The organism is Capnocytophaga canimorsus (assembly GCF_002302565.1).
GTDB lineage: Bacteria > Bacteroidota > Bacteroidia > Flavobacteriales > Flavobacteriaceae > Capnocytophaga > Capnocytophaga canimorsus.
In genome coordinates this window covers 57,672-115,342 of record NZ_CP022382.1, presented here as the reverse complement: position 1 = coordinate 115,342, position 57,671 = coordinate 57,672, and the positions used below count along the sequence as shown (strand labels likewise).

Sequence of the window (57,671 nt, the reverse complement as noted above, 5' to 3'; positions counted from 1 at the left end):
ACTAAACGAAATCTTATGCAAAAATAACAAAAAAACAATACAAAATAAATAACACTGTATTATTTATCTAAAAAAAAGACAATACGTAAAAATATACTCTACATATACCTTACATCTATTGTATTTTTAACTCAATCCCTATATTTCATTCAGTTTAAAACTACTTAATGAGACAAAAACAGACGTTACAATGTCTCCTTGAGCCATCGGAAAAAATTGCGTTGCCAAAACATACCGTTTTGCGGTTGTAACACCCAGTGATTTTCATCGGGGAAATAGAGCAATTCACTCTTTATTCCTCTGAGTTGTGCAGCAGTAAAGGCTTGTAAACCTTGCTCTTTGGGTACTCTGTAATCTTTTCCTCCGTGGATAATAAGTATAGGTGTATCCCAACGATTTACCCAATGGATAGGATTAAATTCAGTATATGACTTCTGCACTATAGGATTATTTTCTTTCCAATAAGCTCCTCCTAACTCGTTATTGGTAAAGAAAATTTCTTCAGTGGTTCCGTACATACTTTGCAAGTTAAACACCCCACAATGAGCGATAAAAGTTTTAAATCGTTTTTGGTGTATTCCTGCCAAATAAAATACCGAATACCCTCCATAACTGGCTCCGATGGCCCCTAAGCGTTGGTTATCTACAAAAGGTTCTTGTGCTAAAGCATCAATTGCCGTCAAATAATCACGCATTGCTTGTCCGCCCCAATCCCCACTGATTGCAGCATTCCAATCCACTCCGTGACCAGGCATTCCCCTACGATTGGGAGCTACAACGATATATCCTTGAGCTGCCATTAATTGAAAGTTCCAACGGAAACTGTAAAAATGCGACAAAGGCGATTGAGGTCCTCCTTGGCAATATAATAAGGTCGGATACTTCTTTTTAGGGTCAAAATCAGGCGGATAAATCACCCAAGTAAGCATTTGTTTTCCGTCGGAAGTGACGATGTAACGCTTTTCTACCTTGCTTTTGGCTATTGATTTATAGGCTTGATCATTAACCCGAGAAAGTTGACTAAGCTGATTATTTTTTAAATTAAATACATAAATTTCTGCGGCTCGGTTCATATCAGTTCTAGTAACTATGATTCGATTTGCTACCTGACCTACCAAACCGTTGATATCAAAATCACCTTTGGTAAGCTGTTTAGGCATTGGTTTTTTAGCAAACGGATTGATTTCAAAGAGCTGTACTGTACCATCAATGGACGCATTAAAATAAATCTTTTTACCATCTTCACTCCAAATGTAGTCAGAAACGGTACCGTCCCAAGCCTTTGTTATATTTTTAGCTTTTCCGTTATGTAAAATAATCAAATCATTCTTATCGGCTTCATTGCCTTCATTTTCCATACTAAGCCAAGCCAAAACACCACTTTTACTGAAAGACGGATGCGTATCGTACCCCATCATACCTTCGGTGAGATTTTGGGTGGTTTGAGTGTCTAAATCAAATTCATAAATATCTGTATTGGTGCTTTGTACGTATGCTGTACCTGTTTTAGCCTTAGTTACATAAAGTACCTTTTTACCATTCGGATGCCAAATATAGTCAGAGGTGCTTCCAAAAGGCTCTTGCGGACAATAATAAGGTAAATCTTGCATAATATCAGTTTGTTTACCCGAACTAAGCTCTTCTACAAAAACGTGATTATAAGTTCCGTCAGTCCATTTATCCCAATGACGATGATCTAATGAGGTATAAACTTGCCCAGAAGATTTTTGCAAATCTTCATAGAAATCGGGTGCTAAAACAGATTTGATTTTTACCGACTTATGAATCAGTTTCTTATCCCCTTGTACATTACGCTTTTCGGTTTGCTTTTCCACTTCTTCCTTAGAAATAGGAATTGCCACTCCGCCATTTATGGCTAACTTAAAGTACGATTTAGAAAATGTATTTTCAGCAACTTTGGGTGTGGTTACAGAAAAAAGTACAAATTGTTTGTCAGTAGAAACCCCAATAGCGCCTACTCTATCCAGCTCCCAAAGTTTTTCAGGAGAAAGCGGTTGTTGTGCCACAGCTAGGGCAGTGTAAAGACTCATCATCAGTAAAGAAGTTATCTGTTTCATTATGTGAATGTTTAGTAATATTCAATAGTACGTAGGGAAATACTCTCGGGCTTTCCGTTATTAAAGGTAATCTGTTTGACCCAATTGCCGTAACTATCAAACTCGTAAGCATAAGTACGTACGGTAACAATTCCTTGATACAAATGAGAATAATTCCTTTCTATCCGATTATTTTTGGAATCATAAATGGAAATATCTTTAATGATTACCTCACCATTTTGAGCATAAACCACCAATTCGGTTTCGTTTCCGTGAGCATCGTAAGCAATAGTGTATCTTCCTCGCCAATTGCCTTGTGGGTCGTAAATAAAGGCTTCTACTGAAGCATCTTTATGTTCTATGACGATATTGTTTTCCAAAATTCCTTCGGAATTATAATTTTCAAGATTGATTTCATTTCCTTGACTGTCATAAACATAAACAGTACGTTTGAGCATTGTATTGATGTTGGTCTGAAATCGTTTTTCTTCCTGCAATAATCCGTCTTGACCATAAGTATAAAGCGTTTTAAAGCCTATATTTTCGTCATATTTTTCCTCTCGGGAGATGTACTTTCCTTGTTCATTAAAGGTAGTACGGGTATGGTCAGGAAGTTTAGCGCCAAGTGCGCCATTTTCAAGAGCTTCGAAGCGTTGCATTGTCACTTGCTTTACTTTTCCTATCAGATTTTCCTTCTCCCAATCGTTTTTTTTCTTGTTTTGCCCTATCAACGAAACGGATAACAGCAAAAACAACAACAATAATTTATTATTCATTTTTTTACCAAAATATTATTTTCCTAATTTAATCTTTTTTCTTAGGCTCTCCCAATTTGCCTACTGATTTTGCTACCACCATTGAAACGGCAGCATCTCCTGTAACATTCACTACCGTTCGGAGCATATCCAGCGGACGATCAACGGCAAAAATAAGGGCTAAACCTGCTTCAGGGATACCTGCCTGCTCCAAAATAATGACCAACATCGTTACACTAGCACCAGGCACTCCTGCCGTACCAATAGAAGAAAGGGTTGCTGTAGCTACAATACCAAGTTGAGCTTCCAAACTCAAATTCATACCGAAAGCTTGTGCAATAAAAACAGCTGCTACAGCCAAATACAAACTTGTTCCGTCCATATTCACGGTAGCTCCCATAGGCAAAACAAAACTGCTAACCTCTTCTTCCACTCCTAAATAATCCTCCACACGTTCCATCGTTACGGGCAAAGTAGCGGAACTGGAACTGGTAGAAAATGCCAATAATTGTACTGGTGCCATATTCTTTAGAAAGAAAAGTGGTGTTTTTTTAGTATAAAAATAGATGATGATTAGATATATAACGATGATCAACGTCAATCCTAAAAAGACACTAAAGGCATAAAGCGCCAATGCTTGAATGACTTCTTTATTAGGAACTTCTACAATCAAACCACAAATCAAAGCAAAAACACCGAAAGGCGCTAACATCATTACTAAGTCAATTATTTTCAGTATGATATCATTCATACTATCAAAAAAGGCTTTGACTGGACGTGCCTTTTCTTCGGGAACTAAAATCATAGCAATACCAAAAAATATGGCACAGAAAATAATCTGTAACATATTGATATTATTCGATGCCGATTTGACAATGTTATCAGGTATTATATTTTGTAGTGCATCAAGCGGACGTGCCTCTTTCTGTTGCTGAGCTTTGGAAATGTTGCTATCGGCTTGTTGCTTATAATTTTGTACCAACTCCTGCCGAGTTTCAGCGGTGAGTGCCTCTCCGGGCTTCACGGTATTGGCAACCAATAGCCCCAAGGTTACTGCCATTATGGTGGTAATCATATAAATAGATATGGCTCTTATTCCAATTTTTGAAAACTTGGCAATGTCCTTCAAATCTGAAATCCCTTTGATGAGCGAAGCCAAAATAAGAGGTACAGCTATAAGTTTCAGTGCATTAAGAAACATCACCCCAAAGGGCTTGATATAGTCAAGCACCCAATCTTTCCCCCAAGAAAATTGTAACATTAAAAGTGCCAACAAAACCCCTAAAATCATTCCGATGATAATTTGCCAATAAAGTGCTATTTTTTTCATACGTGATTTTTAACGTTATCCAATTGTATTTAAGTAAAACAAAATTAATTATAAATGATTTTTTGCGTTTGCAAGATAATATTTTTTCGTAAAAAGCAATAAAATTGTGGTATATTTTATATTTTCGCTCCGATTGCAATTGAAAAAATATGTTTTTAAAATACCTACGTTTTTGGATGCGCTCAAAAAATCAGCACGGGGTACATTCGCCTTTTGTTTATGATTTTGTTACCCGATGTTTGTATCGCTCCAATCCAAAAATCAAAACAAACGATACCGAACTCAGCTCAAAACAACTCCGATTGCTTTTAAAAATCGTTGATTATTTCGATGTTAAATGTATTGCAAGCGATGTCTCTCAATTGGCAGATGTTCTACAAACTCACGGATTTACTCTGCCCGTTACGCACTTCCCTCCGACGGCTAAAACCGAAAAATTTGATTTGGTACTGCTGCATCAAGCTACGGAAAAGATTTCAGTTGAAGATTTGTTGCGTTTGCTTAAAAACGATAGTATCCTTATTATAAACAACATTCATGGCCACAAAAATAAAGCACTTTGGAACGAACTTGTTAACCATCCTTTGGTTTCGGTGAGTATTGATGTTTTTCGGCAGGGATATATTTTCATCCGAAGAGAACAACGGAAAGAACACTTTACCCTTCGGATGCCTTTAACCTTTATTTTTTAAGCCCTCAACCGATGCTTATCTATCATATCTTTTGGAAATTTGTATCGCATTAGCATTTTTGAATTCTACAAATACAGAAAATGATTCAGCAAGTATAAAAAATGGATTAGCAAGTACAGAAAATGATTCAGCAGGTATAAAAAAGGGCTTGACAAGTACAGAAAATAACCAAGCAAGTATAAAAAATAGTTCATCAAGTACAAAAAATGAACTATCAAGCATAGAAAATGAATTAGCAAGTGTAGGAAATGGATTAGCAAGTATGATAATCCATTTCTTAAGTATGTTTCTTTAATTAATGTTTTGTTTTTAAAAAATCGGAACATAGAAAGATAAGGTCTGAGGTTTGCTGTAAGAAAAAACAAACGATTTTTACTATAACATACGAAGTTGAAGCCTTAATATCCTTGATTTAGCCTTATTCCTTTTCAGAAATTGTAAGTCAAAACACGATGTTTCTTCTAAAAATAATTTGTAGTTTTGCTTCCGTAAGTAACTATTCATTAAAGTAAATATCCGATGGAAGTAAGCAAACGTTATGCACAACGAGGGGTTTCTGCCGCCAAAGATGAAGTCCATAAAGCTATTAAAAATATTGACAAAGGGCTTTTCCCAAAAGCTTTTTGTAAAATTGTTCCCGATTTTTTAACTCACGATGAGGAGTATTGCCTAGTGATGCACGCCGATGGCGCAGGTACAAAATCATCATTAGCCTATATGTATTGGAAAGAAACGGGCGATTTGTCGGTTTGGAAAGGCATCGCTCAAGATGCGCTGATTATGAATATTGACGACCTGCTTTGTGTGGGAGCCGTAAACGATATTATGCTTTCTTCAACCATCGGAAGAAATAAGAATTTAGTTTCTGGCGAGGTAATTTCTGCCATCATCAACGGAACAGAAGCCCTAATTGACGAACTGAAAAAACACGGGGTAACCATTCACTCTACTGGCGGAGAAACTGCCGATGTGGGCGATTTGGTGCGCACCATTATTGTGGACTCCACCGTTACGGCACGTCTTAAACGCAGTCAAGTTATTGATAATGCGAACATTCAAGCCGGTGATGTTATCGTAGGTTTAGCTTCCTTCGGACAGGCTACTTACGAAACGCAGTACAACGGCGGTATGGGCAGCAACGGACTTACCTCGGCTCGTCACGATGTTTTTGAAAAATATTTAGCTCAAAAATACCCTGAAAGTTTCGATGCTGCCCTACCCGAAACACTGGTGTATTCTGGCAGTAAAAAACTTACCGATAGTGTAAAAGGTAGCCCTATTGATGCTGGAAAGCTAGTACTCTCCCCCACACGTACCTATGCTCCCATCATCAAAAAAATCCTCGAAAAATACGACGCTTCGCAAATTCACGGTATGATACATTGCAGTGGCGGAGCGCAAACCAAAATACTACATTTTGTTGATAATCTACATATTATTAAGGACAATCTCTTTGAAGCACCGCCTTTATTCAAACTGATTCAGGAAGAATCAAAAACCGATTGGAAAGAAATGTATCAGGTATTCAATTGCGGTCATCGTATGGAATTATATGTTAAAGAGGAGATAGCCGAAGCTATTATTGCTATTTCAAAATCATTTAACGTTGATGCCCGAATTGTTGGTCGGGTTGAGACTTCCGACAGAAAGCAGCTTACCGTTAAAAGTGAATACGGAACTTTTCTGTACGAGTAATTTTGTTTGAAAAATTCCAGAATAAAATAACTTTAAACCATTTTTACAATGAAAAGAATAATGATTACCGCTTTAACGTTGGCAATTTCTCAATTTTCCTTCGGACAAGTTTCTGGAAACATCAATTACCGAAATTCGGAAAGAGCTTCGGAAAATGTACCTCTTCCTTCGGAATCAAATATCAAAATCAGTGTAAAAGGATTGGCAAACGTAAAGGCAGACACGTACGTTGCCGTTTTTAGCGTTACACAAGTTGGCAAAACAACCGAAGAAGGTTAATAATCTTATGAGCCGAAGAATTTATCAAGCCATAAACCAAATAAAAAACCTAAAAGGTGTTGAAGTCTATGTAGATATGATTTCTTTTGTACCCATCTATGAGTTTGAAATTGAAAAGAAAATTTTCAGTAAAAAGAACCACAATGAAGTTCCGAAAGGCTTTGAATTGAAGAAAAATATCCATATAAAATACACCTCCTATGCTCAATTAGATGAGTTCATCAATATTTTATCCAAAGAAGAAATTTATGATTTGGTGAAGGTGGATTATTTTGCAAATAATTTGGACAATGTCAAAAAAGAATTGACCGACAAGGCAAAACAAATGTTGCAGGACAAGATAAAAAGTTATGAAACCATAATAGGAAAATCGTTTGGAAATGCCGAAAAATGTATGGTTGAAGGACACAAAGTGGTGTATCCTGCACAAATGTACGATTCGTATCAAGCCTTTCATAGTTCGTCTTTGAAATTGAATAAATCGGGCAACATCAACCAAGCAGACAAATCCACCACGTTGTACTATCAATCGATAACCGATAAAGATTTTGATTTTGTAATCAACCCAATAATAATTTTTGAACCTGTAATTCAGGTAGTCTATGAAATTAGGCTGACAGCCGATTGCGAAAAAGGAGAAAAAGCCTTAAAATATATGTTGATAACGCCCAACGGTGAGGTTAAAAACCTGTCAATAGATAAATAATTAAGAGCCTGTTTAAAAAAGATATTACAAAAATTCGTATTGAGAATTTTTATAAAAACAAAAAAAATGATTGTCAGCTGTTGATATTAAATATTTTTTCGTAACTTTTTGGTGAATAAACAATTATGTTACGATGAAAAATTATCCAACAGATATCACTGACAATCAGTGGCAATTTATAAAAAAAACTTTGAATTTCAATGAAAGAAAGCGAAAACACGATTTAAGAACTATTTGGAACGCCATAATGTATCTTGTAAAAACAGGATGCCAATGGCGGATGTTATCTGGTGATTTTCCAAAATGGCAATTGGTTTACTACTACTATAGCAAGTGGGCAAATGCAGAGGATTTTGATTTACTTCTTTCCAAATTACGCGAAGAAGTAAGGACTAAAAGAAACCAAAACAAAGTACCTAGTCTCGGAATGGTGGACAGCCAGAGTGTAAAATGGGGCAATAATCGTTCGTTGAAAGGATTTGAAGGAAACAAAAAAGTGAAAGGCATTAAACGACATATAGTAGTGGACAAAAACGGATTTTTATTAGCAGTAATAAGTAATAGCCACAGTAGCCAATATTCACGATGGTAAGGCGACAGATTTTCTGATGAGAACTTTGGCATATTTATTCATTCCTTTAAAGATTATCCTTGCCGATGGAGGTTATAGGGGAGAGATTATCGAACAAGTGAAGAATAAATTTGGTTATATCATTGAGGTAGTTATGAGAAATGATCAAAGGAAAAAGGATTTTCATCCCATTTCTAAAAGATGGGTGATAGAACGCACTTTTGCTTGGCTAGACAATGATCGAAGATTATGTAGAAATTATGAATTACTGCTAGAAAACTCAGAAAATATGGTCAAATTATCCGCTATAAAAATTTTACTCAAAAAAATTTAAACAGGCTTTAAAGAAATCTTTGAAATTGTTAAAAAATTATGGAAAGAAGACTCGTTTTTGGCATCAACAAAATAGGTATCATTGTAAAAATGATTCTATCGGCAATTCTATTTAAGGGTTGCATCGGAAATATGAATCCTACGGGGAATAATCAGCCTCCCAACTATCCGTTTTTCGTTACTGATAAGCCTCTTAAAATAAAGAATATCCAAGTTCCAAAAGGAACAAAGTTGGTTTACGATGAACATTCTTTCAGAAGAGGAAAGCAAAAGAAACTATTGATTGAAAGTAAATTAAACACCATTATGTTTCCCGAAGGAGCTTATTTGGAATGGGGCGGTGTGCCTGTAAAAATGATAAAAAAGTTTTTTAATTCTGAGATGAAAGGTTACACAGTATACGCCGATTTTTCCTTACAAGACGAAAAAAAAACGAAATTTTCTGAATTATGGAAAACTTGCTCTGATAATTTGGGTGTTTTAATAAAAAGCGAAAGTGATTGGAGTTTTAACAAGAAAAATATAATCGATATCAATAGTTGTAGCGTTTTGTATCAGCGGTATTTTAGAAATGACTCCCAACAACAAGATTTTCTTGACCTGTTGTATAACCAGTTGCAGAAAGTAGAATAATCCTCCTTTGAAAAGCGGAAGTCTGTAAAAAAAGGGTATATGCGGAGGACGGAGAATGTTTTTTACCACATTGTCTTTTCGTTATCCCTTTTTTATGCTTTTATACTTCATTGGGGTCATCAAAAAATGATTCAATCTTTACAAAACCAACTTTTTCGAGGAAATATCACAAAAGATTTTAATTTGGTTGATTCATAATAATTTCCCAAAGAATCTTTTTTGTAAAAATAAACATACTCCGCACAAGAATCTTTCGAAATAGAGTCACCTATACCTATATCGGTTATTGTATAAGGCATTAAGTTTATTTTTTCTCCTTTTGAGTATAGCAAACACTCTTTTTTACTCCCAATATATATACTATCAATAACCGTGTAATAAGCATTTTGAAAACACTGTTTAGATTTAATAAAAACATTAACCTCCATACCCATAAAAACCAATATAAAAAGAATTATAGGTAAATTTTTTAGCTTGAAAAATTTCATCTTTCTACTATTTTTATTCGTTACAAAACCAACTTCTTGGGTAAATATATCTTGGAAACCACTAAATTACAAATAGTTTTCTATAAGACAAATAAAAAATCATAATTTTTTATGATACTTTTTTCTTTGCTAAATAAGCGAAACATAGCTTATTATCAAAAACAAAAAAGCTGTCAAGAAAATTTTCTTGACAGCTTTTTTAAGTATGTTTTATTTTTTCATATTCTGACGGGCTTTCTGCTGAGCTTCGGCTTGTTCCATCATCTCACGCATTCTGCGTTGGAAATTGCTTTCCTTTTTAGGTTTCTTTTTATTTTCTTGAATACGAGCGTGTATTTTATCCTCATCAATAATCCAATACTTAATTGCCAACATAATAAAAATGGTCAAAAGGTTAGACACAAAGTAATACAAACTCAATCCGCTGGCATAATTATTAAAGAAAAACAACATCATAACTGGAGACAAATAAATCAAGAATTTCATATTAGGCATACCAGGTTGTTGCTGTTGCATACTTTGCGACATTGTCATCATTGAATAAATCAAAATCGCAATAGAAGCCAAAATCGGGAACAAACTCACGTGATTGCCATAAAATGGAATAGAGAAAGGCAACTGCAAAATAGCATCGTAAGATGAAAGGTCATCTGCCCACAAAAAGTTCTTTTGTCGCAACCCGAATTCCGTTGGGAAAAAGTTAAACAATGCCAAGAAAACAGGAAGTTGCAACAACGCTGGAATACAACCACTAAGCGGATTTACCCCTGCCTTACGATACAAATTCATCGTTTCTTGTTGTCGTTTCATCGGCTCTTTGTATTTTTCGTTAATTTCGTTAATTTCAGGACGTAAAACTTTCATTTTTGCCTGTGAAACATACGACTTATATACTATGGGCGAAAGTACAATTCGCACAATAACCGTCATCAGTATAATACAAACGCCTATTGAAAAATAGTTAGACAAGAAACTAAAAAGCGGAATAAACAACCATTTATTAAGCCAACCGAATATTCCCCAGCCCAACGGAATAAGCTCTGCCAAATCAAATTTTCCGCCCAATTCCTTATCGTATTTTCTCAACAAATTGTAATCGCTTGGACCAAAATAAAAATGTAACGATTCGCTTAATTCACCTCCAACAGCTTCAATAGGCAACGATGCTTTATAATTTTTAGTGAATTTGACCTCAGTTCCCTCATCTTTTACTAAATTTTTAGAGGTAAATGCTCCACTGGCGAATGGCTTTTCAGAAATGAGCATAGAACTGAACAAATGTTGTTTGAACGCTATCCAACGTATTTCCTTTTCTTGTGCGTCATCATCACTACCTTCACTCATACGCTCCACTTTATCGTCTTGATAAAGAGCAGTCAATTGGGTATATCGGTTTTCGTAAGTAACACTTTTATCCATACGACGGGTAGTCATCTGCCAATCAAGTGCAATGGGCTTGGTGGTGTTAATTACATTAGCTAAGCCTTGCGAACGTACCGAAAAATCTATCAAAAATCCAGTATCTTTAAGTTCATAAATATATTCTAAGTACTGATTTTCAGAAGATTTTAATTTCATTGAAAGTACCTTTTTACCTTGCTCTTGTGTCAGCGAAGGCTCAAAAAACATATTTTCAGTCTGTAAGGAATGGTTGGTTGATGTGGTAAACTGCAAAGAAAATAAGGCATTATCCTCTTTAACTAAATATACGGGCTGATTGTCATAGGTCTTATAATTTTTGAGCAACACCTCTGTAATTTGCCCTCCCTTATTGCTGATAAGTATTTTAATATCTTCATTTTCAAGTATGGTTTGCCCTTGCTCAGCGATGGGTAAATTCGCCGAATAAGCAAAAACTCCTAACGAAGCCGCATAATTGGCTCTACTGAGTGAATCGGTAGGTAAGGTTAATGTATTCCTCTCGTTTTGTAAAGCAGATGTCGCTTGTTGTTTTTCCGAAGCTATTTGCTCTTTTTCAGCCTTTTGTTTTGCTAACTCTTCCTCCGTAGGACGATTGTTGTACATTACCCAAATGAGCAAAACAAAAATAAGTCCGAAACCTAATATGGTCTTGAAGTCTAACTTTTTCTCTTCCATCGTATAAAATTTGATTATATGCGTTTGCTAAAAAAATATAAAACTCGGCAAAGCTACACAAAAAATGAGTTTTACCCAATTTAATATGCACAAAAGGATTATTTTTTATTTATTCATCACTACTTTTAAACGTAAATCTAACTGAATTCTTCAAAATTGAAAACTAAAAATCAACACAAAACACTAATAAAAACATCTTAAATCTCTAACAGTTAAAAACATCCAAAAAGTTCAATACTTATTGAACTAATTAAACTTTTTTTCTACTTTTGCCCCGAAATGATTTTTTCGCAGAAATGATAAAAAACACAGACCATAATTTACTACAAGATTTGATTACCTTGTACACCAACCATTTTGGGCTTAGCCCTATTATGGCAAAAATTTGTGCTTATCTGAAATTGGACTTCGAAGGAAATGGTGCTACCTTCGACCAACTTCAACAAGCCTTGGGGGTAAGTAAGGGTTCCATCTCGATGAACCTACGTAAACTCATCGATAAAGGGATTATTTTAGAAATTAACAAGTTCAACGAGAGAAAAACCTACTTCGTTTACAATCAAGACTATATTATACTATGGTTAAAACAATCCATCGAGCGGATGGAATACACCCTTAGCGTAGTACAACGCGTTAATAACCTATCGAAAAAGCACCCCAATACTCCTAAAACCTTACTAAAACGCAAACAAATCCATCAAGAATTTTTACAACAAGGTATAGAAGCATTCAAAGAAACCCTTTTTAAAATAGAAAACGTATGAGAATATTCTTCATTTTAGCAGGTTTGAGCCTAATGACAGCCTGTAACAACACCCCAAAACAAGTTCAACAAGGTGTAAAAACGCTTCCGGTAATCACGGTGGGGGAACAAAGCAGTACGTATCACCTCTCTTATCCGGTGAACATTGAAGGAAAGGTGAATAGCCCTGTACAAGCGCGGATATCGGGATATATTACACAAGTGTTGGTTGATGAAGGTCAGCAAGTAACCAAAGGTCAACCTCTTTTTAGATTGGAAACTCAAGCGCTTAACCAAAGCTCTCAAGCCGCCAAATCGGCAGTAGATGCAGCGCTGGTGGAAGTCAATCGCCTTGAACCTCTTGTCGCCAAAAATATTATCAGTCCCGTACAGTTAGAAACTGCCAAAGCCAACTTGGCTCGGATAAAGGCAAGTTATGCCGAAGTGAATGCCAACATTGATTATGCCATAGTCAGAGCCCCTGTAACAGGTGTAGTGGGTAGCATTCCCTTACGTGAAGGTGCTTTGGTTAGTGCCAATAACACGGTTTTGACTACCGTTTCAGATGTGAAAGAGGTATATGCTTACTTTTCTATGAATGAGAAAGACTATATTACCTTCTTAGAGGTTGCCAAAGGCAAGTCCTTGAATGAAAAAATCAGTAATTTGCCCAAGATTACATTAGTTTTAGCCAATGGCGAACGCTATCCGCACCAAGGAACCATCAGTACCGTAACGGGTCAAGTTGATAAAAACACCGGAAGCATTCGGTTTCGAGCTACATTCCCCAATGCGGAAGGACTGCTTACTAATGGTAACAGCGGTACCATACTTATTCCGGAGGTACACGCAAATAGTTTAGTAATTCCGGAGGTAGCTACCTTTGAGCAACAAGGCTTGGTTTTCGCCTATAAAGTAGAGCAAGACACTGTAAAACAAGTCATCATTACCCTTAAAAACCGAAATAATAACTTAGCCGTAGTGTCTGACGGACTGCAAAAAGGCGATATTTTGGTCGTGCAAGGACTTAATGGTATCCGAACAGGTATGAAAATCCAAACGAAACCCGTTTCTATGGATAGCTTAGTACAAGCCATCAAACCTGCTTTCAGATAATTTTTATATAAAAACGATAAAAGCAATCTATTTTTTAAGTTTATCAATAATTAAAAATGCTATATCCGAAAATTATATCGGTTTTTTACAAGTGAGAAACGCCATATCTGAAAAATATAGTCGTTTTTAAAAGTGAAAAATCCATTTCTCGGAAAATTATAGCAGTTTTTTACAAGTGAGAAACGTCATATCCGAAAAATATAATCATTTTCAGAAGTGAAAAAGCTATTTCTTGGAAAATTATAGCGGTTTTTTATAAGTGAAAATGTCATATCCGAAAATTATAGTCGTTTTCAGAAGTAAAAAATCCATTTCTTGGAAAATTATAGCAGTTTTTAAAAGTATAAAACTAGGTAAGTCCGTTATAAAAATAAGTTACAACGAATAACAAACAATAATCATTTATAGAAAAATAAGTTTTATAAATCAGGTAAACTCATTCAATTCATCGTATTTATATGTTTATCCGTATATAAAACCATAAAAAATCAAAATAAAACAAATATGGTAAAACTATTTATCGACAGACCTGTAATGTCAACAGTGATTTCCATACTCATTGTAATACTCGGTATATTGGGTATTGTAGGCTTACCCATTTCGCAATACCCTGATATTGCTCCGGTGACGGTTCAAGTATCGGCAAATTATACCGGCGCTAATGCGGAAACCGTTTTGAAATCGGTAGTAATTCCGTTAGAGGAGCAAATCAATGGGGTAGAAAATATGGACTATATTACCTCTACCGCTACGAACAATGGTTCGGCATCGATAAACGTTTATTTTAAGCAGGGAACTAATCCTGATATTGCTGTAGTTAACGTACAGAATCGTGTGGCTCGTGCCAACTCCATTTTACCTGCCGAAGTTACTCGCGCAGGGGTGGTTACTCAAAAGCAAAACACAGGGGCTTTGATGTTTATGACGTTTTACTCCACCAATGATAAGATTAACGACATCTTTATACAGAATTACTTAAACATCAATATCATTCCTGCCATAAAGCGTATCAATGGTGTGGGTGATGCTAATGTATTCGGTGGGAAGGATTACGCTATGCGGATTTGGCTACACCCCGAAAAGTTAGCTGCTTATGGTTTAAACCCTGCTGAAGTTACCGCCGCCATTACCGACCAAAGCCGTGAGGCTGCAGCAGGTACACTCGGTCAGAACAGCGGTAGCTCTTACGAATACGTAATCAAGTATAAAGGCAAGTATAATGAGGTTCAAGAATATGAGAACATCGTGATAAAGGCAATGAACAATGGTCAGATACTCCGATTGAAAGACGTAGCTGATATTGAATTGGGGGCTTTGTCTTACACAGGATTTGCACGTAATAACGGAAACCCTGCCGTTTCAATGGGAGTCTATCAAACGCCGGGCTCTAACGCACGTGACATTATCAACGATGTAAAAAAATACCTCAAAGAAGCCGAATTAGCCCTTCCTGAAGGTATCGGATACACCATAAATATGGACTCTAATGAGTTCTTAGATGCTTCCATTTCCAAAGTTTTAACCACTTTACTCGAAGCCTTTCTACTTGTTTTCTTAGTAGTTTACTTATTCCTACAAGATTTCCACTCCACACTAATTCCTGCCATAGCAGTTCCGGTATCAATAGTAGGTACATTCTTCTTCTTGAACCTATTCGGATACTCCATAAATATGCTTACGCTATTCGCTTTGGTACTTGCCATTGGTATTGTAGTGGACGATGCTATTATTGTAGTGGAAGCCGTACACGCCAAAATGGAGCAAACTCGCGACAAAGCCAAGGCTTCTACCCTATCGGCTATGCACGAGATAACAGGTGCGATTATTTCGGTAACCTTAGTAATGGCTGCGGTATTCATTCCGGTAACGTTCATTGGCGGAACTACAGGCGTATTTTACAAACAATTCGGGATTACACTTATCATTGCTATTGCTATTTCGGCAGTAAATGCCCTTACGCTTAGCCCCGTACTATGTGCCTTATTACTGAAACCTCATCCGGATAAAGCCTATGAAGAAAAATCTTTCATTAGCAAGTTTTTCCACAAGTTTAACCTTGCTTTCGAGGCAGCCACCAAGCGGTACGGAAAAACCTTTACCTTCTTTTTACGCCACAAATGGGTAACGCTTATCCTCTTTGTAGTGGCAGGAGGTGTGCTTTATTACAGTAACGAGAAAATGAAAACAGGATTCGTTCCTACGGAAGATAATGGTATGCTGATGATGAACGTAGAGCTTATCCCCGGTGCTTCGATGGAGCGTACGGCAAACGTACTGCAAGAGGTACAGGAGCGAGTTCGTAAAATACCCGGAGTGCATTCGGTAACAGGAATTTCAGGTAGAAGTTTTATCTCAGGTGCCGGAAGCAACTACGGAATGGGCTTTTTACGATTAAAACCCTTCGCTGAGCGACAAGCTGACCCAAGGCAAAACATACAAGCTATATTAGGTCAGGCTTTTGGGGCAGTTTCAAGTATTGCCGATGCCAAAGTCATTTTCTTTCAGCCACCTGCTGTACCCGGTTTCGGTATGAGTTCAGGGTTTTCAATGGTTTTGTTGGACAAAACAGGGGGCGAAATCAGCGAACTTAACAGCACCACACAGCAGTTCCTTCAAGCCCTTAACCAACGCCCCGAAATTCAGTATGTGCAAACCTCTTTCAACGTAAACTATCCGCAGTATCAGTTGGAAATAAACGTAGAACGTGCTGCACAATCGGGCATTAGCGTTACGCATATCCTTTCGGTGCTACAAAATTACATCGGTGGACTCTATGCAACAGACTTTACCAAGTACGGAAAACAATTCCGAGTAATGGTACAAGCACTTCCTGATGACCGAAAAAGCATTCAAAGCCTTGACGGACTTACCGTACGTACCTCCAACGGGCAGATGGCTCCTATTTCGCAATTCGTTACGCTCAAACGTACCTTTGGGCCACAGAGTGTGAACCGCTATAATTTGTTCACTTCGGTAGCCTTAACCGGAGCTAATGCCGAAGGATACAGTACCGGCGATGCTTTAAATGCAGTAAAAGAGGTGGCATCGGAAACTTTAAATAGTAATTATAGCATTGACTATACAGGACTTACTCGCGAGGAGCAACGTGCAGGTACGCAAACCCTTGTTATTTTTGCCCTTTCGCTGATTTTCACCTATTTTATTCTATCGGCTCAGTATGAAAGTTATCTGTTACCCTTGGCGGTAATCTGCTCACTTCCGTTCGGAATTATGGGGGCTTATTTGGGGCAATGGGCAATGGGCTTAGAAAACAATATTTACTTTCAGATATCGCTCATTATGTTGGTCGGTTTATTGGCTAAGAATGCCATCTTAATCGTAGAATTTGCCGTACAACGTAGGCATCACGGCGAGAGCCTATCCAAATCGGCAATCAATGCCGCTATGGCAAGACTCAGACCCATTTTGATGACCTCATTCGCCTTTATCGTGGGCTTACTACCTTTGGTATTTGCCGGTGGCGTAGGTGCAGCAGGTAACCGCTCGGTAGCCACAGGTGCGGTAACAGGGCTTTTGTTGGGTACATTCATCGGGCTGATTGTCATTCCGGTACTTTTCGTGGTTTTCCAACACCTACAAGAAAAAATAGTAGGGATTAAATCCGTAGAAAAACAACACGAAAGCCAAGCGTAAAACAGATTTATATCGGTACGAACTACCATACAGACACAAAACAACACCTCATACGTTCTTTAAAATACTGTTTATTGGGCTTATTGGGCAGATTTTAAAAACATAAAAACAGCCTTAGTTAGCACTTATAAAAGAATAGTTCAAGCAAAAACCATAGTTACTTAAACAGGAGCTAAATCATTTTATAACAAAACGTTAAAAACGAGTAGCTACTCAAAATTTAACTTTTCGTTAATGCTAAGCAGTCGTCTTTTTAGCTAAATTTGTAACATCTTCCAACTCAAATACACGGAAGGCAAAGTATATTTAACTATTTTAAAAACGCATAACTATGGAAATGATTTTAAAAATTAAGGAGGTAAACCTTGGGAAATTCAACAACGCAGAGTACACTCAGTTTTTAAGTTTTACTAAGGAATTGATTGAAAAGGCAGGTTTGGAACAGCTTGGCATAGCCGACACCGCTTTTGAGCAATTTAAAAGCAACATCGAACTGCTTACCGATGCCGCTCATCAGAGTCGCATCAGTAGTGAAACCAAAGAGCTTTCAGAGATTGATAAGCAACGTAATGAAATCCTCGCATTTTTGCTGATGAATTTCCGTTCGGAACTGAAAAACCCCATTGAAAAACGGCGTAAAGCAGGTACCGAACTATACAATGCTACCAAACCTTACAGCAAAATTAAGAGTTTGCCTATCCGACAGAAGACACAAAACATTGAGGGCTTAATTACTGACCTTACCAAAGAGGCAAACTTACCTCACTTGAATACTTTAGGGATTAAAGAAGCCGTTGAAAAACTAAACGCTCTGAATGTCAAGTACAAAAAACTACTTGCTAATCGGGCTGATAGCCAAATTTCAGTTCCTCAAATCCGTATTGGGCAATTGCGTAAGGAAACCAATCAGATTTATGATTACCTCATCACCAAGGCTTTTGTCAGTTCGGTAGCTTCGCCATCGGAAGAAAACAAAACGTTTGTGCATTCCATAAACAAACTCATTACCGATACCACCATCGCCTACAAGCTACGGCAAGGACAAAAGGTGCGTAAAGACGGAATGAATACCAATTAAAAGCCACTAAAAATTCAGGAGAATGACAAAGTGATGCTTTTTTCAATACGTTTGCTTTTACTTATGTAGCGAATTTTTATGCTTCATCTTCCAATATGCTGTAATGGACTTACAGCATATTTTGTTTTTGTGATTTTAAACCCTAAATGGAGTTAAAAATAATTTCTATTATTTACCCCACTACCCTACCCTAAGCCCTAAAAAACAATATTTTGGAAATGTTAGAAACCATTTGCTTTTATAAAAGTTTCGATTTTACTCAACTTAACAACACCTTTGTCACGCTGAGCGAAGTCGAAGCCTCATAAAACCTATTGAATAATTTTGAATTACAAGGGTTAAAAACATCTTCCGTCCTACGGACACCTCCTTCAAAGGAGGATTTAAGGAAGTGAGAAATCACAAAATTCCTCCTTTCAAGAGAATTAGGAAGATTAAAACCCATAAATATTAAAAAAACATCGTATTTAATACTATTTAGCCTTATGAAACAACAGATAAAAAAGGGGATAATTGCCTTAGGAGGGCTTCTCATTTTGGCTTCGTGTGCCGGTAGAAAACCCTACATACGTACCGAATTGCCTACAGAAAACCTTTATCGTACCGACCAACTACCCACCGATAGCATCAGTACCGGTAGCGTATCGTGGCGAACTATCTTCACCGATGACAAACTGCAAGGCTACATTAAGCAAGCTCTTGAAAATAATTTGGACATACGCATAGCGTGGCAAAATATGGAGAAATCAAAAGCACAATTGCTACAAAGTAAATATGCTTTTCTGCCTACTTTAAGTCTGAACCCAAGTTACACCTATACAAGTCCTTCTTTAAACGCCCCCTCAGGGAACTTTTCAGAGGAAAGAACCCACCTGCGTCAATGGGATTTGACAGCTACCACAGCGTGGGAAGCCGATGTTTGGGGAAAAATCAATGCCCAAAAGAAAGCCAATTACGCAGGAGCGTTATCAAGCATTGCTTCGCACCAAGCCATACAATCGGAAGTGGTAGCTACATTGGCTACGGCTTACTATCAGCTCCTGATGTTGGACAAACAACAACAGATTTTGGAAGCTACCATCAGCCTTCGCCTTAAAAGTTTGGAAACTACACAAGCCCTAAAACAAGCCGGAAGCACCACCGAAGTGGCTGTACAACAAACCCAAGCCCTTTACTACAATGCACAAGCACAGCTTGTTGGTATTAAAAACAACATTCACGCTTTAGAAAATAGCATTTGTATCCTTTTAGGTATTCCCTCGCAACCCATAGCACGTAATTCATTAGAAGGACAATCCTTCCCCACAGATTTTAATCAAGGATACGCAGTGAGTTTATTAGAAAATCGCCCCGATGTACGCAGAGCAGAACTCGATTTAATCCAAGCCTTTGAACTGACTAACGTAGCTCGGGCAGCTTTCTACCCTACATTTACCATTACAGCACGTGGAGGATTCAGCAGTCAAACCTTTGAAAATTGGTTGGATACCAAATCCATATTTGCTAATTTCATAGGCGGATTGGTACAACCTCTGCTCAACAAACGGCAAATCCGTTCGCAGTACGAAATTAGCCAAGCTAACCGCGAAACAGCACTGCTCAAATTCAAAAAAACAATGCTTACCGCAGGTAAAGAAGTATCAGATGCTTTGCAAAATTATCATTCGCAACACGAGTATATCCTACTAAAAACCAAAGAAATGGAGGCTTACCAAAAAGCTACCGAATATTCGCAAGAACTTTTCAATAGTGGTATGGCAAGTTATTTGGAGGTGATTTCGGCAGAGGTAAATCGACTTAATGCCGAACTAAGCGTAGCCAATGCCGAGTTTAATAAGATGCAGTACGGAATTATGCTCTACAAAGCCCTCGGAGGAGGTTGGCAATAACTCAACTTTTCAATGGGCTAAAAGAAAATAATACAACCCTTAATTGAATTTTATACCCTAAAAATTAGGACATTTCAATTTTTATTTTACTTTTGTAACACTAACAAATTTTATTATTTTATGAAAAGATTTATTATCCCCGTTTTAGGATGTGCAGTATTGGCGTCCTGTACAGACAAAGCCCCCGAGTACACCGTGCTATCGGGTAAAGTAAGTAACTACAAGCAAGATAAAATTAGATTGTTTGGCGATGGTTTCAGAAAAGAAGTAGTATTAAATGCTGATGGTTCATTTTCCGATACCCTAATGTTAGCTCACAACGGAGGCTATACCATTGGTAATACAAATATCTACCTACACAAAGGAAAAAACCTAAACATCAATGTAGATGTTAAGGATTTAGACGGAATTAGTGTTAGTGGTGATTTAGCCCCTGAAAATGAGTACCTACTCAAAAAAAGCAAACTCACTCAAAGTATATTGGGTAAAAATGTAGCTGATTTTTATAAGTTGGAAGAGCAAGACTATGTAAATAAAGTGAAAGAACTTACCGAAAAACAAAAAGAATTGCTCAAAAATACCACTTTTAATATTGACGGATTTAAAGCCTTAGAAGAAAAAGCGATTACTTATGAAGCTGATGTCCTTTTAAATCGATACCGAGACTATCACGCCTACTATACGCAACAGAAAGACTTTAAAACTTCTGAGAATTTCCCTAAAATCAGCACCACCGATTTTGACAATGCTGAGGATTTCCGATTCTCACGAAACTACCGTACCTTGGTAAGTACGCAAATTCAAAATGAAATCAATCAAGCCTACAAAGAGCAATTTGGCGAAGATTTTCAAGACGAAAAATATGTTGATATTACCATAGATAAGGTAAAAAAGATAAAAAGCGATAACATTCGTAACTCAATGGCAAATGACCTTTTAAGTTACTACATTCAGCCATCAAGTACCGTAGGTGAAAAGGTATATAACGAGCTTATGACTATCATCAATGATGATAAAATAAAAAGTGAACTTACTGACAACTATAACAAAATTAAGGCTTTGGCAAAAGGAAACCCCTCACCTACCTTCAATTTTGAGAATCATAAAGGTGGAAAAACTGCTTTGGCTGACCTAAAAGGCAAATTGGTATATATTGATGTTTGGGCAACTTGGTGCGGACCTTGTTTGCAAGAAATTCCTCACCTAAAAGAGGTGGAGAAAAAATACCACGGAAAGAATATTGAATTCGTGAGCATTTCAGTAGATGATAAAAGAGATTACGATAAATGGAAAAACTTCGTAACAGAAAGAGAATTGGTAGGCACACAACTCTTTGCTGACAATGCGTGGGATAATGATTTCGTTAAAAACTATGTGATTAAAGGAATTCCAAGATTTATATTGCTTGATACACAAGGAAACATCATCAGTGCAGATGCTCCTCGTCCATCAGACCCTAAACTCATTGAGCTACTCACCGAAAACGGTATTTAATAAACTACAAAGGACTGTCGCTAATGGCAGTCCTTTTTTTATTAGAGTTATTATCAGTTTGAGTATTTTGTAGGTTTGCTTTGTTTCAGCCTTAAAAAAACTCCGACTTCACTTGGTTTAATAGCTATTTAATCTAACACAAGTGAAGCCGAAGCTGGGTTTTGAGTAATTTGAAAATGAGAGTAGTAGTTTATTTTTTCTTATTCAATAGCTTTAAATACGCCCCATATCCTTCCTTTTGCATATTTTCTTTGGGTACAAACCGCAGCGAAGCACTATTTATACAGTATCTGAGTCCGCCTTGCTCAATGGGTCCGTCAGTAAATACGTGTCCTAAATGTGCATTACCCACTTTACTGCGTACCTCCATACGTACCATACCGTGTGACTTATCCAAATGTTCTGAAATTAGCTTTTTATCAATAGGTTTGGAAAAGCTAGGCCATCCGCAACCCGATTCAAACTTATCGGTAGATATGAATAACGGTTCGCCAGTAGTGATATCTACATAAATTCCCTCGCGAAATTCGTTCCAATATTCATTTTGAAACGGACGCTCGGTGGCGCTGTTCTGAGTTACCTCGTATTGTAAAGGAGTTAACCGCTTTTTTAAATCGGATTTATCAGGTTTGGTATAGGTTGTAGGTTGTTTTTTCGGTAACGGATTGGCGTTTCGTGCCATTTCAAACAGCTTAGGGCTGATGTGGCAATACCCATTAGGATTTTTATCCAAATAATTTTGATGGTATTCTTCCGCTCCGTAGAAGTTTTTAAGTGGCTGATTTTCTACCACAATGGGTTTCTTATATTTTGAAGCCAATGCCGTGAGCGCCTTTTTGATGATTTTTTCATCATCAGCCTCTGTAAAGTAAATGCCTGTACGATATCGTGTTCCTATATCATTACCTTGCTTGTTAAGGCTAGTAGGATCAATGGTTTTGAAAAACAAATCAAGCAACATTTCCAGAGATATTTGCGATGGGTCATACACCACTTTTACCGTTTCGGTATGTCCCGTTTTATCGGTATATACTTCTTCATACGAGGGATTTGTAGTCTTACCATTAGCATAGCCTACTTCGGTAGCTACAACACCTCTAACTTGTTTGAAAAAATGCTCCGTTCCCCAAAAACAACCTCCAGCGAAGTAAATTTCTTTATTTTTAATTATTTTACTTGTTTCTTTCATCTTTAAATTAGAAAATATACTGCTATTTGTTAGATTTAACATTAAACAAAGTACAAAGGTAAAAGTAATACTATTTTTCATAACACAATTACAATTAAATTATTTTTGATTTTCACCCGTTACTAACATTACACCAAAGCCTAAAAGTACCAAATCTTTAAGAATGAAGAAATCGGTAATAGGAAAACCGTCAACATTTCGCCACACCCCAGGAGTGGTAAACAAATAGCTTAAAGTCATCAGAAAAGTTACCACCATAGCCCAACCCGCATATTTGAGCAAATAAGGTAGTTTGAGCCCCACAATTAGTGCCAATGCCGTGAGAATTTCAACGATTCCGACAAGGTTAGACACGGCTTGTAAGCTGAAAACATCGTACATCCAAAAAGTAAGTGGGTGATGCGCAATAAGCGGCTGTATGGCTTTAGCTTCAGTAGGAGTAAATTTAAAAAGCCCTATCCATAACAATATGAGCGCCACTCCAAATAAGGAAATAAAGTATCCTAACTTACCATTACACCTGCCCGAGTGCGGACAATTCATCGTTTTGTTTTGCATATCAAAATAAAAATTTAGAATTAAACTTTGTTCTTTTGATAGCATAGTCGGTAATATTACCAAAACCTGACAATAAAATAAACTATTTATCCATTTTTTTGTTCAGATTATCTTTAAACTGCTGTATTTCAAAGTCGTCAAATTGATTATTTTTTGAGGTTTCGGCGCTTTGAACAAGCCTTCGGTCTATAAATACTGCTTTTTTATGGTATGCTTTACACCATTTGCATACTTTTAGATGAAGATAGTGCTGTACCTTTTCCTTAAAATTTAAACCACCTGAAATACGTTTCTCCTCCAAATAAGAAATTTGTTGGCAAGGCAGTATAAAAAAATGAATCCATCGGTTTAACATAGGAGCTATTGGTTAGTTTCTATACAAGTTCTTAATTGTAAGCGACTACGTTGAAGTATTTTCCAAAGATTAGTAGTGGTAATTCCGGTTTGTTGGCAAACCTCTGGTGCTTTTTTATCCTCCAAATAATATAACTTTACGGGGATTTTCCATCGCAAAGGCAAACGTTCGAGGCAATCATAAAGCGTTTTATGGAAATCATCATAAGGATAATCCTCCGTGAAGGCAGTCCAATTCTCCAAAACACTATTGTCCGCCCAATTACCTTGCGAGTCAAAAAAATCGGAAACCGAAATATTTACCGGATTTTTGTACTTCAAACGATAGTAATCTGCCACTTTGTACTTCAAGATTTGGGAAAGCCAAGTCAGCGGACTGCTTTGGTGCTTAAAGCTTTCAAATGAAGTAAATGCTGCCAAGAAAACCTCCTGAACCATATCCATCGCTTCCTCTTTATCAGAGAGTAAATAAAGCGCTTTATTGAGTAAGGCTTGCGAGTAAGCATCAATCCACTCCCCAATAATTTTGTTTTTTGAACTCATAAACCTATTGTTTTTTGGATTTTTGGCAGTTGGCTGATTTGTTTATCGGCTATTTTCAAAAAATCCGTTATTTTCAAAGTAATGCACAATGGCTTCCTTCATCAAAACGGACTGTTCCCCAGCCTTTAAAGGAGGTAATTCTTCTACAAGCGTATAGTGTGGCCAACCATCAGCATCTACAAAATCAAAACGATAATAGCCGTAAGGCTCCAGCAACTTACAAATGGCTATGTGCATTAGGTTTACCTTTTCATCTTTCTTATATTTGCGATGAAGTTGCCCGAGTTCCTGAACGCCAATGAGGTAGATAATAGCCTCTACGTCCAGTTTTTCGCCATCGGCAAAACTTTCGGATACATTTTTAACGATTTGCTCCCACCGAGCCTTTAATTGTTCATCTCTTGCCATTTGTAGCTTATAGGTTAATGAGGAAATTTGTAAGGTTTATTTATGTATTATAAATTTCACAAAAACAATTCGTTGATTTTTTCAGGCGGACGAGCAATAACTGCCTTTTCTCCGAAAACAACTATTGGTCGTTCAATAAGTTGTGGATTTTCGCTGAGTATATGAATAATTTCTGTCTCGGAAAGCGTTTTGTTTTTAAATTGCTCTTTCCAAAGTGTTTCGTTTTTACGAACCAATTCGATAGGTTGAATGCCCAATTTCTCCAAAAGTACTTCTATTTCAGCAGTTGTAGGCGGATGTTTTAAATATTCAATAACCTTTATATTTTCCCCTTTTGATTGAATCAATTCCAGTCCACAGCGCGACTTTGAGCATCTGGGGTTGTGATATATTTGTATTTCTTCCATTGTAATAATTATTGTTGGTTTTCGTCTTTTTGCCCCATTAGCATCAAGAACGCTTTTAGAAATTCGTCAATTTCGCCATTCATCACGCTATCCACATCAGTAGATTCATATGAAGTACGTACATCTTTAACCAATTTGTAAGGATGCATCACGTAATTTCGGATTTGTGAACCCCATTCGATTTTCATCTTTCCTGCTTCAATTTCGTCGCGCTTGGCTTGACGTTTTTTGAGTTCTATCTCATAGAGTTGCGATTTTAAAAGCTGCAGGGCTTTATTTTTGTTATCTAACTGACTGCGAGTCTCAGAGTTTTCGATGATAATCCCTGTGGGGTGATGCCGAAGTCTCACAGCGGTTTCCACTTTATTAACATTTTGCCCTCCTGCACCACTAGAACGCATCGTTTCGAAAGTAATATCGGCAGGATTGATTTCAATTTCAATAGTATCATCGGCAAGTGGATACACGTACACCGAAGCAAAAGAAGTGTGTCTTTTGGCATTACTATCAAAAGGAGAAATGCGCACCAAACGATGCACTCCGTTTTCGCCTTTTAGGTAGCCAAAGGCATAAGATCCGTCAATTTCAATGGTTACGGTTTTTACCCCTGCCACATCTCCTTCTTGAAAATTAAGTGTTTTAATACTATATTTCTGATTGTTACACCACATCGTGTACATACGCAAAAGCATCGAAGCCCAATCACAACTTTCGGTACCTCCCGCTCCAGCCGTAATTTGTAGTACGGCACTCATACTATCCCCTTCATCCGATAGCATATTACGAAATTCTAGTGCTTCAATGCTTTGAAGCGTCTTATTGAAAAGAAGTTCAACTTCTTCGGCTGTAGCTTCGCCTTCTTTGTAAAAATCAAAAAGTACCTCAACATCAGCGGTAAATGCTTCGGCTTGTTGATAGTCTTCCACCCATTTTTTCTGAGTTTGTAAGGCTTTCATTACCTTTTCGGCTTGTTGCGAATTACTCCAAAAATCAGGAGCTAATGTTTTTTCTTCCTCATTGGCTATTTCAATGCGTTTGGCATCGATGTCAAAGATACCTCCTTAACGCACCAAGGCGATTGACTAAATCCTTAACTTGTTCAAAGTTTACCATAAAATTCTATTATTATATTGTCAATTACTATAAAAGATGACCTTTAATACAAAAAAAGTTAGTGCAAAGGTATTTTAAATTTTAGAGTTTTGGAAAATTTGATGAGAAAAATCAAAGTTCTCTAAAAAACGTATTGTCTTTTCAAGGCTCTTTTTAAGTGAAAAACTTTTTTTATTGATTTTTAAATCATTTCTAAAATCTTGTAGAATTACTCGCTTCACATCGTTTTCATCAAATTGATTTTCAAGGAAAAGCATTGCCGTAAGTAGTTCAATAGCTAAGAGCTGCTGTATATTTTCAACCAATTGATAACACTTTACTGCAGCACTGCCACCCATACCTTTGATATCGAATCTTTTTTCAATAAGCATCGGATTTTCAGCACTTGTAGGGACAGCCAAATGCTTGTTTTCTACAGAAACCCCCTCTCCCATACGCTGTAAAACCCAAAAATCGAGCGTTTTTTTGTTGGGTAAATGTTCCGTTTTGTTAATCAGATGAAAAGTACGTCTTTCGGATATGTTTCCTAATCCAGTAAGTGCAATGGCTAAGTAATCCAAAGCAAATGATAAAGGCAGGGTATGTGAATTTCCGCCGTAAAAAATAGCGTTAAGCTCTTGAAAAATAAGAGTATTATCAGTAGCCGAATTGATTTCAGTACGAATTACCTTACGAACCGCAGCAATGGCATCTTTAACGGCACCGTGAACCTGAGGAATAGCATAAAAAGCCTCGGGAACGTATTGTTCTTTTTTCTCGTTATTACTTAAGAATGTTCTAAGATTTTTTGCCGTTAAAATTTGTCCCTTATGCGGACGAACTGCTTGAACTTCAGCTAAAAAAGGACTTGCGTCCGCACCAAATACATCAGCGGATAAAGAAGCAATAAAATCGGACAACACACATATTTTCAACGATTTAATCAAACAATAAACCGCATAAGCCGTTGTTAATTGTGTTCCTACCAAAAGGGCTTCGCCTTCTTTAGCTCCCAACTGAAGAGACCGCCAACCGTATTGAGCTTCCAATTCACAGGCCGAAAAAACTTTACCATTTATACGTACTTCTCCTTCTCCGATTAAAGGTAAGGCCATATTTGCCAAAGAGATACGATCATCAGGAGCACCTTCCAGATACACCACAGGTAAAATATCGTTATTGAAAAAATCAATAAGTCGTTCCACCGTTTTCAAATGCACCCCACTGTAACCATAACTAAGCGATTGTACCTTCAAAAACAACATCAATTTTACGATAGTATCAGGAGCAGTACGACCAAACCCACAAGCGTATGATTTTAGCAAATTGTGTTGGTTTTCTGATATTTTTTGAGGAAGTATTTTCCCGTTTGAGTCAAAACAAGAAGCGCTAACAACATTCTCAATCGGGTTTGTTGCGTTTTTTAATCTGTTTTGTAAATAAGTGTAACTTTTTTCAATGTTAACCACTGCTTCTTCAGAAAGTTTGAGCTTAACGCCCTCTGAAATAATAACCTCAAGTCGCTCTAAGTTTAAGGTTTCATTGGATATATAGTGAATCATTGTTCTTCTTTTTCATCGCATACAAATATAGAATTTATTTGTTGAAATGAGGTTATCTTAGGGCTAACGTACAAAAATTATTGACCATTAATTCATTTATTTGAACTTAAAAAGTTAGTAAAAAACGTAAATTTTCTGTAAATCAAGTTTGAAACCACATAGAAACATCAAAAAAAACTATGTTTCTATGTGGTTTCAATAAAAAAATATTATTTCGTACGTTTGACCTAGAAATTATAAAGCTCCTTCAATGATGTCGTTTATAATTTCAGGATTCAAAAGTGTTGAGGTATCGCCTAAATCAGCCGTATCGTGCATTGCAATTTTACGTAAAATACGTCGCATAATTTTTCCGCTTCGTGTACGAGGTAATCCGCTAACAATCTGTATTTTATCTAATTTTGCAATAGCACCAATTTTATCGGAAATAATCTGATTGATTTCTTTACGAACATTATCGTGAACGCGTCCTTCATCTTTTAAAATGATATACCCATAAAGTGCATTTCCTTTAACCTCGTGTGGGAAGCCAACAATTGCCGACTCGGACACAGCAGGATGCTCATTTATAGCATCTTCAATAGGGGCGGTACCCAAATTATGTCCCGAAACGATAATCACATCATCTACCCTTCCTGTGATTCGGTAATATCCTACTTCATCACGCAAAGCTCCGTCTCCAGTAAAATATTTACCCTCATAGGTTGAGAAATAGGTCTCTACATAACGATTATGGTCTCCGTAAATGGTACGTGCCATTCCAGGCCACGGGTGGGAAATACACAAATGTCCTTCGGAAGAATTCGCTGTAATTTCTTGATTATTTTCTCCCATAAGTACAGGAAAAATCCCTGGTAAGGGCAATGTTGCGTAGGTAGGTTTGGTGGGAGTAGCAAACGGAATAGGCGCTATCATAATTCCGCCTGTTTCGGTTTGCCACCAAGTATCGGCAATAGGGCACTTTTTCTTACCGATATGGTCGTTATACCAATGCCACGCTTCTTCGTTAATGGGTTCTCCTACCGAACCCAATATTTTAAGACTTGAGAGGTCGTATTTTTGAGTAAATTCTATAGATTGTTTTGCTAACGAACGTATTGCAGTTGGTGCAGTATAGAACTGTGTTACTTTATGTTTCTCAACGATTTGCCAATATCTTCCAAAATCAGGATATGATGGTGCGCCTTCAAAAATGACTGTAGTAGCTCCGTTGAGTAATGGTCCGTAAAGAATGTAACTATGCCCCGTAATCCAACCAATATCAGCGGTACACCAATGAATATCTCCAGATTTGTACTGGAATACATTATTAAAAGTGAACGCACTATACACCATATACCCCGCCGTAGTATGAACTATTCCTTTAGGTTTTCCCGTAGAACCCGAAGTGTATAAGATGAAAAGCATATCCTCAGCATCCATTTCTGTAGCAGGGCATTGTTCAGAGGCTTCTTGTAGCAAAGATTTCAACCAATAATCACGGTTAGGAAGCATTGAAACATCTGATTGTAAGTGGTCAACCACCAAAACGGATTCGACACAAACGTTATCTTTAAGTGCTTCATCTACAATTGACTTTAAATCAATGATTTTTTCTCCACGTGAAGCTCCATCGGAAGTAATAACCATTTTGCATTGAGCATCGTTTATTCGAGTAGCCAATGCCGTAGATGAAAAACCAGCAAAAACCACCGAATGCACCGCGCCAATACGTGCACAAGCAAGTACAGATACGGCAAGTTCGGGAATCATTGGCAGATAAATACATACACGGTCGCCTTTTTTTATTCCCTTGTCTTTGAGCACGTTTGCCATTTTATTGACTCGTTTTGACAACTCAGCATAGGTAATGTGTTGTGCCTGATCATCAGGATGATTAGGTTCCCAAATGATTGCTGTTTGTTGCCCCTTTTCACCCAAATGACGGTCAATACAATTTTCCGTGATATTTAATTTGGCACCTGAAAACCACTCCACGTGATGATTTTCTTTATCCCATTTGAAGGCTTGTTCCCAACGTCTTCTCCAAAAGAAGTTATTGGTTGCAACGGTCTCCCAAAAGTCGATAGGGTCGCTTTGAGAGATACGGTACACATCAATATACTTGGAAAGCGAATTGATGTTATAATATCGGTCTGCTAATATTTTGAGAGAATTTGCTGTTTGATTTCCGTCGGAAAAAGCTCCTATTTTTTTACGTTTGAATTTGTGAATCAATTCATCAAATACTTCAGGATTAGATATTGCCGAAGGAATTTCGTATTTTTTACCATTCAGCATACGACGAATGGAATCACGAAGCAAACGCCCTTCTTTACAACGAGGCAACCTTTTCACTTTCAACACCCTATCTATAAATCCAAGCGTATTAAAATCTTTCATTACGTGTTGTTTGATACTGTTTTCCATAGCCACCGAATCATAGAACTCAAACTCTGGATTAGGCACAACAACGGCTATTGGAACATTTCCTTTGCTTTCGTCTTCCAATCCTACAACAGCACATTCACAAACCATAGGATGCGCAATAATGACCTGCTCCAGCTCCACCGCCGAAATGTTTTTCCCTGCCACCAGAATCTGGTCAGTCACCTTTCCTGAAATATGGAAATATCCGTCTTTATCTACCGAACCAAAATACGAAGACGAGAAATAACCTGGGTATTGCGCCAAGAAATCTTGCTCGAACTGGTTTGGATTATTCCAATACGTTTGTACAAACCCTGGAGCAAGAGGGTAATCGTACGCCAATACTCCTTCTTGATCGTACGATAAAAGTTCTCCTTTCATATCAGAAAGTACCTGAATTTTGTATCCTGGAACTGCCCTACCAATATCAGATGTACTCACTTGATGATGCTCAAGTCCCATACAATTTGCAATAACGGGTACTCCAGCCTCAGACGGCAACCAAAGGTTGGTTATAGTGGCTTGAACTGACCTTTTAATATAATCGAATAAAGTAAGCTCAAAGCGCTCTCCGGTAAAAAACATATATTTTAGGCTGGAAATATCTCTAGATTGTGCCGCTTTACCTTTAGGGTCTCTATTTTTGATGTGGCGCATCACTGAAGGAGACAGCATAAAATGGCTTATTTTGTATTCTTCCACCAATCGCCATATTTCATCAGGAGGCATATTCTTAGAGCTTTCCCCCTCATATATCACCGTACAAGCCCCTAAAATAAGTGGTGCATATACGCTAAAATCACTACCAACAATAGTATCCAAATTAAAGGAAGTCATAAATACCGTTTCTCGGCTTACATCTAAAACATTACGCATAGAATAAGCTAAACTGACAGCAAACCCTCCAGTATCCCTAACCATCCCTCGAAGTACATTATCAGTATCAGTTACAAATACTACGGAAGAAGGATGCGATGAAGGAAGTATTCTACAGCCCATTGGAGTAGCCATTTTAACAAACTCGTGATAGTCTATATCATATTTCTGCACGGTTTGATATGCCCCCAATTTTCGATTAAACAACACCACGTGTTGCGGTTTAAATTTCGCTTTATCGATAGCCTTGTCAACTATAGGTTTATAAGATACAATCGCATCATTTTCAATACCCGATGAAGCCGTTATAATCACTTTTGGGCGTACGTGATTGATGTGTTTTTCCAAATCAGTGGCAGAAAGTCCTCCGTAAACAATTGCGTGAACCGCTCCAATACGCGTACAAGCCAACATACTAAAAATAGTTTGCGGAATCATCGGCATAAAAATCAAAACTACATCGCCTGAGGTAACTCCTAAGCTACTCAATCCGCCCGCCAAACGCTCCACTTCGCCTTTGGCTTCGTTGAACGTAAAGGTAACTTTTTGTTGATAAAGGAAGGAATCGTACACTAAGGCTACTTTATCTCCAAATCCCCGCTCAATATGTCTGTCCAAAGCTAAATAACATAAATTTGTCCTTCCGTCTTTGAACCATTTTTGTTGCCCGTTTTCTTGAAAAAGCCCAATGGTAGGGGCTTCGAACCAGCGGATATTCTCGGTTTGTTGCATCCAGAATGCCTCTGTGTTTTTCATACTTTCATTGTATTTCTCCTGATAACTCATAACCACAGTTTAAAATTGATTTGATAAAAGTACGATTTTTTCCGGAAAAAACAAGTTTGGACTCACTTTTTTTTAAGAAATATACTCTTTTTGTTATGAAAACTTAAACATAAAATTAACTCAAATAACCTACAAAACACACAATAGCCTGAGCAATAAACCGCACCAAAACGAAAAATAAGTGGATTTCTTATGGATTTATTTATAAATATTTCCTATTTTTGCGGTTGGCTTTTCTTCCTTGATATGAAGAAACAAAAAACAATAAGCAACGTTTAAAAATTAGCTACGCTTTAAATATAACTGATTATAATATACCATAATAATGAAACAAATTGATAAAAATGTGTACCTGAAATGGTATGAGGATATGCTTTTCTGGAGAAAGTTTGAAGATAAACTCGCCGCAGTGTACATTCAACAAAAAGTAAGAGGATTCTTGCACTTGTACAACGGGCAGGAAGCCATCGTGGCAGGGTGTATGCACGCCATTGACCCCACCAAAGACCGTATGATTACCGCGTATCGTAACCACGTGCACCCCATTGCTTTAGGGGTTGATCCGCGAAAAGTGATGGCGGAACTTTATGGTAAAGCAACTGGAACTTCACAAGGTTTAGGAGGCTCAATGCACATTTTCTCAAAAGAACATCATTTTTACGGCGGACACGGTATTGTTGGAGGACAAATTCCTTTAGGGGCTGGTTTAGCCTTCGCTGATAAATATTTTGGGAGAGATGGAGTAACCCTAACCTTTATGGGAGATGGCGCTACAAGACAAGGGTCATTGCACGAAACCTTCAACCTAGCGATGCTTTGGAAACTTCCCGTAGTTTTCATTATTGAAAATAATCATTATGCGATGGGAACTTCGGTAGAGCGTACGGCTAACCACCCTGACATCTGGAAACTTGGTTTAGGCTACGAAATGCCTTGCTCACCAGTAGATGGTATGAATCCGGTGGCTGTTGCTGAAGCAGTTTACGAAGCCGTAGAAAGAGCCCGACGAGGCGACGGACCTACACTGCTTGATATCAGAACGTATCGTTATCGTGGTCATTCTATGTCCGATGCCCAACACTATCGAACCAAAGAGGAGGTTGAAGAATACAAAAAAATCGACCCCATCACACAAGTGCTTGACGTGATTATCGAGAACAAATACGCCACTGATGAGGAAATTCAAACCATCGATGAAAGAGTGAAAAATTTGGTAGCAGAATGTGAAAAATTTGCAGAAGAATCTCCTTTCCCAAGCAAAAATGTGATGTATGATGTAGTTTACGAACAAGAAAATTATCCTTTTTTACCCCATAAATTATAATAAAAAATGGCAGAAATAATCAATATGCCACGTTTGAGCGACACTATGGAAGAAGGTGTTGTTGCAAAATGGCTCAAAAAAGTAGGTGATCATATTCAAGAAGGTGATATCCTTGCTGAAATTGAAACCGATAAAGCAACTATGGAGTTTGAATCTTTTTACTCTGGTACATTGCTTCATATTGGTTTACAAGAAGGAGAAACGGCAAAGGTAGATACGCTACTGGCTATTGTTGGTAAGGAAGGGGAAGACATCTCTGCTTTGATTGGTGGAGGTAGCTCCGCTCCAAAAACTGAAGAGACCAAATCAGAACCCGAAACAACTCCTGCACCTGTAGCGAATGTTGCAAAACCCGAAGGTGCAGAAATCGTTACTATGCCACGTTTGAGCGACACGATGACCGAAGGTACAGTTGCTACTTGGCTTAAAAAGGTGGGTGACGAGGTTTCGGAAGGCGATATTCTAGCAGAAATCGAAACCGACAAAGCCACAATGGAGTTTGAATCGTTCTATTCTGGAACTTTATTATACATAGGCATTGAAGAAGGGGGCTCTGCCCCAATTGATGCTGTTTTAGCAATCATCGGTAAAAAAGGTACTGATGTTGATGCTGTTTTGGCTCACGCAAAAGGAGGAAATACCCTTCAAGCACCAAAACCTACTGAAAATAAATCTGCTGAAAAAACAGAAGCAATAGCTAAGGAAACGCCTAAAACTTCAAATAACCAAAACGAGCGTATATTTGTATCGCCTTTGGCTAAAAAAATTGCAGAGGAAAAAGGTATTAACCTTTCAGAGGTACAAGGCAGTGGCGAAAATGGACGCATCATCAAAAAAGATGTTGAAAATTTTGTTCCGTCTGCAAAAACTTCGGCTTCAGCTCCAACACAATCCGCTAGTATGGTAACTACTTTTGGTGAGGAAAGCTCCGATGAGGTTAAAAATTCGCAAATGCGTAAAACCATTGCTAAACGCCTTTCCGAATCGAAATTTACAGCACCTCATTATTATCTTTCCATTGAAATTGATATGGAAAACGCTATTGCATCGCGTACACAAATCAATAATTTGCCAGAAACCAAAGTTTCTTTCAATGATTTGGTGCTGAAAGCGTGTGCTATGGCTTTGAAGAAGCATCCGCAGGTAAATACCTCCTGGAAGGGTGATGTAACCGTGTATAACAAACACATACATTTAGGAGTGGCTGTAGCTGTTGAAGATGGTTTAGTAGTACCTGTTTTGAAATTTGCCGACCAGCTCTCTTTAAGTCAAATCGGCGGACAAGTCAAAGATTTAGCAGGAAAAGCTCGTAATAAAAAACTAACTCCTGCTGAAATGGAGGGCAGTACATTTACCATTTCCAATTTGGGTATGTTTGGCATTGAAAGTTTTACCTCTATCATCAACCAGCCTAATTCGGCTATTCTTTCGGTAGGTGCTATTGTTGAAAAACCTGTGGTTAAAAACGGACAAATTGTTATCGGCAATACTATGAAACTCACTTTAGCTTGTGACCACAGAACGGTAGATGGAGCTACTGGCGCACAATTTTTACAAACGCTAAAAGCCTTTTTAGAAAATCCAGTAACTATGTTAGCTTAAAACCAAAAGCTAAACAGTTCAATAAAAATAGAAAAGCTGCTCTTTTTTGAGCAGCTTTTTGTTTACCAAAGTTTTCAAATCATTAAAATGCTTGCTTAGAAATGGTTGTAAAAGTATGATATCTTTAAAAAGAGGATATTCTTGTCAGACTGATCAAAGTCCGTGAAAACGGAGTATGTGAAGAAGCCCTACTATTATGAGGCTTCGACTACGATCAGCCTGACAACCCAAACCATCATCATACTTTTTATAACACGACCTAAAAATCTTTAAATAACTTCTCCTAAATTAAAAAGTATCAGGTCTTTTCTTTTGGAGAACTGCAGAAGCAACTAGTGAAACAATAAAGCCAAAAAACAACGAGCCTACAAAGCTAATGGCTGTAATTATCCAAGTTTGTGCAAACTTAGAACTAATCTTCTGTGCCATATCCATTTGTTCCTGAGTCATTTGAGGGTTAGCCTCCAATGTTTTTTGCATTTCGATTTCTAATATTTTTTGTGCAAAATCAGGCTCAATATAGTTCATAAATATGAAAGTATATACAGCGACAATCAATCCACCGATTACCGCTACTCCCATACCTACTTTCAGCCCTTCACCAAAAGCCATAAATCCTTCATTTTGTTTACGAAACGCTAACATCGCAAAAACAATACAAGCGATGATAACTCCGTAACCTAAAAATCCAGTTAATAAGGTTAAAACCGAACCAGGGTTATAAACCTCTCCCGTAAGGTAAGGAATAACTTGTAAAATTACCATACCCAAACCTAACAGACCTCCAAATTTAAGCATTATGCTTTTTGCATCTACTTTTGTTTCCATTTATTTTCCAAAATTATTAGTTAATACTTGTCAAAAATACACATTTTCTTATGAAAACCTAAATTTGAAAATAGAAATTTTAAGTTTTACACATAAAATTACGTTTAAGGTTAATTTATATAAAACTCCAATAGCATTTGCTTTGTTCTGAATGATTTAAAATGAAGTAAAGCAAATAAAGCCCTACATTAAACAACTAATCCACAACACTTTATTTATATTAAAAATTCTATTTTAAATAGTGATTAAAAATTTCCATATATTTTATCAAAAGTTATTTCACATCATAAGAATTATCATATTTTTTTATTATATTCGTAACTCAATAGGAATATCGTATGAATTTACTAGAAATAAAGGATATTAAGCGTGATTTTCGATTGGGAAACGAAGTATTACACGTACTAAAAGGCATCAATTTGACCATAAAAAAGGGAGAATATGTCGCTCTTATGGGACCCTCTGGTTCAGGAAAATCTACCTTGATGAATATTTTGGGCTGTTTAGATACTCCTACTTCGGGGAGTTACATTCTTAATGGAAAAGATGTTAGTAAAATGACGGATAATGAATTGGCAGACATCCGAAATCGCGAAATCGGCTTCGTTTTTCAAACCTTCAATCTTATGCCACGAACTACCGCTTTGGACAATGTTGCCTTACCGATGGTTTATGCGGGTTTTCCAAAGGAAGAACGACAAAAACGCTCCAAAGAAGTTTTAGAAATGGTAGGACTCTCCGACCGTATAGACCATAAACCCAACCAACTTTCAGGGGGGCAACGTCAGCGAGTAGCTGTAGCCCGAGCTTTAGTAAACCACCCCTCGATAATTTTGGCTGATGAGCCTACAGGAAACCTTGACTCAAAAACCTCGTATGAAATTATGAATTTGTTCGACGAAATTCATAACCGAGGTAATACCGTGATTTTAGTAACCCACGAGGAAGATATTGCCAACCACGCGCATCGCATCATCAGATTGCGTGACGGACTTATTGACAGCGACTTACATAAAAATAAATTTTAAATAAAATGTGGTTTTTATTGCTTTTGCCTATTGCTTTTCTATTAGTTTTATGGAACAATCGGAATAATCAACGTAAATTATACCGACGAAAAAAACGAAATTTTAAAGAGAATTATCAAGCCAAAAAAGAAGGAATTTCTCAAAAAAACATTAATTGATTTTCTTAAAATATCTTTAACTCAAAAAACTATGAAAAAATTATTGATTTCTTGCTTTGTTTTATTTATTGGAGGTCTTTATGCTCAAAATCAATCGATGACTTCAGGGGTTGCTCGTACGTCTGCCTGGACTTTTGGGGGAAATGTTGGAGTCAGCGGAGGAAATGGTGGATTAGGCATTTTTATATCTCCCAGAGTAGGTTACAAACTTACTCCTGATTTGGAAGCCACTGCAATTGCTAACTACACTTTCTTGAATAGTAGTAGCTATCGGAATTCTATGTTTGGTATTGGTCCTGCTATAAACTATTATTTGGGCAGATATGCTTATTTTCATTCTTCTTTTCAACATTATATGATTTCGCAATACCACAAAAACACACGTAAGACATTCAAAACGAATGAAGATGCGCTTTATATTGGAGGTGGATATATGCAAAACATCGGAGGTAATGCTTACCTGCAAGTAGGCGCCTCGTATAATGTACTCTACAAAAAAGACAAAAGTGCTTTCTCAGGAGGTTTTGTACCAAATATAGGCGTAGTTATCGGATTATAATTGATATTTTGTGAGATAAAAACAAAAAACAGCCTCACAAAGTGAGGCTGTTTCTTATCTGTGGGGAGAGCAGGATTCGAACCTGCGAAGACATAGTCAGCAGATTTACAGTCTGCCCTCGTTGGCCGCTTGAGTATCTCCCCAAAAGCGGTTGCAAATATACTACTTTTTTATTTAAAACAAAACAATTACCTAAAAAATAACAACAAAATTTTACATCTATCAAATTCAAAAAACTATATTTTTACTAATGATACTGTGGTTTGACCATTAAAAATCTGTATATTTGCCTTAGTTTGTCTTTTAGGCAGATTATATTCTAATGTTTTAATTTACAGAATTGTATGGATATATTACGTTTTTTAACTGCAGGAAGTGTTGATGATGGAAAAAGTACTCTCATCGGGAGACTTTTGTACGATAGCAAAAATATTTTAATTGACCAAATGGAAGCCCTTGAAAGAAGTTCCAAAAATCGTGATGATGGTAGTGTTGATTTAGCCCTTTTAACCGATGGACTACGTGCCGAACGCGAACAAGGTATTACCATTGATGTAGCTTACAAGTATTTTGCTACTCCAAGACGAAAATTCATTATCGCTGATGCTCCTGGACATATCCAATATACTCGAAATATGGTAACTGGCGCATCAAATGCTGATGTTATCATTATCCTTATCGATGCCAGAAATGGAGTTATTGAACAAACTCGAAGACATTCCATTATTGCTTCGCTACTGAATATTCCACACGTTTTAGTGGCTATCAATAAGATGGACTTAGTAGGATTCTCTAAAGAACGTTTCGAGGCTATTGTCTCCGACTATGAGAAAGTGGCTAATGCTCTCCAACTTAAAAATGTAGAGTTTATCCCCATTAGTGCTTTAGAGGGCGACAACATCGTAGAAAAATCTACCCGAATGAACTGGTACAAAGCCTGTCCTTTATTGGAACGCTTAGAAACTATGGAATTAGAAAGTACCGTAGATTTAACCCACGCACGTTTTCCCGTACAATTAGTGCTTCGCCCACAAACTGAAGAATATCACGACTATCGCGGATATGCTGGAAAAATTGAAAGTGGAATTTTCAAAAAAGGAGACCAAGTAAAAATTTACCCTTCAGGAATTTCGGCAACTATCTCGCAAATAGAAGTAAATAATCAGCAAGTCAATGAGGCTCACGCTCCGCAAAGTGCTGTATTGCATCTGAAAGAAGATATTGATGTAAGTCGCGGAGCTTTAATCGCTAAGGAAGATGATTCTCTAAAAGTTTCCAACGAAATGGAAGCTATCATTTGTTGGATGGATGAGCGTCCACTACACGCTGGCGGACGTTACCTACTACAACACAACACCAATGTAGTGAATGCTATCATTAAAGAAATTCAAGAACGTATTGATGTAAATACCCTTGAGAGACACTCCATTGAGGGAAGTGTAGGTTTAAATGAAGTCGTTTCTGTACGATTAAAAACTTCTGCTCCATTGGCTTACGATAGCTATAATAAGCTACGTGCTATGGGAGGTGCCATTCTTATCGACTCAACCAGTTATGTAACCGTGGGGGCTGTACTTTTAAAATAAATAGATTATGAAAATTGTTATTTCTCCTGCCAAATCGTTGGATATGGAAAGTAAAATTCCTACCGACAATTATTCTCAGCCTCAGTTTGAGAAAAAAACTCGTCAGATACAAACTCAGCTTAAAGAACTATCCCCTAAACAACTTACCCAACTAATGGGGATTTCTGAAAAACTCGCCGAGTTAAATTGGCAACGTAATCAAAATTTTCATCTGCCTTTTACTCCAGAAAATGCACGTCAGGCGGTTTATTCTTTTAGCGGAGAGGTCTATGTAGGGCTTGATGTTTATACCCTCAACCCCGAACACATCGGAAAAATGCAAAATTCACTGCGTATCCTTTCGGGGTTATACGGAGTTTTGAAACCTTTGGATTTAATTCAGGCTTATCGTTTAGAAATGGGCACAAAAATAGCCATCGGGAATGAAAAAGATTTATACGATTTTTGGAAAGAAGACCTCACTGCTGCTTTGAATAAAGAAATTGCCAAAGATGAGTTATTTATCAATCTGGCAAGTAACGAATATTTCAAAGCCATAGATACGCGTAAACTCAAGGCTACCATAATCACCCCCATATTTAAAGATTGGAAAGGAGATTCCTTAAAAACAATTAGTTTTTTTGCTAAAAAGGCACGCGGACTTATGGCTCGTTATCTGATAGAAAACCAAATTGATTCAATTGAAGATATAAAAGGATTTAACTACGAAGGATATCATTTCAGCCAAGAACATACCCTTAAGCCCAATGAACTTGTGTTTGTCCGATGAAATTAACTGATGATTGTATTACAAAAAGCTCTGCCTGATGATTTGCCTCTAATTTGGGAAATCATCCAACAAGCTATCCGCTCTCGAAAAGAAGAAGGAAGCACCCAATGGCAAGACGGATATCCGAACCTGAATACCATTGCCGCTGACATTGCCCAACAGTATGGATACGTTGTCTTACATAACCTCGAAATTATTGGTTATGTTGCTGTTATTTTTGATGTAGAACCTGCTTATGAAATACTGGAAGGGCATTGGCTTTCCCAAAAAGGTACACCTTATATGGTAGTGCATCGAATGGCAATCTCTATACGAGCTAAAGGTAAAGGTTTTGCACATCAAATATTACAAAAAGCTGAAATATTAGCAAAACAACGTGGTGTGAATAGTATAAAAATCGATACCAATTTCGATAATTACGCAATGCTTAAAGTACTTGAGAAGGCAAAGTACACCTATTGTGGCACCGTATATTTTAGAGGAACACCACGAATGGCTTTTGAAAAATTACTGATGACAGATTAAAAAAATTGTTGCTCCAAACGGATATTTTCAGAAGCAAATTGTCGCAAAATCTCAATATTTCCATTGGTTATCCATCGATGTTGTGGGTGTTTATTTTCCTTTTGAAGCAATTTATGTTGTGCCATTACGTTTCGAGTTTGTTTAGCTACAGCGTACCCCGAATCAATGATTTGAATATTTTTAGGTACTATCTGCCGGATTTGAGGTAACAAATACGGATAGTGAGTACAACCCAATACCAAATAATCTATTCCTTGTAGGAGCATCGGTTGTAGGTATTTTTGTAAAAGCCTAAATGTTTCTTCACTTTCTAATGCGCCAGATTCAATCAAAGAAACCAACCCCTCACCTACTTGTTCCACTAGTAAAATTCCGTTTTTTCGCACCGAATCGTTACTGGTTTTCATAAATAATTCGCTGGATAATGTTCCGCGAGTTGCTAACACTCCTACTCTTTTAGTGCGACTTTGTAAGGCAGCAGGTTTTATAGCAGGTTCTATCCCTATAAATGGTACGGTATATTTACTTCGTAAGTGAGCAATAGCATTGGTAGTTGCTGTATTACAAGCCACAACGATTATCTTCGAATTCTGCTCCAGCAAATATTCTGTATTTTTTTCGCTCAATGCAATAATTTGCTCCTTGCTTTTAATCCCATAAGGAGCATTGGCACTATCTGCCAAAAAGAGCGTATTTTCTAAAGGCATTAGGCTTGTGATTTCACGCCAAATGGTAGTCCCTCCTACCCCCGAGTCAAATAAACCTATCGGATTTTCAGTTATCATCATAACACAAAAATAAAAAAGTGTTCGCAGAAAACGAACACTTTTAATAACGATTTTATTTAATTTTTTATTAGAATCCTAATTCCTTTTTAACGCTAGAATACAAATCAATACCATTAGCAACAATTAGTCCTGAACCTAAGCTTGAGTTGAATACGTAGTTAACTCCTTGTGCTTTAGCAACTTTATCTACCGCATTTTTGATTTTATTCAAAATAGGCTCTACTAATTCCTCTTGTTTCTTTTGCAAATCTTGCTGAGCGGTTTGTTGCGCTTGACGGATGTTGTTTTCCATAGATTGAATTTCTTCTGATTTTTTCAAAAATTCAGCCTCTCTGGCTTTAAGTTGTTGTTCGCTTAGAGCAGCCGCCTCATTCTGATATGTTTGTGCCTTAGTTTGCAATTCTTTAATTGATGCTTGAATATCAGCTGTGTAGGTTTGCTCTAATTTTTTAAGTTGTGCCTCAGCAGCTTTCATTTCTGGCATTTCTTGCAAAAGTTTTTGCATATCAATATGAGCTACTTTGCTTTGAGCTGTTGCCATAGAAGTTGCTCCAAAAACAAGAGCAAACGCAATCATAATAGTTTTAATGTTTCTCATCATCTGTGTAAATTAAAGTGTTAATATAATCTTAGTTTGTTTATTTGTTTATTTTTTGTTCTTCCAATTTTTTCTTACGTTCTTCAGCTTCCTTTTTTTTCTGTTCGCGCTCTTGCAAACGTTGCTGACGTGCTGCCTCACGCTGTTTTTCACGTTCTTGTGCTCTTTGCTGACGCGCTTGTTCAATTTCAGCTTTACGTTGAGCCTTTTCATCAACCACTTCGAAATCGTAATTTTCTTTTAAAAGCTCTGCCATACTTTTATTCCTATCCTCAGCGCTTTCTTTTTTATTGATTACCCGAAGTATCAATCGGCTCAAATTGTGCTGATTATTTGAATACAACATTGAAACATCACTCTTTTCAAAGATAAAATCATATTTTTTGAGTTTACCTATTTCTTGTACTGCATTAAAAACTTGGTCTTGAATGGGTTTTGCTAACATAAATTTTTGCTTGACGTACTCGCCATTTTCTGCTCCAAATTTTTCTTGCTGATATACTCTCAAATTGTGTTCCAAAATAGCAATTTCCTGCTCCCTATCTTTTATGAGTTCTGGAGTTAGAAGCGGTTTTTCGGCTTCCAATTTGTTTTTCTCGGCTTCAATTTTAGTTTTTCTCTTTTCAATTTCAGCCTCCCATTGCTCAACTTGCTGGGCAAACTGGGCACTGGCTATTTTGTACTCTTCTACGTTTTCTAAAATGAAATCCATATCCACGTAACCGATTCGCATATTCTTTTGAGCGAACAAACCAGTGGTTGCCAAAAGCAAAAATACAACGCTATGTATGACTTGTTTTTTCATTTCAAAAGTGATTAAGAAAATATCGTGCCAAAATTAAAATTGTTGTCCAAAAATAAAGTGTGTTTGCCATCCGCTGGGTCCGATACGCCCAACTTGATTATCGAAACCATACCCAAAATCAATTCCGAGCATACCAAACTGAGGCATAAAAATACGCAATCCTAATCCTGCCGAACGCTTCAATTCAAAGGGATTAAACTTAGAAAAACCTGTGTAGGCATTTCCTCCTTCAGCAAAAACCAAGCCGTAAATGGAAGCCATCGGTTTCAAAGTGATAGGATAGCGCAATTCGAGTGAAAATTTATTAAACACAGCATCTCCGTCATCAGAGGTAGATAATGACTGGTTTTCATAACCTCGTAATTGTATGTTTTCACGTCCGTCTAAGGCATAATACCCAAGTCCGTCTCCTCCCATAAAGAATCTTTCAAAAGGGATTACGCCCCTGTCTTTATTATAAGCCCCTAAGTATCCGAAATCTGCCCCTGTTTTCAACACCAATTTATCAATGATATTGGTGTACCAAACTCCACTGGCTTTGATTTTGAAAAATTCCAACCAACGAAAACGTTCTTGGTCAATTTCTCGAATTTGAGTAGTGTTATTTTCGGCTTGTGCCTTACTTCTTTGCTCCATCAAATCGTTGTAATCCACTTTATTAAACAGCGAATATGGCGGAGTCAGTTTAGCACTTACGCTAAAATTACTTCCCGTCATTGGGAAAATAGGATTCGGACCGCTAGAGTTTCTGGAAAGTCCTATGGTATAAGCCAAAGAGTTAGAATTTCCATCTCCAAAGGTAAACAACCCTGTATTATAATAATTTTTCAAGTTATAATGCTGGAAACTAAGTGTATGTGAAATCTGAAAATAATCATCAGGAACGCGCAAACGCTTGGCAAGACCTACCATTACCCCGTGAATAATGAATTTTTTTCCTCGGTCAACATCGTAAGAATAAGCACTATACCCGTATTGCTCTGTTCTTGACAGCGATGCTGAAAATTGCACAGGTTGTTTGCCTCCTAACCAAGGTTCAGAGAAAGAAAAACTATATGTGTTGTAAAAACGACTCGCTTGTAAACGCAATGCTAGACTTTGTCCATCTCCCATAGGTACAGGGGTGTATGCTTTTTTGTTAAAAAGATTACGAATGGAGAAATTATTAAACGAAAGCCCCAAAGTACCAATAAAACTTCCTCCACCATAACCTCCTTGCAATTCAATTTGGCTGGAACCAGACTCTGTCACATTGTATTCAATATCAACTGTTCCCGCATTAGGGTCAGCATTTTTAAAGTCAGGGCTGATATTTTGAGCATCAAAAATTCCCATTTGGCTAAGCTCACGAACAGTACGCACCACGGCATCTTTGGTGTACAAATAACCTGGGCGAGTTCGAATATCCCGATACAGCACGTGGTCATTAGTTCTTTCGTTACCCACCACCGAAATTTTGTTATAGTAAGCAGGTTTACCCTCTATTATTCGTATCTCAAAATTGATGGTATCGTTTACCACTGAAGTTTCCACTGGATGAATTTGTGAGAATAGATAACCACTATTTTGATATAAGTTAGCAATATCGTCAGAATCGGGTTTGGAATTATCTTGTACACGCTTTTTGAGCAGTACCCCATTGTAAACATCACCTTTTTTAATCCCTAATATTTGGTGTAAAATACGATCATTATATACTGAATTTCCTAAAAATCGGATATCTCCAAAATAATAGCGATCCCCTTCAGCCAATTTAATTTTCAAATTAACATCTCCATTATCAGCATACATTAGTGTATCACTAATTACTCTAGCATCACGATACCCATTTTCTTTGTAAAAATCAATTAGCGAAACTAAATCTTCACTATACTGATTAGCGACATATTTAGAGCGTTTCCAAAATCGCCCAAGAGTACGTTGCTTTGTCTTTTTAAGTTTACGACGTAATTTGGCATCAGAAAATTTTTCATTGCCTTCAAAAGCAATATTTCCTATCTTAACTTTGTCACCTCTATCAATGTGTATCAGCATTTTAACTCCGTTAGCATCAGTAGTATCTACTTTGGTATCGATGGTAACTTTGGTATTCAAATACCCTTCTTTTTTGTATTTGTTGGTGATGTAATATTTGGTATTGGAAATAAAACTTTCATTGACTTTAGCACCTTTCTTAAGCTCAGCATCTTTAATGATGGTCTCTCCTTTTTTGCTACGCACTCCAGTGATGGTTACATCAGTCAGTGAAGGAATTTCCTTGATAGCTAACTCCAAAAACACGGTATTTCCTTCAATACGCTGTATGTAGATATTGATGTCACTAAAAAGTTTATATCCCCATAATTTTTGGATTATACTACTAAATTTTTCTCCAGGGATAATAATTTGGTCGCCTACTTTAAGCCCTGAAGTAGTTAAGATGGTTTGTTCGTTATATCGTTTGGCTCCAGTAACTTCAATACCGCCAATAACGTATTTTTTTCCATCTTCCAATGACAATCTTTCTTCTTGTGCACTTACAATTCCTACAAAACTAAGTAGTATTACAGACAAAAATTTCTTCAATGACATAATTTTATTTGAGTTGTTCACTTGTTTTTCCAAATCTTCTCTCTCTTTTTTGATAATCTAATACGGCTTGATGTAAATGTTCTTTAGTAAAATCAGGCCAAAGTACATCAGTGAAATACAATTCGGCATAGGCAATCTGCCAAAGCAAAAAATTACTGATGCGACACTCTCCACTGGTTCGTATGAGCAAATCCACATCGGGCAAATCAAAAGTGTAAAGGTATCTATTTACGAGGGATTCATCAATACTTTCTGCTGTTATTTTACGATTATTAACATCAGAAACCATATTTTTTACAGCACGAACAAGCTCTTCACGAGCTCCGTATCCTAAAGCCAACGTAACTACGGTTCCAGTATTATTTTTTAATTTCTCAATAGTTCCGAACAAAACCTCAGCCACTTTTTGAGGCAAACGCTGTAGATCACCTATGGCATTGAGACGGATATTATGTTCGGCAAGTAAATCGTATTTCTTTTTAAGAAACTTGACCAAAAGCTCCATTAAGGTTTTGACTTCGTGCTTAGGGCGATTCCAATTTTCGGTTGAAAAGGCATAAAGAGTAACGTATTTTATTTGATTTTCAACACAATATTCTATGGTCTGTTCTACCGATTTTGCTCCGTTCTCGTGCCCCAAAACACGAAGCATTCCTTGTTTTTTAGCCCAACGACCATTACCGTCCATAATTACGGCAAGATGATTGGGGAATTTTATCGGTTCTATATAATTGTTCATTTTTCTTTCTCTTATTTGCAATAACAAGGATCTTCTCCAAAGGTATAAGTGAGGGTTAACCCAGCAAAAGTATATTTATCATAGGTACTTTTGTTTCCAAAAGAAAATCGGGTAGTATCTTTAGGAAAGCTTCCATCAAGGTCATTTACAAAAGTGAACCGCGTACCCACCTCAAGGGCTATTACCCAGCGCATCCCTACCTTTGCTTTAATACCCGCAATAACTGGAATGGAAAAACTCCCTCTTCTTTTAGAGGTTACCACCGCTTGAAGCGATTTGTACGAAAAGGTCGTATCATAAAACAAATCGTCATACCAAAAATAATTAATCCCCGAAAACAAGTAGGGTGTGATGGGTCTGTCCAAAAGTTTATCCATACTGAAAGAATAAAAATTATATTCGAAACCACCCATAAGTTCGGTTATCCGATTTTCAAAACGAAAACCTCTCATTTGTCTTCCTATCACATCTGACTGCTTGTCATTACCCAATAAAGTAGTTTTTATAAGCTGCGCCCGAAGCGAAAATCTATCGTGTAAATTCCACTTATATAAGCCTCCTATAGCCAATTTACTGGGATAAACGTATGCGCCTCTACCAACATCTGCAATAGGATTACTACCTCCTAAAAACACCCCTATCTCGTGATTTTGTGCCTTTAAAAGTGAGGTTCCTAAACTAAGAAACAAAATGTACACTAATACTTTCTGCATTCTACTACCTAATGATAAAGTGCAAATATATAAGATTTATACAAACCTACATTATATTTTTTATATTATAAAGTATCTTTTGTTTTTATAAGAGGTCATTCGATAAAAACAAATGCTTGAAAATGACCTTCAACACAAAGATAATAAGATATATACAAAAAATATAGTACTATTTTCAAAAAATCATATTACATAATTTGGTTAAAGAAAAATCATCTAAATTAAAGTATATATCATCTGAAAATTATCGTCATTATACAGCAAAGTTTGTTAGTGAAGAAATTTCATAAAAATACGTATCTTATTTTAATGTTTTCAAGTAAGATAAATTTTATTAAAAACAAAGTGAGTCCGATGTTACATCGGACTCACTTGTCATAAAATTTCATTTAAATTTATGCTATTATTCGTAAGTTTATATGAAACCCAATCATTATATGTGATAAAATCTAGTATTATGAAATGGATTATAATTCATTTTGTTGACAAAGCGGATTTCCTTTTATTTCACCATAAGGTATGGCAAATTGCCAATACTTGCTATCTGGCGATGTCGGAATATTTTGAACAAATTCTCCTGAATTTCGATTAATTGCTGTTTGCTTCCTAGAACCTCGTAAATAGCGTGTTATGTTCTTTGAATTTACTCTATTATGCACTTCTTTTAATCGTTTCATATCGAAGAATCTTTGTCCCTCCAACCATAAATCGATACGTTTATTACGCATTACCTCATTTATCAAAGCATCACCTGTTGCAACCGTATTGTAATCAGGATCTCTTGTTATCATTATTTTATTGAGGGTTTCTCTTGCTTGAGCTTCTTTAGACTGACGTGCCTCTGCTTCTGCCTTAATGTAATACATTTCTGCTAAACGCATAACAACCACATCTCCTCTACTATCTGTTGCCGAAAGAGCTTTAAACTTTATTGATTGACCTGTAATTTCCCAATTAGGATTACTTACACCACCCCTAAAATATAAATCATAGGCATCCGAAGGTATTTTATCTCCTCTATCCAAGCAAACCCACCATTTACGACGTACATCATTTTCTCCCATATCATCATAAATATCTCTATTTATGGCAATTCTTAAACTTCTTATCCTTGAAGAATTAAAGTTATACGAATAGTGAGCAAAAAAACCATTGTAGTAAAAATTTTGGTCTGCGCCTTGCTTATAAGCCCACATCCACTCGGTAGCATTAATATCATTAAAACCATTCAATAATGATTTACCTGTTTGTAAAGAAGCACCCGATTTTTCAATAGCCAAACTTGCATATTTTTCGGCTTCCTCCCAATTTTCTTTACTCAAAGCTATCCTGGCTGCGATACCACAAACAGTCGCATAGCGCAAATCATTCTTTTTACCGCTATTAGGTACATCTTTTAAATACTCTAAGGCTTTTGTCATATCTGCCTGAATGTAATCATAAACCTCTGCCACGGTTGAGCGTGGTAAATGATCTTCTAACTTATCAGGTGTTCTGATGATAACTCCTAATTGATCATTAGCTCCCCCTTTTTGGTAACGCTTACCAAAAAGTTGAACTAAATTATGGTAAGCCCAAGCACGAAATGCATATCCTTGACCTAAAAAATTTGCTTTTGTCTCTGGTGAAAGACCACTTAAGTTCTCAATCCCATTAAGCAATTTATTAGCGTGTTGAATGATGGTATAATAATAATCCCAAGCTTTGTAGTTTATATGACTGTCATTGCTTGCCGTCATACTGCCTGTATATCTATATTGCTCCATATAAAAAGCAGGAAGTGTATTAATTACATCGTCCCCCATAATATCTAGTTGCACAGCCATCGAGGGTTGTCCAAGACCGAAACCTTGTCCGAAATTATAGGTATAAACCATACTATGCAAACCTTGCAAAATAGCCCCTACTCCTTGTTCTGTTTGTTCTGCTTGTTTTTGACCTATAGAGCTCGAAGGACTAGTTTCTAAAAAATCCTTAGAGCAACTCATTGTAAAAACAACGACTAACAACATTATTATTTTAACTATATTTTTCATCTTTATTTGTTTAAAAGTTTATTATAGAGAAATCAAAAAGCTACACGTAACTACTTTAGCGTAATTATAGGAATTTAATCCTGTAACACCTCCATAGTTACTCATTGGGTTAAATCCTTTACGTTTAGACCATAAAAATAAATTCTCTCCAGATACACCAACACGAATATTAGACACATCAAGTTTTTTCACCAAATCACTTGGTAATGTATAGGTCAATGACACATTTTTGAGCATAAGTGCCGTTCTGGAAACTAAGAATCTATCTGCCGAATGTGAATCAAATTGCCCATAATGCCCAGAATCAAGTCGCGGAACGTCGGTAACCTGCCCCTCTTTTGTCCAAGCTTTTTTCATATCTACGTGTAAAGCATTACCTCCACTGAGGCTTCTTCCCATTAACGAAGCATATCCTCCATCGAACCCTTTACCTCCAATTTGATAAGAAAAGTGCATATTTAAACCAAATCCTTTCCAACTTAAGTTTGTAGAGATTCCTCCGTACAAATCAGGAATAGCAGATCCAGCAAATTCTTTTTTGGCAATATCAGCATTTCTTGTGTATTTTGCTCTTTCTCCTGTTTTATCAATACCTTCGAAATTAGGACTGTTAGGATCTGCCTTATCAGGGTATCTTTCTGCATCAATAACATACATAGCGAACCCGTCATCAGGATTAACTCCTGCCCATTTTCTTAAATAATAATCATATATACTAGACCCTTCTAGATACTTATGATACCCACTCTCTATCCCTTCTTTTCTGTTGTGTTCAGGAAGCGCAAGAACTTTATTTTTCAGCACAGTACCGTTTACGTTTATATTCCATCTGAAATTTCTATTTTTGAAAATATGAAAAGTCAAATCGGCTTCAATTCCATAATTACGAATCTGACCAATGTTTTTATCTATGCTTCCAACTCCTGTAGAGGTAGGAAGTGGAAAAGAAAAAATCAAATCTTTAGATCGCTTGTCAAACAATTCTAAGGTGGCATCTAATCTATCAAACAAACCAAATTCCAGAGCAACATCAGTACTTTGTTGTTTCTCCCAAACCAAATTCGGATTTGAATAATTACCTATACGAAGCCCTAAATCTTCACCATTACGCACTATTGAGTATGTAGTCTGATAGGCATAGTATGAACTAACCGCATCATTCCCAGTCTGTCCTATAGAAGCTCTCAATTTGAGCCTATCAATCCATTTAACTTCTTTCAATAGTTGATTTTTCACGTGCCAACCTGCTCCAGCTGACCAAAAATCTCCCCAACGATGATCCGGGTGAAAACGTGAGGTTCCGTCTCGTCTATACGACAGTGAAAAGTTATATAAATCGGAATAGTTATAGTTAAGTCTTCCAAAATAACCTTCTTTGGTATATCTATTAGTTGCTGATGTTAAAGAGGCGGGCTCTTTATAGTTTGAAAGTTCATCTACCCCAGGAAACACAACTCCTTTTTTAGAGGAGGTATTACTATATTGCTTATAATCAAAACTTTCGTGCCCTAAAAGTACATTAAAGTGATGTTTTTTAAACATTTTATCATACTCTAACGATTGAATAAAAGTAGTGGTGCTATTTTTATAGTTGTAAATTTCAAACAAACCATCAGGTTGATCACCTAATACGTTGTTGTATCGTTTGCGTGTTGTATATTGTAACAAATCGTGGGAATAGCTTGCTCTAAATTTCAATTCAGGAATAACCTTTATTTCTACATAACTTCTTGAAACAAATGAATTATTATCAGAATCAAGCAAATCTAATTCTGACAAGAGGATAGGGTTATAATTGGGTCTGAAAGGACGATCTTTACTATAATCAAAAACCTTATTCCCTTTATTGTCTATCACATAACTTCCGTCATCATTATGTCTATGGATAGGATAAATGGGAGCTATGGTTCTTATAAAGCTAAATGTATTACTAAGCTGTCCACCAGTGGCTGTAGGAGAATTACTTTTTCTATTGGTGTATGCTAAATTGGTTCCTACAGAAAGCCATTTCTTTACATCATAATCTAAATTAAGTCTCCCTGAAATTCTTTGATAGTCTGATTTTATTCGATATCCTTGTTCATCTATGTATCCTACAGACATATAGCTCTTAAGCTTATCTGTAGCGTAATTGACACTCAAGTTATGTTCACTTCTTATTCCTGTTCTATATAAAGCTTTTTCCCAATCCAAATCATCACTCCATAAAAGCCCTGTGATTTCAGGATTTAATTTCCCATCAGCAAGTACCAAAGCTGGATAGCTATCTGTAGAAGTTGGTGTTGTAGTTAAATTCCACATATCGTTTGTACTATCATACTGATAGTATGACTTTATTCCTGCATAAGGTTGGTACCTAAAAGCATCAAGTACATCTTTATTAGCGGCAGCAGCGGCTTGTTCATCGGTATATTTACGTGAATATTTGTATTCGTTAAACCATTGTTGCCAACGCAAAGGGTAATAATCCATCGCCCCTACTGTTTCATAATGCTCTTGACCCTCTTTAGAAAAACCTATGTTATTGGTATATGTAACAATAGGAGTGTTTTTAGCTTTAGAAGAACCTTTTTTAGTTGTAATCAAAACGACACCATTACCCGCACTTGAACCATAAAGTGATGAAGAAGCTGCATCTTTTAAAACGGATATACTTTCAATATCGTGACTAGGAATATCAGATATAGCTCCTCTGTATATAGATCCATCTAAAACGTATATAGGATCATTTCCTGCATTGATAGAACCGAACCCACGAATACGAATATCACTTGAACTTCCTGGTTGTCCACTAGAGGTAGTTACCTGAACACCAGGAGCAATACCACTCAAAGCATTAGTTAAGTTCGTTATAGGACGTACTTCCAATTGTTTAGCAGTCATAGTTGATTGAGCCCCAACTAAAGATTGTTTTTTAGCTGTTCCGTAAGCAACCACAACAACATCATCCAATTGTTGAGTATCTTCCTGCATTACCACATCTATCTTTAAACTTTTTGAGTTCCCCGTTACTTTGACAGATTTGGTTACAAAACCTACAAAAGAAAATTGCAAAACTGCTCCTTCTTTTGCCTGTATGGTGTAATTTCCATCAAAATCAGCTTCCACACCAACGGTTGTCCCTTTTACCAGAACATTAGCACCTGCAAGAGGAATACCTGAATTGTCTTTAATCACACCAAAAATCGTCTTTTCTTGAGCAAAAGAAAAACTCAACGCTACAAAGAAAAGAATCACAATTGCTGTTAATTTCATTCTCATTATCATATACGTTTTTGAATTAGTCCGTTACAAATATCAAATTATTTTTTAAAAGACCAAAAACATAATGAGCAAATATTTTAATCCTAATGAAATAAAGTTAAAAAATATTCTAAAAATATTAAACAGAATATATTTTTTTAACTAATAAAAAAACAAATAAAAATATAATCAACAATAAAAATAATTAAATACAAAAGAATGTTAATTTTTTTGATTACAAAACAAAAACACGAAAAGCACGAAACACCTAATTGAAAGTAATCTTAATAAATCACTGATTTTTACACTAAATGTTTATCTTTGCAAAAAATAACAAGCGTATTTTTATGACCAAAAATAACATCACTCCTTATAAAGACTCTGATAAAGGAAAAAAAACTCAAGTTAGGCAAATGTTCAATAACATATCGGGCAATTATGACGGATTGAACCGTGTCATTTCGTTGGGCTCCGATATAAAATGGCGAAAGATAGTGGTTGAAAAAGTGGCTCAAATTACCCCTAAAAAGGTGCTTGATGTAGCTACTGGAACTGGCGACTTGGCTATCGCTCTAACTCAAATTCCAGAGGTAAAGGTTGTAGGATTAGACATTTCTGAAGGTATGCTCGCTGTAGGAAAAGAAAAAATCAGTAAAAAAAATCTGACACATCGCATCGAGCTGATGCACGGCGATAGCGAAAATTTACCTTTTGATGATGATACTTTCGATGCCGTAACTGTGGCTTTCGGGGTGCGAAATTTTGAAAATTTGGAAAAGGGACTATCTGAAATTTATCGAGTTATGCGCCCTGGCGGAAAGTTAGTAGTTCTAGAAACTTCTGTCCCTGAAAAATTCCCTTTCCGACAAGGATATTACTTATATACCAAGTTCCTGATGCCCACTATCGGAAAACTTTTTTCAAAAGATAAATCAGCATACTCCTACCTTTCCGAGTCGGCTTCTTCTTTCCCCTATGGTAAAAAATTCAAAGCCATTTTAGAGCACGTAGGATATCAAAAAACCAATTACTTTCCGCAAACATTAGGCGGAGTAGCTACTATTTACGTAGGTAATAAAAAGGGATAAAATTAATTTCGGTAGAAAGCAATGAAAATACATACGTTTTTTATAACATTATTGTGCTTAGGTTGGGCAGGAGCTTCAAGTCTTTGGGGGCAACGCAAAGAGCCTTTGTATAATTTGGAGCATTTCGATGAAAAAAATGTACAATGGGGATATTACTTTGGGATAAATAGGTTCGATTTCAAATTCGACTATAAAGATTTGAATTATTCATCTAACTTCAATAAAGAAGTAGGTATCGAAAAAAATTGGGGCTTTAATGTGGGACTTAGTGGCGATTTAAGACTGATAAAATATGTAAACCTTCGTTTTGAGCCCGGACTGGTTTATAACCAAAAAGATTTAACCTTTCCTGGAATAGAAGGAAAAAGAAATTTTTTACGTCAGGTTAAATCCACCTACATCTACATTCCTTTGTTACTGAAATTCAGTTCCGAACGCTGGTACAACTTCAAACCCTACGCTACTATAGGAGCTTCAGCAACAATCAATCTAAGTAGTAATCAAGGACTTAGTGTGGATAATTCCGAACGCCGTTTTCGAGTAAAAAAACACATTTTCTTTTACGAATTAGGCTTAGGACTAGATATTTACACGCCTTATTTTAGAATGTCACCTTCCATTAGGGGGCTATTCTCTTTGCAAAACGAACTGATTCCTGACCGTGACCCTAACAGCAATTGGACAGGCAACCTAAACAGCATTAAATCAAGAGGTTTTTTGATAAATCTTACCTTTGAATAATCTGATTTAAGAAAAGAACCAACGAACCAATACAAAAGAAAGCGTATTTTCTCGAAAAATCATTAAAAAAACTTAACCCTAAAATCATAGTTTATGAAATTTTACTTTACTTTTTTTGCCTTGTGCTCCACTTGGATAATTACCGCACAAAACTATAAATACCCAATGGCAAGTCCGCGACAAACCGTTACACAACAGTTTTCAATAACCAGTATTTCTGTAGATTATAGCCGACCTGGAGTTCGCGAACGAAAAATTTTTGGCGAATTAGTCCCTTACGGAAAAATATGGCGTGCTGGAGCCAATGAAGCAACCAGCATCAAATTTGGGCAAGATGTACTTTTCGGAGGAAAACCAACAAAAGCAGGAACTTACGCCATTTTTATTACCCCACAAGAGAAAGAATGGACTGTCGTTTTAAACTATGACGCCGATGCTTGGGGTGCTTATAGTTATGACCCTAATGAAAATGCTATTGAGATTAAAGTCCCTGTTGAAACTCAAAAAACATTGCAAGAACGCTTGGAATATTCCTTCGAAGATATGACGGAAAACAAAGTAAACCTGATTATCAAATGGGAATATGTAAAAGTAGCTATTCCTATTGAGGTAGATAAGCTCGAAAATGTTAATAAAATCATACAACACTTGACTGAAATCAAGCAATTAGAGCGTGATATGGGGAATTAAGCACTCAAAAATGATTCTTTTTACTATTTTTGCAACCAATTTTCAAAAGAAACTATTCAATTTCAAAAAATGCTTGACAGATTAAACATTGTAAAACAACGATTCGACGAAATTTCAGACTTGATTATTCAGCCTGATGTTATTTCTGACCAAAAGCGATACATTCAGTTAAATAAAGAATATAAAGACCTCAAAGAACTTATCGATAAGCGAGAGGAATACATCATTGTAACTTCAAACATTAGTGAGGCTGAGGAAATTATCGCCAATGAAACCGATGCCGAAATGGTGGAAATGGCAAAAATGCAATTGGATGAAGCCAAAGAAAAACTTCCTCAATTGGAAGAAGAAATCCGCTTTATGCTTATCCCCAAAGACCCCGAAGATGCCAAAAATGCCGTAATGGAAATCCGTGCGGGAACGGGAGGTGATGAGGCTTCTATCTTCGCAGGGGATCTGTATCGTATGTACACAAAATATTGTCAATCAAAAGGATGGAACACATCTGTAATGGATTACAACGAAGGAACTTCGGGCGGATATAAAGAAATCATCTTTGAAGTTACGGGCGATAATGTGTACGGAACGCTCAAGTTTGAGGCTGGAGTACATCGCGTGCAACGTGTTCCGCAAACGGAAACACAAGGACGAGTGCATACTTCGGCGGCGACTGTGATGGTATTGCCTGAAGCAGAAGAATTTGACGTGGAATTAGATATGGCAGACGTTAAAATCATCAGAACGACCTCAACAGGACCTGGAGGGCAGTCGGTGAACACTACGTATTCCGCCATTCAGTTGCAACACATTCCCACAGGGATTGAAGTACGCTGCCAAGACGAAAAATCACAGCATAAAAACTTGGATAAGGCTTTGAAAGTGTTGCGTTCGCGTTTGTACGAGATGGAATTGGCTAAAAAGATGGAAGAAGATTCGGCACGACGCAAAAGTATGGTTTCCAGTGGGGACAGAAGTGCTAAAATCCGTACGTATAACTATCCGCAAGGACGTGTAACTGACCACCGCATCGGGCTGACGCTTTACGATTTGCAAAATGTAATCAACGGCGATGTACAACGCCTTATCGACGAGCTACAACTTGCCGAAAACACCGAAAAACTCAAAGAAAACGATATGTTTTAATCGCCGATGTTTTTCTGTGTGTATTAAAATATAATCCATTCAACGACATTTAGTTGAATGGATTTTTTGTATGCTCTCAAAAGTATCGTAGCGACAAAGAAATACATTAAGTTAATTTAAAAATAAACCAAAATGACCATCAAAAAAATCTACGCCTGTTGGGTATATGTGAGCGATTTGGAAGTTTCTAAAGCATTCTTTCAAAAATTGGGATTTGTACTGAAATTTCAGCAGGAAGATTGGGTAGAATTTGACTTAGGGGCGACTTCTTTTGCTATTCTCAAACGTCCTGCCGAGAAAGGAAAAGTCAAACCACAAAAAACAAGGATTATGTTTGAAGTGGACGATATGGAAAATCTTTACGAAACTCTAAAAAGCCAAAATGTTCATTTTATTGGCACTATCCGATATGAAACTTACGGAAAACTACTTACCTTTGAAGACCCCGACGGCAATTGGTTTGAATTCTTTGAAGATAAAAAGTAACAATGATATAGAAAAATAGTAAACCTTTTCAGTATTAGGATTAAAGTAGTTAAAACTCATTAACCATAAGGCTTTAGTACACAGACTTTTTTCTCTAACTTCATTTATTATCACAAAAATTATTTATTTTTTCTATTTTATTTTTTTTTCAATAAAAGCAAAAATTCTAACATCTTCTTAAAATTCTCATAGTCAATTAAAAATCCATAAAAAATCTTTTCCAAAAATTAGGAAAATAAATCCTAAATATCTAACTTTGACAGCAAAAGTAACTGATAAGTTGCAAGAGGTAAGGATAAAGGGTAAAGTTAAAGGGATAAAGTAACAAAATCCAAGTCACAAGTTAAAAGTTAAAAGGATAAAGTATAAAGTTAAAAGGATAAAGTAACAAAATCTAAGTAGTAAATTATAAATAATTAAAAGTCATTATAAAATACATAAAAGCAATAGCGGAAAAAGAATAAGTCAGTGTAAAAAATAAATAAGTAAAAGCGGAAAATACAAAAGAAAGTACGGAATGAATACTTATTTTAGTAGAAAATTAAAAAGTAAGTACGGAAAATAAAAAAGTGACTTGCTAAAATAAAAATCCTTGATAAAAAATTAAAAATACAATTGTTTAACTATAAAAAATATAAAATTATGGCTTCTAAAATCTATTTTACAAACGAAGAAATGCTTCAAAATGCTAAAGTTCTTTTTGAAACATTAGAAAATAATAGCAAAATTGCCGAGAAATTAGACGATTATGGCTATTCTCAATCGGAAATTGCTAAAGGAAAGGCACTTTACGAAAAGGCTCAAGCTCAGTATGGTTCTAACAAGAAAGAAACCGAAGAAGAACGTGTTGCGTATCTGAATTTCAAACAAAAAATGGATGAAACCTCTAAATCCTATCGCGAACATCGCAACAAAGCAAAGCTCATTTTTAAAAATAATGAAGAAGCAAAGGTAAGATTAGCCTTAAAGGGAAGTCCTTCAAAGTCTATCGTGGCACTTTTAGAAGAAATGACTTTGTTTTATAAGAATTTAACTGAGCAAGAAACCCTACGCACTCCATTAGAAAGGGTAAAAATCACCCAACAGATAATCACTGAAAAACAATCGGAAATCTCACAAACCAAAGATTTGTACGCCATTTATTCTCAGGAAAAAAATGAAAGCGAACAAGCTACAAAAGACAAAAACAAAGCCTTTGAAGCTCTAGATAAATGGACACGTGAACTTTATAGTTATGCAAAATACGCTCTTTCCGATGAGCCTCAGTTTTTACAAATGTTTGGACGAGCAATACGATAATAGTTTCTATCAAACTAATCCAAGTCAAAGTTTAAATACAAATAGACTTTAGCTTAGCTCTATATGACACTCAAAAAAGAGTATTATTTTTCATAATATAGATTATTTCTTGTGTCAAATTGCATTTTTTTTGAGTAAAATCAAGGAATATCATCAAAATAAATACAAAAAATCAATTTCTTAACTGATTAACTATCATTTATTTTAACGCAATCAATTGGAAAACAAAGTGCAATTATGAGTTTTGGCGGACACGTATTGGATATGATAAAAAGAACAAATGCAAACAATGCTTTGCGTGAGAAATATCGTGCCAAAAAAGATAAAACAACTAACAATCGGTGGAAGTCAGAAGTAAATGATAAAATATCTGAAGAGAAAGAAATATCCGAAGAGGAATTGGAGCGTATAAAATCAGCTATCAGAAGTAAATTAAGAAAAAAACAACTAAAACAAAATATTTTAATCTATGGTATTTGTATAGCGTTGTTGTTTTTGTTGTTTTTTTGGGTATATTTTTCTTAAAAGCGTTGTGTTTTTTATTTATCTGCAATATAAT

General features: G+C 36.6%; 51 protein-coding genes and 1 tRNA gene. 28 read left to right on the top strand and 24 right to left on the bottom strand.

Going from position 1 to position 57,671, the window contains the following annotated elements; genetic code table 11:
* Nucleotides 1-185 precede the first annotated feature (185 nt).
* Genes CGC47_RS00500 through CGC47_RS00490 form a run of 3 tightly spaced genes read right to left on the bottom strand, consistent with a single transcriptional unit; the run spans nucleotide 186 to nucleotide 4,142 of the window.
* Nucleotides 186-2,078 (bottom strand): S9 family peptidase, encoded by a 1,893-nt coding sequence (locus CGC47_RS00500; RefSeq protein WP_042000291.1) that lies wholly within the window; start codon nucleotides 2,076-2,078, stop codon nucleotides 186-188.
* An 11-nt stretch (nucleotides 2,079-2,089) separates the two neighbouring features.
* Nucleotides 2,090-2,833: a hypothetical protein gene (locus CGC47_RS00495; RefSeq protein ID WP_042000296.1), complete on the bottom strand. Its 744-nt coding sequence runs from the start codon at nucleotides 2,831-2,833 to the stop codon at nucleotides 2,090-2,092.
* Nucleotides 2,834-2,861: 28 nt separating this feature from the next.
* Nucleotides 2,862-4,142, bottom strand: coding sequence for a dicarboxylate/amino acid:cation symporter (locus CGC47_RS00490; RefSeq protein WP_095899846.1), 1,281 nt, complete (start codon nucleotides 4,140-4,142; stop codon nucleotides 2,862-2,864).
* A 149-nt stretch (nucleotides 4,143-4,291) separates the two neighbouring features.
* Between CGC47_RS00490 and CGC47_RS00485 the strand changes: the two genes are divergently transcribed.
* From CGC47_RS00485 to CGC47_RS00460, 8 genes are all read left to right on the top strand, one after another.
* On the top strand, nucleotides 4,292-4,834 hold the full coding sequence (locus CGC47_RS00485; RefSeq protein ID WP_042000299.1) for a hypothetical protein: 543 nt from the start codon (nucleotides 4,292-4,294) through the stop codon (nucleotides 4,832-4,834).
* 58 nt (nucleotides 4,835-4,892) lie between these two features.
* Nucleotides 4,893-5,129, top strand: coding sequence for a hypothetical protein (locus CGC47_RS00480; RefSeq protein WP_042000302.1), 237 nt, complete (start codon nucleotides 4,893-4,895; stop codon nucleotides 5,127-5,129).
* A gap of 224 nt (nucleotides 5,130-5,353) precedes the next feature.
* Nucleotides 5,354-6,529: an AIR synthase related protein gene (locus CGC47_RS00475; RefSeq protein ID WP_042000305.1), complete on the top strand. Its 1,176-nt coding sequence runs from the start codon at nucleotides 5,354-5,356 to the stop codon at nucleotides 6,527-6,529.
* Nucleotides 6,530-6,577: 48 nt separating this feature from the next.
* A complete protein-coding gene (locus CGC47_RS10860; RefSeq protein WP_231552293.1) occupies nucleotides 6,578-6,808 on the top strand; it encodes a hypothetical protein in 231 nt (76 codons plus the stop codon).
* Nucleotides 6,809-6,815: 7 nt separating this feature from the next.
* Nucleotides 6,816-7,514: a hypothetical protein gene (locus tag CGC47_RS00470; RefSeq protein WP_052456125.1), complete on the top strand. Its 699-nt coding sequence runs from the start codon at nucleotides 6,816-6,818 to the stop codon at nucleotides 7,512-7,514.
* Nucleotides 7,515-7,647: 133 nt separating this feature from the next.
* A complete protein-coding gene (locus CGC47_RS10855) occupies nucleotides 7,648-8,106 on the top strand; it encodes an IS5 family transposase (RefSeq protein WP_232779668.1) in 459 nt (152 codons plus the stop codon).
* A gap of 16 nt (nucleotides 8,107-8,122) precedes the next feature.
* On the top strand, nucleotides 8,123-8,419 hold the full coding sequence (locus CGC47_RS10850; protein ID WP_232779667.1) for a transposase: 297 nt from the start codon (nucleotides 8,123-8,125) through the stop codon (nucleotides 8,417-8,419).
* 38 nt (nucleotides 8,420-8,457) lie between these two features.
* Entirely contained in the window at nucleotides 8,458-9,051 is a 594-nt protein-coding gene (locus CGC47_RS00460; RefSeq protein ID WP_231552179.1) for a hypothetical protein, read from the top strand.
* A 131-nt stretch (nucleotides 9,052-9,182) separates the two neighbouring features.
* Here CGC47_RS00460 and CGC47_RS00455 read toward each other — a convergent pair whose 3' ends face one another.
* Nucleotides 9,183-9,539 carry a hypothetical protein gene (locus CGC47_RS00455; protein ID WP_041998411.1) on the bottom strand — a complete coding sequence of 119 codons (357 nt, stop codon included), beginning with the start codon at nucleotides 9,537-9,539 and terminating at the stop codon, nucleotides 9,183-9,185.
* A 210-nt stretch (nucleotides 9,540-9,749) separates the two neighbouring features.
* Complete coding sequence (gene yidC / locus CGC47_RS00450) at nucleotides 9,750-11,636, bottom strand: membrane protein insertase YidC (protein WP_041998414.1); 1,887 nt, start codon at nucleotides 11,634-11,636, stop codon at nucleotides 9,750-9,752.
* A 296-nt stretch (nucleotides 11,637-11,932) separates the two neighbouring features.
* On the opposite strand from yidC, the gene CGC47_RS00445 reads away from it, so the two are divergent.
* The 6 genes from CGC47_RS00445 to CGC47_RS00420 all read left to right on the top strand — a co-directional run bounded on the left by CGC47_RS00445 (nucleotide 11,933) and on the right by CGC47_RS00420 (nucleotide 21,609).
* Nucleotides 11,933-12,400 carry a GbsR/MarR family transcriptional regulator gene (locus tag CGC47_RS00445; protein WP_052456069.1) on the top strand — a complete coding sequence of 156 codons (468 nt, stop codon included), beginning with the start codon at nucleotides 11,933-11,935 and terminating at the stop codon, nucleotides 12,398-12,400.
* The gene (locus tag CGC47_RS00440; RefSeq protein ID WP_052456070.1) at nucleotides 12,397-13,494 is read left to right on the top strand and encodes an efflux RND transporter periplasmic adaptor subunit; all 1,098 of its coding nucleotides are present in this window, start codon (nucleotides 12,397-12,399) and stop codon (nucleotides 13,492-13,494) included. The genes CGC47_RS00445 and CGC47_RS00440 overlap by 4 nt, the downstream gene beginning before the upstream one ends.
* 504 nt (nucleotides 13,495-13,998) lie before the next feature.
* Entirely contained in the window at nucleotides 13,999-17,148 is a 3,150-nt protein-coding gene (locus CGC47_RS00435; protein ID WP_095899845.1) for an efflux RND transporter permease subunit, read from the top strand.
* A gap of 331 nt (nucleotides 17,149-17,479) precedes the next feature.
* Nucleotides 17,480-18,226, top strand: coding sequence for a DUF6261 family protein (locus tag CGC47_RS00430; protein ID WP_013997040.1), 747 nt, complete (start codon nucleotides 17,480-17,482; stop codon nucleotides 18,224-18,226).
* A 485-nt stretch (nucleotides 18,227-18,711) separates the two neighbouring features.
* Entirely contained in the window at nucleotides 18,712-20,115 is a 1,404-nt protein-coding gene (locus CGC47_RS00425) for an efflux transporter outer membrane subunit (protein WP_041998706.1), read from the top strand.
* A gap of 120 nt (nucleotides 20,116-20,235) precedes the next feature.
* The gene (locus tag CGC47_RS00420; RefSeq protein WP_041998709.1) at nucleotides 20,236-21,609 is read left to right on the top strand and encodes a TlpA family protein disulfide reductase; all 1,374 of its coding nucleotides are present in this window, start codon (nucleotides 20,236-20,238) and stop codon (nucleotides 21,607-21,609) included.
* Nucleotides 21,610-21,799: 190 nt separating this feature from the next.
* Here CGC47_RS00420 and msrB read toward each other — a convergent pair whose 3' ends face one another.
* The 9 genes from msrB to acs form a co-directional block, all read right to left on the bottom strand.
* The gene (gene msrB / locus CGC47_RS00415) at nucleotides 21,800-22,798 is read right to left on the bottom strand and encodes a peptide-methionine (R)-S-oxide reductase MsrB (RefSeq protein WP_370444559.1); all 999 of its coding nucleotides are present in this window, start codon (nucleotides 22,796-22,798) and stop codon (nucleotides 21,800-21,802) included.
* A gap of 99 nt (nucleotides 22,799-22,897) precedes the next feature.
* The gene (locus CGC47_RS00410; protein WP_041998721.1) at nucleotides 22,898-23,356 is read right to left on the bottom strand and encodes a DUF417 family protein; all 459 of its coding nucleotides are present in this window, start codon (nucleotides 23,354-23,356) and stop codon (nucleotides 22,898-22,900) included.
* 82 nt (nucleotides 23,357-23,438) lie between these two features.
* Entirely contained in the window at nucleotides 23,439-23,711 is a 273-nt protein-coding gene (locus CGC47_RS00405) for a hypothetical protein (RefSeq protein ID WP_013997035.1), read from the bottom strand.
* A gap of 5 nt (nucleotides 23,712-23,716) precedes the next feature.
* Nucleotides 23,717-24,253, bottom strand: coding sequence for an RNA polymerase sigma factor (locus CGC47_RS00400; RefSeq protein ID WP_041984930.1), 537 nt, complete (start codon nucleotides 24,251-24,253; stop codon nucleotides 23,717-23,719).
* A gap of 42 nt (nucleotides 24,254-24,295) precedes the next feature.
* Nucleotides 24,296-24,661 (bottom strand): hypothetical protein, encoded by a 366-nt coding sequence (locus CGC47_RS00395; protein WP_013997033.1) that lies wholly within the window; start codon nucleotides 24,659-24,661, stop codon nucleotides 24,296-24,298.
* A gap of 56 nt (nucleotides 24,662-24,717) precedes the next feature.
* Nucleotides 24,718-25,068: an arsenate reductase (glutaredoxin) gene (arsC, locus tag CGC47_RS00390; RefSeq protein ID WP_041998712.1), complete on the bottom strand. Its 351-nt coding sequence runs from the start codon at nucleotides 25,066-25,068 to the stop codon at nucleotides 24,718-24,720.
* Nucleotides 25,069-25,076: 8 nt separating this feature from the next.
* A protein-coding gene (gene prfB / locus CGC47_RS00385) for a peptide chain release factor 2 (RefSeq protein WP_111938323.1) occupies nucleotides 25,077-26,181 on the bottom strand; the annotation gives its coding sequence in 2 pieces (ribosomal slippage) (nucleotides 25,077-26,117 and nucleotides 26,119-26,181; 1,104 coding nt in all).
* Between the two features lie 74 nt (nucleotides 26,182-26,255).
* Nucleotides 26,256-27,722, bottom strand: a complete 1,467-nt coding sequence (locus CGC47_RS00380) for an aromatic amino acid ammonia-lyase (RefSeq protein ID WP_095899843.1) — start codon at nucleotides 27,720-27,722, stop codon at nucleotides 26,256-26,258.
* A gap of 234 nt (nucleotides 27,723-27,956) precedes the next feature.
* A complete protein-coding gene (gene acs, locus CGC47_RS00375; protein ID WP_449384844.1) occupies nucleotides 27,957-31,763 on the bottom strand; it encodes an acetate--CoA ligase in 3,807 nt (1,268 codons plus the stop codon).
* 355 nt (nucleotides 31,764-32,118) lie between these two features.
* Between acs and pdhA the strand changes: the two genes are divergently transcribed.
* Both pdhA and CGC47_RS00365 read left to right on the top strand, forming a co-directional pair.
* Complete coding sequence (gene pdhA / locus CGC47_RS00370; protein ID WP_013997028.1) at nucleotides 32,119-33,117, top strand: pyruvate dehydrogenase (acetyl-transferring) E1 component subunit alpha; 999 nt, start codon at nucleotides 32,119-32,121, stop codon at nucleotides 33,115-33,117.
* Nucleotides 33,118-33,123: 6 nt separating this feature from the next.
* The gene (locus CGC47_RS00365) at nucleotides 33,124-34,719 is read left to right on the top strand and encodes a pyruvate dehydrogenase complex dihydrolipoamide acetyltransferase (RefSeq protein WP_041998718.1); all 1,596 of its coding nucleotides are present in this window, start codon (nucleotides 33,124-33,126) and stop codon (nucleotides 34,717-34,719) included.
* 288 nt (nucleotides 34,720-35,007) lie between these two features.
* On the opposite strand, the gene CGC47_RS00360 is transcribed toward CGC47_RS00365, so the two are convergent.
* The gene (locus CGC47_RS00360; RefSeq protein ID WP_013997026.1) at nucleotides 35,008-35,547 is read right to left on the bottom strand and encodes a DUF4199 domain-containing protein; all 540 of its coding nucleotides are present in this window, start codon (nucleotides 35,545-35,547) and stop codon (nucleotides 35,008-35,010) included.
* Between the two features lie 338 nt (nucleotides 35,548-35,885).
* Here CGC47_RS00360 and CGC47_RS00355 point away from each other — a divergent pair, with 338 nt between their 5' ends.
* Both CGC47_RS00355 and CGC47_RS00350 read left to right on the top strand, forming a co-directional pair.
* Nucleotides 35,886-36,575 carry an ABC transporter ATP-binding protein gene (locus CGC47_RS00355; protein WP_013997024.1) on the top strand — a complete coding sequence of 230 codons (690 nt, stop codon included), beginning with the start codon at nucleotides 35,886-35,888 and terminating at the stop codon, nucleotides 36,573-36,575.
* A gap of 189 nt (nucleotides 36,576-36,764) precedes the next feature.
* On the top strand, nucleotides 36,765-37,292 hold the full coding sequence (locus CGC47_RS00350; protein WP_041998924.1) for a hypothetical protein: 528 nt from the start codon (nucleotides 36,765-36,767) through the stop codon (nucleotides 37,290-37,292).
* 61 nt (nucleotides 37,293-37,353) lie between these two features.
* On the opposite strand, the gene CGC47_RS00345 is transcribed toward CGC47_RS00350, so the two are convergent.
* A tRNA-Tyr gene (locus CGC47_RS00345) sits at nucleotides 37,354-37,435 on the bottom strand.
* Nucleotides 37,436-37,636: 201 nt separating this feature from the next.
* On the opposite strand from CGC47_RS00345, the gene CGC47_RS00340 reads away from it, so the two are divergent.
* The 3 genes from CGC47_RS00340 to CGC47_RS00330 are packed head-to-tail and all read left to right on the top strand — an operon-like array spanning nucleotide 37,637 to nucleotide 40,172.
* The gene (locus CGC47_RS00340; RefSeq protein ID WP_041998927.1) at nucleotides 37,637-38,878 is read left to right on the top strand and encodes a sulfate adenylyltransferase subunit 1; all 1,242 of its coding nucleotides are present in this window, start codon (nucleotides 37,637-37,639) and stop codon (nucleotides 38,876-38,878) included.
* Nucleotides 38,879-38,885: 7 nt separating this feature from the next.
* Nucleotides 38,886-39,647, top strand: a complete 762-nt coding sequence (yaaA, locus tag CGC47_RS00335; protein ID WP_041998930.1) for a peroxide stress protein YaaA — start codon at nucleotides 38,886-38,888, stop codon at nucleotides 39,645-39,647.
* A gap of 9 nt (nucleotides 39,648-39,656) precedes the next feature.
* Complete coding sequence (locus CGC47_RS00330; protein ID WP_041998933.1) at nucleotides 39,657-40,172, top strand: GNAT family N-acetyltransferase; 516 nt, start codon at nucleotides 39,657-39,659, stop codon at nucleotides 40,170-40,172.
* Here the strand turns inward: CGC47_RS00330 and murI are convergent.
* From murI to CGC47_RS00290, 8 genes are all read right to left on the bottom strand, one after another.
* On the bottom strand, nucleotides 40,169-40,960 hold the full coding sequence (gene murI / locus CGC47_RS00325; protein ID WP_013997018.1) for a glutamate racemase: 792 nt from the start codon (nucleotides 40,958-40,960) through the stop codon (nucleotides 40,169-40,171). The genes CGC47_RS00330 and murI overlap by 4 nt on opposite strands.
* A gap of 67 nt (nucleotides 40,961-41,027) precedes the next feature.
* Nucleotides 41,028-41,561, bottom strand: a complete 534-nt coding sequence (locus CGC47_RS00320; RefSeq protein ID WP_013997017.1) for an OmpH family outer membrane protein — start codon at nucleotides 41,559-41,561, stop codon at nucleotides 41,028-41,030.
* 37 nt (nucleotides 41,562-41,598) lie between these two features.
* The gene (locus tag CGC47_RS00315) at nucleotides 41,599-42,363 is read right to left on the bottom strand and encodes an OmpH family outer membrane protein (RefSeq protein ID WP_013997016.1); all 765 of its coding nucleotides are present in this window, start codon (nucleotides 42,361-42,363) and stop codon (nucleotides 41,599-41,601) included.
* Between the two features lie 33 nt (nucleotides 42,364-42,396).
* Nucleotides 42,397-44,934: an outer membrane protein assembly factor BamA gene (gene bamA / locus CGC47_RS00310; RefSeq protein ID WP_041998937.1), complete on the bottom strand. Its 2,538-nt coding sequence runs from the start codon at nucleotides 44,932-44,934 to the stop codon at nucleotides 42,397-42,399.
* 4 nt (nucleotides 44,935-44,938) lie between these two features.
* The gene (locus CGC47_RS00305) at nucleotides 44,939-45,661 is read right to left on the bottom strand and encodes an isoprenyl transferase (protein ID WP_041913810.1); all 723 of its coding nucleotides are present in this window, start codon (nucleotides 45,659-45,661) and stop codon (nucleotides 44,939-44,941) included.
* A 23-nt stretch (nucleotides 45,662-45,684) separates the two neighbouring features.
* Nucleotides 45,685-46,386, bottom strand: coding sequence for a type IX secretion system protein PorG (porG, locus tag CGC47_RS00300; protein WP_041998940.1), 702 nt, complete (start codon nucleotides 46,384-46,386; stop codon nucleotides 45,685-45,687).
* Between the two features lie 467 nt (nucleotides 46,387-46,853).
* Complete coding sequence (locus CGC47_RS00295; RefSeq protein ID WP_041998942.1) at nucleotides 46,854-48,422, bottom strand: RagB/SusD family nutrient uptake outer membrane protein; 1,569 nt, start codon at nucleotides 48,420-48,422, stop codon at nucleotides 46,854-46,856.
* Nucleotides 48,423-48,443: 21 nt separating this feature from the next.
* The gene (locus tag CGC47_RS00290) at nucleotides 48,444-51,683 is read right to left on the bottom strand and encodes a SusC/RagA family TonB-linked outer membrane protein (RefSeq protein WP_041998945.1); all 3,240 of its coding nucleotides are present in this window, start codon (nucleotides 51,681-51,683) and stop codon (nucleotides 48,444-48,446) included.
* A gap of 329 nt (nucleotides 51,684-52,012) precedes the next feature.
* Between CGC47_RS00290 and ubiE the strand changes: the two genes are divergently transcribed.
* From ubiE to CGC47_RS00255, 7 genes are all read left to right on the top strand, one after another.
* The gene (gene ubiE / locus CGC47_RS00285; RefSeq protein ID WP_095899842.1) at nucleotides 52,013-52,753 is read left to right on the top strand and encodes a bifunctional demethylmenaquinone methyltransferase/2-methoxy-6-polyprenyl-1,4-benzoquinol methylase UbiE; all 741 of its coding nucleotides are present in this window, start codon (nucleotides 52,013-52,015) and stop codon (nucleotides 52,751-52,753) included.
* A gap of 21 nt (nucleotides 52,754-52,774) precedes the next feature.
* Entirely contained in the window at nucleotides 52,775-53,494 is a 720-nt protein-coding gene (gene porT / locus CGC47_RS00280; protein WP_041998948.1) for a type IX secretion/gliding motility protein PorT/SprT, read from the top strand.
* Between the two features lie 93 nt (nucleotides 53,495-53,587).
* Nucleotides 53,588-54,184: a DUF2911 domain-containing protein gene (locus CGC47_RS00275; protein ID WP_172458707.1), complete on the top strand. Its 597-nt coding sequence runs from the start codon at nucleotides 53,588-53,590 to the stop codon at nucleotides 54,182-54,184.
* Between the two features lie 69 nt (nucleotides 54,185-54,253).
* The gene (prfA, locus tag CGC47_RS00270; protein WP_013997009.1) at nucleotides 54,254-55,327 is read left to right on the top strand and encodes a peptide chain release factor 1; all 1,074 of its coding nucleotides are present in this window, start codon (nucleotides 54,254-54,256) and stop codon (nucleotides 55,325-55,327) included.
* A gap of 132 nt (nucleotides 55,328-55,459) precedes the next feature.
* Nucleotides 55,460-55,813, top strand: coding sequence for a VOC family protein (locus CGC47_RS00265; RefSeq protein ID WP_095899841.1), 354 nt, complete (start codon nucleotides 55,460-55,462; stop codon nucleotides 55,811-55,813).
* A 642-nt stretch (nucleotides 55,814-56,455) separates the two neighbouring features.
* Nucleotides 56,456-57,112 (top strand): hypothetical protein, encoded by a 657-nt coding sequence (locus CGC47_RS00260; protein WP_041999868.1) that lies wholly within the window; start codon nucleotides 56,456-56,458, stop codon nucleotides 57,110-57,112.
* Between the two features lie 237 nt (nucleotides 57,113-57,349).
* Nucleotides 57,350-57,637, top strand: coding sequence for a hypothetical protein (locus CGC47_RS00255; protein WP_095899840.1), 288 nt, complete (start codon nucleotides 57,350-57,352; stop codon nucleotides 57,635-57,637).
* The last annotated feature ends 34 nt before the right edge of the window (nucleotides 57,638-57,671 follow it).

Bases quoted from the DNA above. Each gene is read 5' to 3' on its own strand.
- CGC47_RS00500 (WP_042000291.1), bottom strand. From the start codon at position 2,078: ATGAAACAGATAACTTCTTTACTGATGATGAGTCTTTACACTGCCCTA.
- CGC47_RS00495 (WP_042000296.1), bottom strand. From the start codon at position 2,833: ATGAATAATAAATTATTGTTGTTGTTTTTGCTGTTATCCGTTTCGTTG.
- CGC47_RS00490 (WP_095899846.1), bottom strand. From the start codon at position 4,142: ATGAAAAAAATAGCACTTTATTGGCAAATTATCATCGGAATGATTTTA.
- CGC47_RS00485 (WP_042000299.1), top strand. From the start codon at position 4,292: ATGTTTTTAAAATACCTACGTTTTTGGATGCGCTCAAAAAATCAGCAC.
- CGC47_RS00475 (WP_042000305.1), top strand. From the start codon at position 5,354: ATGGAAGTAAGCAAACGTTATGCACAACGAGGGGTTTCTGCCGCCAAA.
- CGC47_RS10860 (WP_231552293.1), top strand. From the start codon at position 6,578: ATGAAAAGAATAATGATTACCGCTTTAACGTTGGCAATTTCTCAATTT.
- CGC47_RS00470 (WP_052456125.1), top strand. From the start codon at position 6,816: ATGAGCCGAAGAATTTATCAAGCCATAAACCAAATAAAAAACCTAAAA.
- CGC47_RS10855 (WP_232779668.1), top strand. From the start codon at position 7,648: ATGAAAAATTATCCAACAGATATCACTGACAATCAGTGGCAATTTATA.
- CGC47_RS10850 (WP_232779667.1), top strand. From the start codon at position 8,123: ATGAGAACTTTGGCATATTTATTCATTCCTTTAAAGATTATCCTTGCC.
- CGC47_RS00460 (WP_231552179.1), top strand. From the start codon at position 8,458: ATGGAAAGAAGACTCGTTTTTGGCATCAACAAAATAGGTATCATTGTA.
- CGC47_RS00455 (WP_041998411.1), bottom strand. From the start codon at position 9,539: ATGAAATTTTTCAAGCTAAAAAATTTACCTATAATTCTTTTTATATTG.
- yidC (WP_041998414.1), bottom strand. From the start codon at position 11,636: ATGGAAGAGAAAAAGTTAGACTTCAAGACCATATTAGGTTTCGGACTT.
- CGC47_RS00445 (WP_052456069.1), top strand. From the start codon at position 11,933: ATGATAAAAAACACAGACCATAATTTACTACAAGATTTGATTACCTTG.
- CGC47_RS00440 (WP_052456070.1), top strand. From the start codon at position 12,397: ATGAGAATATTCTTCATTTTAGCAGGTTTGAGCCTAATGACAGCCTGT.
- CGC47_RS00435 (WP_095899845.1), top strand. From the start codon at position 13,999: ATGGTAAAACTATTTATCGACAGACCTGTAATGTCAACAGTGATTTCC.
- CGC47_RS00430 (WP_013997040.1), top strand. From the start codon at position 17,480: ATGGAAATGATTTTAAAAATTAAGGAGGTAAACCTTGGGAAATTCAAC.
- CGC47_RS00425 (WP_041998706.1), top strand. From the start codon at position 18,712: ATGAAACAACAGATAAAAAAGGGGATAATTGCCTTAGGAGGGCTTCTC.
- CGC47_RS00420 (WP_041998709.1), top strand. From the start codon at position 20,236: ATGAAAAGATTTATTATCCCCGTTTTAGGATGTGCAGTATTGGCGTCC.
- msrB (WP_370444559.1), bottom strand. From the start codon at position 22,798: ATGAAAGAAACAAGTAAAATAATTAAAAATAAAGAAATTTACTTCGCT.
- CGC47_RS00410 (WP_041998721.1), bottom strand. From the start codon at position 23,356: ATGCAAAACAAAACGATGAATTGTCCGCACTCGGGCAGGTGTAATGGT.
- CGC47_RS00405 (WP_013997035.1), bottom strand. From the start codon at position 23,711: ATGTTAAACCGATGGATTCATTTTTTTATACTGCCTTGCCAACAAATT.
- CGC47_RS00400 (WP_041984930.1), bottom strand. From the start codon at position 24,253: ATGAGTTCAAAAAACAAAATTATTGGGGAGTGGATTGATGCTTACTCG.
- CGC47_RS00395 (WP_013997033.1), bottom strand. From the start codon at position 24,661: ATGGCAAGAGATGAACAATTAAAGGCTCGGTGGGAGCAAATCGTTAAA.
- arsC (WP_041998712.1), bottom strand. From the start codon at position 25,068: ATGGAAGAAATACAAATATATCACAACCCCAGATGCTCAAAGTCGCGC.
- CGC47_RS00380 (WP_095899843.1), bottom strand. From the start codon at position 27,722: ATGATTCACTATATATCCAATGAAACCTTAAACTTAGAGCGACTTGAG.
- acs (WP_449384844.1), bottom strand. From the start codon at position 31,763: ATGAAAAACACAGAGGCATTCTGGATGCAACAAACCGAGAATATCCGC.
- pdhA (WP_013997028.1), top strand. From the start codon at position 32,119: ATGAAACAAATTGATAAAAATGTGTACCTGAAATGGTATGAGGATATG.
- CGC47_RS00365 (WP_041998718.1), top strand. From the start codon at position 33,124: ATGGCAGAAATAATCAATATGCCACGTTTGAGCGACACTATGGAAGAA.
- CGC47_RS00360 (WP_013997026.1), bottom strand. From the start codon at position 35,547: ATGGAAACAAAAGTAGATGCAAAAAGCATAATGCTTAAATTTGGAGGT.
- CGC47_RS00355 (WP_013997024.1), top strand. From the start codon at position 35,886: ATGAATTTACTAGAAATAAAGGATATTAAGCGTGATTTTCGATTGGGA.
- CGC47_RS00350 (WP_041998924.1), top strand. From the start codon at position 36,765: ATGAAAAAATTATTGATTTCTTGCTTTGTTTTATTTATTGGAGGTCTT.
- CGC47_RS00340 (WP_041998927.1), top strand. From the start codon at position 37,637: ATGGATATATTACGTTTTTTAACTGCAGGAAGTGTTGATGATGGAAAA.
- yaaA (WP_041998930.1), top strand. From the start codon at position 38,886: ATGAAAATTGTTATTTCTCCTGCCAAATCGTTGGATATGGAAAGTAAA.
- CGC47_RS00330 (WP_041998933.1), top strand. From the start codon at position 39,657: ATGATTGTATTACAAAAAGCTCTGCCTGATGATTTGCCTCTAATTTGG.
- murI (WP_013997018.1), bottom strand. From the start codon at position 40,960: ATGATGATAACTGAAAATCCGATAGGTTTATTTGACTCGGGGGTAGGA.
- CGC47_RS00320 (WP_013997017.1), bottom strand. From the start codon at position 41,561: ATGATGAGAAACATTAAAACTATTATGATTGCGTTTGCTCTTGTTTTT.
- CGC47_RS00315 (WP_013997016.1), bottom strand. From the start codon at position 42,363: ATGAAAAAACAAGTCATACATAGCGTTGTATTTTTGCTTTTGGCAACC.
- bamA (WP_041998937.1), bottom strand. From the start codon at position 44,934: ATGTCATTGAAGAAATTTTTGTCTGTAATACTACTTAGTTTTGTAGGA.
- porG (WP_041998940.1), bottom strand. From the start codon at position 46,386: ATGCAGAAAGTATTAGTGTACATTTTGTTTCTTAGTTTAGGAACCTCA.
- CGC47_RS00295 (WP_041998942.1), bottom strand. From the start codon at position 48,422: ATGAAAAATATAGTTAAAATAATAATGTTGTTAGTCGTTGTTTTTACA.
- CGC47_RS00290 (WP_041998945.1), bottom strand. From the start codon at position 51,683: ATGAGAATGAAATTAACAGCAATTGTGATTCTTTTCTTTGTAGCGTTG.
- ubiE (WP_095899842.1), top strand. From the start codon at position 52,013: ATGACCAAAAATAACATCACTCCTTATAAAGACTCTGATAAAGGAAAA.
- porT (WP_041998948.1), top strand. From the start codon at position 52,775: ATGAAAATACATACGTTTTTTATAACATTATTGTGCTTAGGTTGGGCA.
- CGC47_RS00275 (WP_172458707.1), top strand. From the start codon at position 53,588: ATGAAATTTTACTTTACTTTTTTTGCCTTGTGCTCCACTTGGATAATT.
- prfA (WP_013997009.1), top strand. From the start codon at position 54,254: ATGCTTGACAGATTAAACATTGTAAAACAACGATTCGACGAAATTTCA.
- CGC47_RS00265 (WP_095899841.1), top strand. From the start codon at position 55,460: ATGACCATCAAAAAAATCTACGCCTGTTGGGTATATGTGAGCGATTTG.
- CGC47_RS00260 (WP_041999868.1), top strand. From the start codon at position 56,456: ATGGCTTCTAAAATCTATTTTACAAACGAAGAAATGCTTCAAAATGCT.
- CGC47_RS00255 (WP_095899840.1), top strand. From the start codon at position 57,350: ATGAGTTTTGGCGGACACGTATTGGATATGATAAAAAGAACAAATGCA.